Genomic DNA, 57,671 nt, shown 5'->3' on the forward strand with positions numbered 1-57,671 from the left:
TTACGTCTCCCCATCCGGAGGCGCAGATCCTCAGCTCGCGTCCGAAAACATCCATGAACGGCTCGGAGAGCTCTTCGAGCTTCCAAACCTCCATGCTCAGATCCTCCTTGGACTTCAGATCGATCAGCACATTGCCGCCGACCGCGAGCACGCGCATGCTGTCGACTGGAGAGGACCTGTGCCTGTCCAGAACATCGGCCATACGCAGCATCAATGCGCAATAGCGGATGTTCTTCACCTGCTGCTTGGGCATCCCCTTCAGAAGCTTGTAGCCTGCGCCCGGGAAGCGTTTGTGGTGGAACTTGGCCATGAGCGCCATATCCTCCAGTTCGGTCGACGAGAAACCGGGCATGTTCGAGTTAGAAATTATGGTATAGGAGTGATTGTTGTGCTTATTATAGCTGATGAACTCGCCGATATCGTGCAGAATCGCCGCATATCCGAGCAGTTCCCTGACTTCTCCGTTCATGGAGTGCAGGCCCATGTCCTTCATGTTGTCGAAGAGCTGCATCGTGAGCATGTTGACCTGTGAGGCGTGCTTCTCGTTGAACCCGCAACGCCTTGCAAGGGTCATCACGGAGGATCGCCTCAGATTGAACTCCTTCCTGCCCTTTCCCAGAAGGTAGTCGAACTGCATCCCCTCTCTCAGCCCGCGTTCGCTTATGAATATCTTGTCGATCTCGAAAAGATACATCAGCCCCTCGGCGATCGCTCCGCCGCCGATGATTATATCCGACCTTCCCGGGTTCATCCTGGGGACGTTGCGGCGCTGGACCTCGTCCATCGCGCACAGTTCTGCCATAAGCTCCGAAAGTTCTTTGCGCGTCATGTACGAGTAGTCGCCGTCTCTGCGGGCGGCGCACATCTCGGCCAGGTTTATCATGGTCCCCGACGACCCCACCGCCCGGTCGAATCCTATCTCCCGGAGCCTGTTGGCCGTGTTGATGGCAACTTTGTCCACCGCACGGAGTATCTTATCGTAGTCGGCTTTGGAGACGACGCCGCTTTGATCTATCCCCAGCCCATACGAGAAACGGACCGAGCCTGCCATGAGGCTGTCCAAGAACAACATTTCGCTGCCTTTGGAAAGATTGATCTCGGTGCTTCCTCCGCCGAGGTCTATATCCACGCACCTGTCCGGAGGCCCGTAAGGCCCGAAGACCCCGAGCCCTACGAGCCTGGCCTCCTCGATGCCCGAAATTATCCTCAGGTCCACGCCCGATTCCGAAGCCGCTTCCAGCAGTTCGTTCCTGTTGTACGCCTCGCGGGCGGCGCATGTCGCGAACGCGAATATCTCCTCCGCGCCCATGTCCTTGGCTATCTTGACGAACCGCCCTATCACCAGTTTCGTCCTTTCGATCGTGTCCTGGTCTATGTAGCCTTCCGCGAACAGGTTCTGGCCGAGCCTGACGGACTCCTTGTCGTCGAATATCGGGGTGCCCACCGAGTCGGTGAAGAACTGGGTCACCAGCACGTGTATGGAATTTGTCCCCACGTCTATGAAGCCGACGGTCCTGCTGTCAACCATGCCAGCACCCTCTGTGGTCTATCAGCCACTTCTGCGACCTGATCAACGGGTCCTTTTTCTTCCTGACCACCGGCACATACGTACCGTCGGCGGTAAGCTCTCTCGCCTTGACGTTGTCGGAAAGATGGACATGCAGGATGTTGTCCCTTACGGATATCAGCATATCCTTGTCGAGGACCGGGAACAATGTCTCGACCCTTGCCAAAAGATTCCTCGGCATTATGTCCGAAGAGCCCATGTACATCTCGGGGTCCCCTCCGTTCTCGAAATAGTATATTCTTGCGTGCTCCAGGAACCTGTCGATCACCCTTACGACCCGTATGTTCTCCGAAACGCCCGGTATTCCGGGGCGCAGGCAGCATAGGCCGCGTATGTTGAGCTCGATCTTCACGCCCGCTATCGATGCGCTGTAGAGGCTGGCTATGATGTCCGCATCGATCAGGCCGTTGGCCTTCAGCACGATGTACCCGCTGCCGGTCTCCTCCTTGCGCTTGATCTCGCGGCTTATCTTATCTATAAGCGAAGATTTGAGGTTCAGAGGCGACACCAGCAGATGTTTGTATTCCTTCGGGCCGAAATAGCCCGTCAGCGAATTGAACAATTCTCCGACGTCCTCTCCGATGTCCTCATTGACCGTCAGGAACGATATGTCGGCATACTGCTTGGCCGTGCTTACATTGTAGTTGCCGGAGCTCATGTGGGTATATCTTACGAGATGCCCCCCCTCCAGGCGCACCACCTGAAGAAGCTTCGAATGGACCTTCAGTTCTATCGGGCCGAAGACCACATGTATCCCCAGCTGTTCCATGCTTTTTGCAAGCTGGATATTGTTGGTCTCGTCGAACTTGGCCCTGATCTCCATAAGGACGGAGACGGTCTTGCCCCTCTCTCTCGCATCCCTCAGCGCCTGGATTATCGACGGGTCCTTGCCTATCCTGTACAGGCACACCTTGATGCTCTGCACTGCCGGGTCATGGGCGGCCTCCTGAAGGAACCTGACTATGATCCCGAAAGATTCGTACGGATGGTAAAGCACCCAGTCCCTCTTGGCGACCGCATCGAATATCGACGACCCCTCGGCAAGCTCCGGAGGGCAGTGCGGCTTGAACTCCTTCTCCTTCAAACTTGGAATGTTGAGATCGTACAGTTCCCATAGGCTGTTCAGCATCAGTGGGGAATTGGAGCTGTGTATCTGCTGCGCGTTCAGATTCAGGTTCTTGCCGAAAAGATCGACCATGTCCTGAGGCATGCTCGACTCGGTCACCATCCTTACAGGGAAACCGGTGCCTCTGCCTTCGATGGATTCCTCGACCGCCGACATGAGGTCGCATGCCTCGTCGATGGTGACCTTCGTGTCGGCGTTCCTGGTCACCCTGAACGCGTAGACGCCGTTTATCTCGAAACCGGGGAACAGCTTGTGCACGTTGTGACGCACGATGTCCTCCAGCAGAATATAGTCGAAGCCTGATGATTCGGACGGAATGCGCACAAAGCGATTGAACGGTCCCAGGGGGACCTTGATCCTCGCATACATGCCCTGGCCCTTGGGCCCTTCCATCTTGACCGCTAAGCTCAGCGAGTTGTTGGAAATGAACGGGAAGGGATGTGAAACGTCAAGTGCCAGAGGTGTGAGGAGCGGATGAATGCGGTCGTTGTAGAACAAATCGACGGCCTCCGTCTGCTCGTCCGAAAGATCGTCGATGGACAGGATCCTTATACCTGTTCTTGAGAGTTCGGACCTCAGTTCGTGCCAACAGGCATTGTATCCGTTCAACAGCTCCGCCACCTTGGAATTGATCTTTGACAGCAGGCGGGCGGTATCGTGCTCTATGTCGGGCGCGTCCAGTATCGGTGCGCCTGCAACTATGCCGTTGATTATCCCCGGGACACGGATCATGAAGAACTCGTCCAGGTTCCCATAGCAGATGGCCAGGAACTTCAGGCGCTCGAGCAGCGGGACGTCCTTGTCGTTCGCCTCGTCCAGGCAGCTCCTGTTGAACTCGAGCCACGAAAGCTCCCTGTTGATATACAGATTCGGATCGTAAAGATCTATATGGTCCATCATCTCACTCCACATCGTCGAAGCGGACCTTCACTGAATCGCAGTGCGCGTGCAGTCCTTCCGATGTGGATAGCATTTCGATCGTCGGCGCAAGCGACTCCAGCCCTTCACGGGTCAGCATCTGCACGGTGGATGTCTTGCGGAAGTGTGCCACGTTCAGGCCGGACGCGGTGGAGGAGTTTCCCGCCGTAGGCAGGACGTGGTTGGTCCCTGAAGCGTAGTCTCCGGCAGCCACAGGCGTATATGGGCCGACGAATATCGAGCCTGCATTCCTGACCTTGGAAAGAACGGCCATGGGATCGGATGTCTGTATCGAAAGATGCTCGGGGGCGATCCTGTTCATTATGTCGATGGCCGAACCCATATCTCCGGCGACGATGTAACCTGAGTTCTCGAGCGCCTTGAGTATTATATTCTTTCTGGGCTGGCCCTCCATCATGCGCTCCATCGCTTCCCAGACGATGTCCGGCATGTCCGGATCGTCCGTTATGAGCAGACTGGCGGACGATGGGTCGTGCTCGGCCTGTGCTATTAGGTCTGCCGCGATATAGTCGCATACTGCGCTGGAATCCGCCAGCACCCCGATCTCGCTGGGCCCTGCGGGGAAATCTATCTCGACCTCGTTGCGGAGCATCATCTTCGCTGCGGTCACGTACACGTTTCCCGGACCGACGATTTTCTGGACCTTGGGTACGCTCTCGGTGCCCATGGCCATTGCCGCCACGGCCTGAGCTCCCCCTATCTTGTATATCTCGTCGGCTCCGGCGATGTCCATGGCGACAAGAGTCGCAGGGTTGACGGGCGCAGGGGTGCAGCATATTATCTCGCCGACACCTGCGACCCTGGCCGGAATTATGCACATCAGCGCGGTGCTGGGATATGATGCGCGGCCTCCTGGAACGTAGCATCCGATCCTTTCGAGGGGGGTGCTCTTCACTCCCAATGTTATTCCCGGCTCGACCTCTCTCAGCCACATGTCCGGAGGGACCTGCATCTCATGGAAGCGCTCGATGTTGTATGCAGCGTTCTCCAGTTCTTCGACGAGTTCCTGATCGATCGAATCGTATGCATCCTCGATCTCTTCGCGTGTTACCTCCAGCCGTTTGAGGTCCTGTTTGTCGAATTTCTTGGTAAGCTCGAACAGCGCTACATCTCCGCCTGTGCGAACTTCATCGATGATGCTGCTAACCGCATCCGTGACATCTCCGACCTTCGACGCGCGGTTCTCCTTCCAGAAATCCTCGCTTACGTGCTTCCACATGGCGCCCGAATCATAGTCCCGTGATTTATATTGAACGATGTGGTTTCTGCTGAATTGCGGCGCTGCACGTCTTTTTTTACTGTGCGGTCCGTTCAAAACTTTTGGCATATGGTGAACGGCCCTTCATCCGAAACGGCATATCGGACGTGCTTTTATCGATCTATAGGATTAACGGACCCTTGATACTGCAAAAGTGCGTCGATCGAATTGACTTGATCGCATCTTTCAACATCCACAGAACGAAATGGAATCGGTCGCCCCAGAGTCAGGGGGCGCTACGGATGCGGCAGAGCCCTGAAATGAGGTTGCGAGGGCAAGATAAGACTTCGAAACCTTGGGCTTTTACCTAGGATCTTGACCAAAGCCGTTGTCGGGTGGCGGAAGATTTTCAACGAGGCTGCATCTCGATAGACACGTTAACGAAAGCAATCGGACCGGCGGCTCTGCGACCCTGGGCAAATACGAAAAGCATTTTTACCCTAACTGGGATTGAAGACGTGCAGGACTTGAGTTCCAGCTAAGACTTTGAAGCACAATCGATATAATGGGACCATATATCTCAGTACAGGAGCTCAGATGAACATTATCATTATCGGCGCGGGAAATGTCGGATTCACCTCCGCAGAGACCCTATCGACCGTCCACAATGTTATGATGATCGAAAAGGACGCTCTGAGGGCCGACACCGTCAAGAACATGCTGAATGTTTCGGTGCTCCACGAGGACGGCACCAATCCTAAGATCCTAGAGCTGGCAATAGAGAAGCACGATGCGGACATTATAGTCTCGACGCTTCCGTCGGACGGCCTGAACCTGTTCGTTTGCATCGTATCGAAGAAATGCAGGCCGGCGCTGCGCACGGTAGCCACGATCAAGAACCCCGATTATATGATAACGACGACGAGCGAGGGGGACGTTGGCGTCGATATGATCATCTCCCCCGAGATCATCAGCTCGAACAAGATATTCAAACTGGCCACGCTGGAGAACGTCGTGGATTACGAAACGATCAAATCCCTGGGACTGGCTATTGCAACTTTCAGAGTAAGCGGTTCCCAAAGCATCGTAGGGAATGTCATACTTAATCTGGACATCCCGGACGAGTGCAACATAGTTTGCATATATCGTGGCGACGACGTGATCATCGATGTTGAAACAGCCGAAATCCGTCCCGAAGACCGCATAACCGTCATCGGCAGCGAGAGGGGCATGGAGGCCTTCAATGCGATGATAGGTATCGAAGAGGAGGCCCTGGAATTCGTCATACTCGGTGCGGGCGTCGTGGGAATGAACGTAGCCAAAGCCTTGAGCAAAATGAACAAGAAAGTATACGTTAAAATCATAGAAGAGAACACAGACCTCTGCAGGGAGGCCGCCCGCACTCTTACGGACGCCATTGTCGTCAACTCGGATTCGCTCGATCCGCATATACTGAAAACGGAGAATGTGGGAAGGGCCGACGTTCTGATCAGCGTGACCGATGCGGATGAAAAAAATCTGCTTGCGTGCATGGCATCCCTCAAGTTCGGTACCAGGAAAGTCATATCGAGATACCTTACGAGGGAATACAAGGACATATTCCGCTTTACCGGGATAGAGACCATTATCGGATATCATCTGATCATCGCCAACGAGATAACAAAAGGTCTCATTTCGGACGAGGACTCGATCCTCAAGATGAAACACGAAAGCGAGTATTTCTTCAGTGTGAAAATAGACGCGAAATCGCCTCTGTTCAACCATTTCTTCGGAGATCTGGACATTCCCGAGGGAGTCCGTTTTGCCGCGGTGTTGCGAAACGGGAGGATATTATATCCCAAATACGACACTAATTTCAAGGAAAACGACAGAGTGCTCATCTATGCATACATGTCCAAAATGTCGGCTGTGAAAAAGCTGCTGGGAAAGAACATGCCGGGGCTGTGATAATTGTCGCTTATCGAAGGAGAGGTGAAAATAAGCAAAGGTGCCCGCTGGAGGAACACCGTACTGCATACTCTCGGGCTCATAATGCTCCTTATGGGGATTTCGCTTATCGCCCCGTTCGCTACCGCCGTCTATTTTGGGGAAGACTACGAGATATTCCTGACGCCCCTTTTCATAATGGTCCTTGTCGGCCTTGTGATGCTCATAATGTTCAAGGAGGAAGATGACGGCCTTCAGGCAACTTCCGGAATAATGATGATCGGGGGTGCGTTTTTGATAATGCTGCTGGTCGGCGCCACTCCGTTCATTCTTTACGGGATGCCGCTTATCGACTCGCTTTTCGAATCGATGAGCGGGATTACAACCACCGGATATACGATGGTCAGGGATTTCGAGACCTTCCCTCAGAGCCTTTTCCTGTGGAGGTCGATGACCCAGTGGATGGGAGGCGTATCGGTAATCCTGATATTCCTTTATATGTTGCCAATAATGGGAATTGGCGGAAAAGGATTCTTCATCAACGAGATGTCCGGCTCGGGCACAAAGAACTTTTCCGTAAGGCTGAAGGACTCTGCCAAGAGCTTCCTTTTGATCTATGTGCTGCTGACGGTCGTCCAGGCCATACTTCTTAATTTATTCGGGGTGAGCGTGATAGATTCCGTATGCATGACGCTCTCCACAGTATCGACCGGGGGATTCATGAACAGCGCCAACAGCATAGCGGATTACAACTACATGGTCAAGATGATAGATGTAGCGTTCATGCTTCTGGGCGGTACGAACTTCTACATCCACTTCAAGGGATTGTACAAGGGGCGCCTGAAACCGTATTTCAAGAACACGGAGTTCAGATGGACCATCTATTGGTATGTGGGAGTGAGCATTCTCATAACCATGCTTCTAACACAGGCCAGCAGGAACATCGAACTCGGTCATCTGGCTGAAACGATGGCAGATTCGCTGTTCACCGTTGTTTCCATGGGAACCTCCACCGGGTTCGCCGTGGTGGACTTCACCGACCCTGCCATATGGCCGGTGCCGCTTTGCTCCATACTTTTGCTGATCGTGGCTTTCGCGGGGGGCATGAGCGGATCTACCGCAGGAGGTGTCAAGATGTACCGTTTTGTCATAATCGGCAAGTACATCAAGAACAGCATCTACAAGACCCTTCACCCTATGGCCGTATACGATGTGAAATTGGACGGCAGCAGCGTGGAGGAGTCTTCGGTCATAAATGCCTTTATAACGCTGGCACTGTTCGCTTTGACCATAGTGATCGCATCCGTGATTTTCATGCTGATGGGCATTCTGCCCATCGATTCGGTCGGGCTCGCCGTAACCTCCGTGTGCAACACCGGAGCTTCGATAGGAGAATACGGACCGTTCGATACCCTTTATTCGCTGGACCCTATAGTTAAAACAATCATGATCTTGATCATGTTCCTCGGACGTCTTGAAATAGCCACCGCACTGCTGTTCTTCATGCCCGGCTTCTGGAAGGAGGTCGTCAGGAACAGAGGCAGAAGGGCCCGCACGATCAGCGAATTCAGCATACGGGACCGCATATACAGGCGCTGATCACTGTTTTCCGCCACATTCTTTCAATATCCTCACGGCCGCCGGATTCCCCGGTTCCTTCTCGTTCATAGCTCCGGCGACAATGCTTGCCTCGCGGAGCTTGCCTTTATCCATAAGGCTGAGCGCCAACATCTCCATCGCACCGATGTGGGAAGGATCGGAACGTAAAGCTTTGGATGCGAATGCACCTGCGGACTGGCTCTTTCCATCTGCATGCATGACGTAAGCTGCTATTGCATTAGCGTCGGAAGAGTTTTTATCGTTCTTGAGCAGAACACGCGCAAACTTGACAGCTTCCTTCTCCATCCCTGCGAATATCAGGGCGGTGCAGCGTGAACGCTTGACATCATAGCTTTCGGGAAAATCATTCAACAGGGATTCCGTGAGTTCCAGTGCCTTTCGGGATTCGCCCGAGGACGATAGCCCGTCAGCCATGAGTACCCTGTCCGAGATGAACGGCCGCGAGATCTTTTCTACGACAGATACAGATTCTCCGTAACGGCCCAACATATTCAGCACCAGTGCGTACTCTCTCATGACGGCGTCTTCCTCCCCCAGGTCAGCGAGTATCCCGGCCGCCAGGTCCGCTCTTCCGAGGCCCCTCATTGCCTGCGCCACCTGGAACAGCGTCACGGTTCTCTCGGGAAGGTTTTCGCTCAATTCTTCAAGAACGTTCTCGGATGATGTATTTCTCCCGATTATCATGAGCGTCGATGCGCACTGTATTCGAACGAACGGGTCGCCGGAAGAAGATGCCAGGGACAGCAGCATCGCCTCTGCGGCATCGATATTGCCGGCGGAGATTGCTTTTTTGACCTCGAAGAATGTTTTTTCGACTTCCATCGTGGCACAGAGTTGTTCAAATGAAATAAAGATAGTCCCTTGGGACAACGACGGGTACTTAAAATATCCTTACAGACATGCGGACATAATGAAGATCAGAACGATAACGGTTTACGGGCTCTTCGACGAATGCGACTGCAGCGTCAGTCTCAACCCTGGGCCTGTGACCTTTATCTATTCGACGAATGGGTTCGGCAAATCGACCGTCATGAGATCGGTCGTCGCCCTGCTCAGAGGGGAGTTCGACGTACTTTCACGCATGCCCTTCGAGAGGATGGATGTTAATTTCTCCGGCGATACGACGCTTATCGTCGAAAACCGCAACGAAATTAACGTCCTCATACAAAAGAACGAACTCGAACAGACGATAGAAGAAGCAGAGCTGCACAGATTGTTCCGGGTATCGTACATCCCGCCGGAGAGACAGTCGGTCAGGAGGAAGGACGGGCATGTTGTTCCCGCCATTTCGGTGTATGCGGCCGAGATAAAGGACCGCATCAGATATGCAAAAGAGAACGGCAACCTTTTGTTACCTACGGATTCTCAACGCCTCAATCTGTCGGACGGAGACTTCGTGCTCCTCTTTAAAGACCTCAAAGCCAAGTTGGATTTCATGAAAGGGGCCGGACTCGAGCCCGAGATGCCTTCCGGCCTTCGCTTCCCGCCCGAGCGCCACGACCTGACATCCAGAAAGAGGCAGGATTATCAGAATCTGGCCTTCGGTCTTAGCGAATATATCAGAAGATTCTACCGGCTCGCAGAATCCATAGTCGTATTCAAGGATATCATCAACGGTCTTTTGATCGGAAAGAACATCGAGATAAACGAAAAAGACAACCTGACCGTAAGGCTCAACAGCGGTAAGGAACTGCCTTTGATCTCGTTGTCCTCGGGAGAGAAGCAGATCATGGTGATAATATACCGCCTGCTTTTTCAGACGGAAAACAGTTCCCTGGTGGCCCTCGACGAGCCCGAGAACTCCTTGCATGTGGAATGGCAGCAGAAGCTCGGGAACATACTCGTTGATCTGGCGAAGCTTAGGGACCTTCAGTTCATCATAGCAACCCACTCGCCTCAGATAATCCATGACAAATGGGATATGGCAAGGGAGCTGAAAGCTAACAATGCGGGATACACTGACGCCGGCAGACATTGCGAATGAGATATCGATGCTGATGTCTTCCGTCGAGGATACCGTCCTCGTTGTCGAGGGGGTAACAGACAGCAGGCTCTACGGCAAGTTCAGCGATAAGGATCATGTGAAGATAGTCGTCGGTCATTCCAAAGACAACGTACGGAAGTCCGTCGACGAGTGTTGGAGCAGACGCGGCCTGATAGCGATTGTCGGCATAGTCGATTCCGACCTCGACAGGATCGTGGGCAAAAAACGGTCTCCTCCTATTTTTCAGACCGACCGGCGCGACCTGGAGATGATGATGATCGGCAGCCCGGCCCTCGACGACATATTGTGCGAATATGCCGATGCGTTCGCCCTAGAGGACTTCGAAAGTAAATACGGCCCGATTTTCGACGCCGTAGTGTCGGCGTGCTATCCTGTGGGCCTTTTGATGTACATCTCGGACAGGCTCAAGCTGAGCCTATCTTTCAGGAACCTCGACTTCGAGAGATTCATAGACCGCAGGACGCTCCAGGTCGACATCAAACAACTTGTGAACGAGGTCATCAGCTCGACCATGAACGTCTGTATCGGCAAGAACGAGCTTCTTCGCCATGTAACGGAAGAGATGACGGAAGATCGTGACCCGATAGATTTTGCCAGGGGACACGACGCGGTAGAGGTCCTTCTCATCGGCCTGAAATATATTTTCGGCTCGTTCAACAGCAAGAACCTGCGCGAAGGCGAGCTTTCCGGATCTCTGAGGCTGGCATTCAGCGACGTTTACTTCCACGGCACAGACCTGTACTCCGATACAAGCGACTGGGCGAAGAAGCAGTGTTTCAAACTGTGGTCACTCAATCTTAAGGTCTGACCTCTTGACGCCTTCGGATGTTTCCGTTATCTTCTGCACTCTGCGTTCGCTTTCCTCGAGTATCTTCTTGCAACGGTCCCTGAGCACGGTCGCACGTTCGTAGACCTCCAAACTTTTGTCAAGATCGAGTGTGCCGCTTTCCAGTTCCTTAACCAACGCTTCGAGTGCGGTGATGCATTCCTCGAAGTTCATTTTTCCAATATCTTCATTCATCGTACTTCACCTTCCTGACCTCCGCATCGGCCCCTCCGTCGCGGAACGCGATGGATATCATCGATCCCTGCGAAAGAGACTTGGCTGACGTTAAAGTATGACCGTCCTTGTCCGTCACATAGCTGTATCCCCTTTCCAGGACACTGCGCGGGTTAAGGGCGGACGACCTCTGATCTATCGCATCGAGCTTCGACGCGGCATCCTTGATGCGACGGTCGATGGCCAGCGTCATCCTTCCCGAGACGAACGCAAGGCGTTCGCACAGCGATGAGACTCTGCTCGAAGCGGCGGCCGGCGATATCTTGGACTCCACCGAGTTGAAGCGGGACCTCATGCCCTGTACAGAGGACCTTAGGGCTGCATCGGCCCTGTCCGAGAGCTGTCCCACGCGGATCTCCAGCATTGAGAGTTTCTCGTATTGGCGCGATATCTCCAATTTTGACGCTGCCATATCGACACGCGAGCGCATTTTAACCGCTACGTGGTCAAGCGCCCTGCCCACGCGTATTCCGAACCCGTCCACCTGTTTGATGACCTCTCGCTTGTCGCGGAGCGCCATCTCTGCGGCCCCGGTCGGCGTCGGAGCCCTCACATCGGCAACGAAATCGGCTATCGTAAAATCAGATTCGTGACCGACTGCGGAAATGATCGGAGCTTTAGAAGAAGCGATCGCCCTAGCGACCTTCTCCTCGTTAAAGGCCCAGAGGTCCTCGATGGACCCGCCTCCTCTTCCCACGATGATGACGTCCACTTTTTCTCGGTTGAGGGCCTCGATCCCCCTTACGATGGATTCGGCTGCGCCTTCTCCCTGGACCTGGGCGGGCGCAAGCAAGATGTCTGCGGGAAAAAGCCTCCCGGACGTTGTAACTATATCATGGATCACCGCTCCGCTCTCCGATGTGACGACGCCTATTGTCCTGGGATATACTGGAAGCTTCCTTTTTCTGGAAACATCGAAGAGACCCTCGCTCTCCAGCTTCTTCCTGAGCTTCTCGTACTCTAGGAATAAGTCGCCTATTCCCGCACGGTTCATCGTCTCCACGATGAACTGGTAGCTGCCTTTGGCGACATACAGGTCGACGTGTCCGAAGGCCATGATCTTCGTATTGTCCTGGGGTTCGAAATCTATCCTCCCCCTGGACCCTTTGAACATGACGGAACGTATTTCGCTGCCTTCGTCCTTGAGCGTGAAATAATAATGGCCGCTGGAGTATAGCTTGAGGTTCGATATCTCGCCAATGACCCAGACATCCTTAACGGCGGGTGATTCCGACAAAATGGAACGCACCCTTGTATTAAGCTGTGTGACGGTCAGCCTGTCTGCCATGCAACCCCCATTGTTCGAACCGCTTTAATGTGTTGGGTCCGACCGTTCATTTTTTGAGTTTCCGTTAAATACGGTACTGCACATATTTCGCCATGGACCGTGAAAAACTGCTTTCCATAACCGAAGATAGTTGCAGATATGACATAGATAGGATAGAATCTATGTCCAAGGCTCCATTCGCGATGGAGTTGGGCATCACCCTGATCTATGTGTCAAAAAAGAAGGCTGTCGCGCAGATGCAGGTCGATGGCCGGAAACTCAACAGCCTCGGGTTCCTCCATGGTGCCGCGACCTTCGGATTGATAGACCATACTTTCGCAGTTGCATGCAGCATCGGCTGCGATTCGATATGCCAATGCGGCAGCGTCCACTATTACAGGCCCGTCAGAGAAGGGGTCCTGACGGCCGAGGCCGTCCTTGTTAACGAGTCCCGTTCGATAGCCGACTACGAGGTCAAAGTGTACGGCGACGGAAAGCTGATCGCCTCCGCCGTGTGTACGGGCTTCAAATTGGGGGCAAATAGATGACCGATAGAAAATGTCCGGAATGCGGGGAGATAGTTCCGTCCCTGAGCGTGACGTGCCCCAAATGTTACAGTTCGGTCCCTAGGACCGATGATGTGCCAGATAAAAAAGAAACTTCGTCATCGAAGGACAATGACCGAAAGGCGGGCGACAAAAGCATATTGATAGCAACACTGCTTGCCGCAATACCCGGCATATTCGGCCTTCAGGGCCTGGGAAGGATATATTTGGACTACCGGAGCGAAAAAGGATGGTTCTTCCTCGTCTTCGGAGCTGTGCTGTTCGCCCTCATTTACCTGTGCATAAATTGGTGGGATGTGGCCGGTTCCTTCACGAGAGTACTGTTGCTCCTGGCATTGGCGATCCTTGTCATGCTCTACATATCTTCATATCTGGCACAGTTAGCGGACGCCCACTTTGGATCTGTCTTCAAAATGTTCCGGTTTTAATAAAGACCATGGGAGCGAAGCACGACGATCATCTGCGAGGTCATCTGTGCCAGATCCAGAGCTCTTCTTCCATCCCCTATACCTGCGGGGTCGCCGGGACAAATTACCGAATAAGCATATCTTATTCGTTCGTTAAGCGTTTTTCCGGGTTCAGACATTGCGTTCCTGGGTATCCTGCGCGAAACAGAAGGCATCACCGACACCTCGTGTGTAAGGTCCCAAGGTTCGTAGAGCAGATATTTACCGAACACCTCGCCGATATCGAAACATGCAACGTCATTGCCGTTGAAGATCTTTTTTACATACGTTGCGACATCCATGACCGGAGAACCGAGATAAAGCTCCCGGACATCCATGCCTGAGGTTGCAGAAAGCCAGTCCAGCGAGGACTTTCCGATGTCCATCGGATCCAATAGGACAACATCGTGGTAGACGGTATCGAAATCCTTGTATCCGGGATCGACACGGCAGATCCCTATCTCGGCCACCACGTTCTCCGGATATCCTTTCTCGCCGTCTCCGTTGATTTCTACAACGTATAACTCCGACACGCAACCCGCATTGCTACGACAGTAATTAATTCCGCCGATTTTCCCCGGCTGAGGGTCATTGAGCATTGGTATGGAAAGAATTACTATCTCCCGACAGATATGGGGGTCAGATGAACAGGTCCAAGAGCATCGATGAAATATACGAAGAGGTGAGGGAATACGATATCGTCATAACGAACGATGCTCCGCTCGCGACCGCCCTAAATGCGCGTATAGACCGACCTACCGTCGGAGGCTTTGCATACACGCCGAGGCAGCTGGCGGCCGACCTTTCGATTCAGATACTTGGCGAACCGCTAAGGAGCGACCTTGACGTCGTTGCCACCGTTTCCGATGAGACTGGTTACGGGTTCAAGTATGTTCATGGCGAAATCGAAAACATAAGAAACATAAGGAAATACACATCGGACGTCGAAAAATACCTGTACTCGCGCCTGTCCCGCAACATCTACAATTCTTACAGGGTACTTCCGACGATAGAAAAGGCAATGGACATCTTTGTCCCCGAAACATACCATGAGAACAGCAGGCACGGGTACGTAATTTCCGATAACATGTTCGCCGGAAAAAAGACGGCCGTGATCGGGATAGAATTCTTCGACGACCTCGACAAACATTTCATACCGATAAAGCACGAGGAAATCGAAATAGCCGTTCAAGATGAGGATTTCGAGATCGGCGAAATATTCGAGATAGGCAACGACAGGCAGATCGCCGAGAACATCATCGACCTGATCGACTCCGAACGCGCCACGGACGTAGCCATCGTTATGGATACGGAGAGCGGTATCGCCGATGCCGTCCGCGCCGCTTTGTATAGGCGCGGAATACCGTTCAAGAATACTATGGCCGTCCGCGATCTTTCCCAGATAAGGGACTATCTGCGATTCCTTAATCTGGGCGCATCATACGGAACTGTCAGGGTCAGACATGTGAGGGAGCTTTTCTCCGCTTACAAGGGCACCATAAAATCCAAGCATGACAACGTGCTCCTTTCCAGGCTTCCGGAGATCGGAGGAAGGGCGCTGGAACTTGCGGAATGTATGAAGAACCTGGAAAAAATGACATTCCTTGAGGTCTGCGACCTGGTGGTGGGCGAACGGCACAGGCCCCAGGTCCATATCCTGCTTGAAGAGCTGAATTTTACAGAAAAGAAAGTGACTCCGCAGCTGATCGGAGAAATGAACTACGCCGTGAACAACGTATCCGAGCTCCACCACAATGAGCAGATACCCGACAGCGAAAAGAAGGGCGTTCTGTTGGCCGACTGCCACCGCTCCATGTTCGTCGACCGTCCTTTCGTCGCGTTCCTCGGAATGGGGGAGGAATGGGGCAACAAGATAATCGGAAGGCAGTATATCGATAAAGAGGCCGAGGCGGAGATGGACGCAATGAAATTCAGAGTCCTTCTTCAGCAGGGGACATCCCGCATCTATGCCGTGAACACCACAAAGAACGGTAAGGCCGCCCGTCCGACCTCGCTGTTCGACGGTATCTGCAAACTTGAGGGCAAAGTGCACTCCATCACCGGTTTCGGGGACATTGCCCAGGTAAGGAAAGGGTCGTGGTACAAAGAAGAGCCCGAGATCTTCCCCTATAGTGGCTCCGAACCCGTAGATTGTGGCGCCGACTGTGGTTGGAAGTTTACCAAATCGTCATACAACAACTACTGCGAGTGCCCCCGTGCATTCTATTATGGAAATCTTGTTACAACGCCGGACAACGAGCATACCGCTTTCGGCAACCTGCTGCATGAGTTCGCCGAGATGTACGTCTGTTATCCCGACCATGTTAGAAAAAGAGGCCTTGAATATTATGCAGAGCGTATAGGCGAAACCTACGCCGGCCTGTCGTGCCCCCTCATGGAGAACGTGGATATGGACCGCATACGCGTTGCCCTGAGAAACCTGATCGCCTTCATAGATGTCCAGAGACGGGAACCTGTCCCCTTGGATATGAAAAACACATCGCGCAAGTATCCAAACGGCCTTATGGAATCAGAAGGGCTTGAGATGTGCAGCAGTTACGCCGAGAGGGACATGACCTCTTCCGAATATCCGATATACGGCAAGTTCGACCTCCTGATCGGCCCCTGCTCGATCGATTACAAGACAGGGAAATACAATTCGGAAACCGAGGTTGTCAAAGGTCTCGATCCGGAGAACAAAGGCTACATGGAAACTCAGCCGATGATGTATCTCGCGCTCATCCCAGAGGCCGGGACGGGAGGAACTCCGGTTTTCCGCCTTTTCTTTATATTTGGCACCGACGGACGTGTCAAAGAAGGAACCTCCGTGCTTGACAATAAAGTGGACGTGCGTCTGCTGAAGGAAACAAAGATGGAGGCGCTGGCAGACCCGAATTCACCTCCCAGGGAGGATTTCGAGGGCGTAACGTCCTATGCCGAGATGTATGAAAACTGGGATTCTTTCATATCGCCGATACTGTCGTCGGGTCTTTCTCCAGAGAATTGGGAAAATGACGGAGTGCTTATCGATTCCATATTGTCATCGTTAAGATTGACATCGAACAAAACAAACATCAAAAAAGTCGTTGGCGCTTTGAAGAGATTAAAGAAATTTTCAGAGCCCGACTACTGGGCATGCGAAGGAGAGGTCTGCATCCCATCCGACTCCATGGGCAGATTCCTCGAGAAACTGTTGGATGATCACGCAGCCGCTTCGAAAAAGATGAGGTCCAGATTCGCCCCGGAACCGCGCATGGATTGCAGCAGATGCAATTTCATTTCTGTTTGCACCCGCGAGCCTGTTATCGCAGAAGAGGAGGGCGAAGAAGATGTCTAAGGAACCGAACCAGTCTCAGAAGAGCATCGCCGAGGGGCTGAACGGCTTCTATGTAGTGGATGCAGGGCCCGGAACAGGCAAGACTTTCACGATAGTCAGCAGATATGTGAACATCCTTAGCAGGCCGGACGTTCAGACGAGAGACATCCTGTTGCTCACATTCACCAAGAACGCCGCCACCGAAATGGAAGAGCGTATCCGCGAGAGGCTTGCCGAGGGAGACCTAGGGAAGGATACAAGACAGATACAGGCCGGGACATTCGACTCTTTCTGCTACTCGATCGTCAAAGAATCACCGGAGTCTGTCAGCGACTTCCTGGGTTTCGGCGAACGACTCACCCGCAGCGCGGCGCTTGTGGACAACGAAACGCTCAACAGAGAGTATTTCAGTGACTTCTTTGACCGCTTCAACGCCGAGCGCGGCAGCGAATACGGAGATATCGCCGTGATGGCCAGCACCATCCCTTCGGACGTGTACGCTCTTATCGGCAAACTCATGTCGAAGGGGATCGTCCCTCTCAGCAGAGGATGGTTCGGAGGAAGGGACGGCAAGGACCTTCTGGGAGATACCGCAAAGGTCCTTTCATCACTGTATAGGATGAACGGAGACTCCAAGGACAGGAATAAGCTGTTGAAGCGCATATCCAAGATCGTCGGCGGGGGGGAGCTTATCTCTTCCGGGTTCCCGCCGGTTTCGGCGGAGGAGGAGATCCCTTCGGAGATCCTGGAATCTGCGGCCAAGGAAGACAGATCCGGGATACTGAAATTCATACATGACGTCTATTACGAATACATACGGCGTTCGGTCGCCGACGACAGGCTCACCTACGGTCTTACCTCGGTCTTCGCATTCATAATCTTATACAGCAACGCGGGCGTCAGGGAACGCATGTCCTCCAGATATGTGATGATAGATGAATTCCAGGACACAAACGAGAACCAGATGATGATCGCACTGATGCTCCTCAGGGAGCCCAACCTCTGTGTGGTTGGAGACTGGAAACAGGGCATCTACGGATTCAGGTTCGTCTCCATCGACAATATAATCGATTTTGAGAGGCGCGCCGTAAGCATGCGTTCTTACCTCAACGACGACATAGAGCGCATTCCATTCAGAATACCGGCCGTCACGAGGCTCACATTGGACCGGAACTACCGCAGTTCACAAGAGATAATAGATACTTCTTTTGCCGTGCTGGGTATCCCTGGTTCCGATAACGAAAAGGTATCGCTCGATCCCGCGACCGTCACCAAACTTATGTCCGGTAACGAAGCCATCGGCAGCGACACGCACGTGAGGTTTGTGAAGACTCCGTCATCCGACCAGGCCGCGGAGACTGTTTCCAGGATCATAGATTACGTCACCGGCGAATACACCGTGCACGTCGGCGAAGAGACCAGAAGGCCGAAGTACGGCGATATCGCCGTGATATGCAAAAACAGTCGCATGTGCCGTGCCGTCTACGAAGAGGCGAAGTCTAGAGGCGTCGAAGCCTTCCTGCAGGGGGACGTGGAGATCATGTCCACCAGGGAGGGGAAGCTGCTGCTCGCATGGCTGAAATACATAAACAACAGGCAGGACCCGTGGGGGCTCGTGGGCATTCTTTCCGACATGGAATACAGTCTCGATGACATCAAAAGGATCTTACGGCCCGACAGTGAGGGCCGCTTTGCCGATGCCCCTTCGGAGATCTCCGAATTCAGGAGGGAACTGCTTAAGAAGAAACGCAGGGTCACGGACCTTATATCCTCCGTCTTCTCGCACTACGGACTGAACAACGACGTCACGCAGGCGATAATAACCACGCTGTCCTCCGCCCACCGTTCTTCTCTGCTGACGATATCCGACCTCATCAGGATAATCGAGACCGATATCGCAGAACACAATACGTACAGCATCGACGCGGACCTGAACTCCGATGCGGTTCTGATACAGACGATGCACAAATCGAAGGGGCTTGAATATCCGATAGTTATAATACCGCAGCTGGACAAAGGTGTCATCCCTAATACCAGGGGCGATACCTCTGTCATCTCGTTCAACGAGACGGACGGCGTCAGGTGCACCAAGGAACTGGTATCGGCCGACGGCTACCTTAGGACAGGGCGTTCATGGAAGACGATGCTCGTACGTGCGTCCGCAGACAAAGATTACAGCGAGGACCGTCGCACGCTGTTCGTGGCGATTTCGAGAGCTGAACAGTATATCACGATGATATGCGGCGACAGGCCGTCCAAATTCATATCGACGTTGTCGGGAGACAGTTACGAGGAGGCGCTGGGACATCTGTCCGCCCCCGTGTCCGATAAAAAGGAACGCGTCATACGAAAACCAGAACTGGCACCCTTCCAATCGCGTCGCCGGGTCATCGGTGTCCATGACATCATGGTCTTCAACGGTCTTTCTCCCGAGGAGGGGGCCGACGAGGTTTCGGGAAAGGGCATGGAGTACGGAAAGAAAGTTCATGCGATCGCCGAGGGGCTTGCAAAGGGCATCGAACCGAAGGAAAGCGTCCCGGAGATACCCGCCATAAAGGAGGTCCTGGCATCCGTCAGCGGCGCAGACCTGATACTCGTCGAGGCGCACTGCCTGCTGCCTTTGAACGGCATCAACGTCTCGCTGAGCGGTTACATCGATATGCTGGCACTTTATCCGGACCGCGCTGTGGTACATGATTACAAGACGGATGTTTCAAAAAACAACCTGGAAGCATACAAGCTTCAGCTCAGCGTTTACGCTTACGCAGCAGAAGGATTCTACAAGAGGCCGACAACATGCGTCATAGATTTCGTATCTTTGGGCGACACTGTCGAATTCGACCCTATACCCAGAGATGAAATAGAATCGGCTGTACAGATGATTTTATAAGCGGATTCGGTTCAGGTCTTATGGCAGTCCGCGGCCTGAGCGCCGATGAGGTTAATCAGCGAAGGGCTTCAGGCTTGGTGAATACCGTCGAGTCTTCCGTAAGCCGCAGTTACAGGGATATTTTCATAGAGAACTTCCTGAACTGGTTCAACCTCATACTGATGCTGCTGGGCGTTGCACTGTATCTTCTCGAGGAATATACCAGTGCAATATCGGCCACTGGCATAATCGCACTGAACATATTGGTGTCCACTCTCCAGGAGATCAAGGCCAAACGCAGGCTCGATAAGATCGCACTGCTGCTGAGGCCGAAGGTCATCGTCATCAGGGACGGTTTGGAGAGAGAGATCGACCAATCCGAAATTGTTATGGACGACGTCATCCACCTGGTCTCCGGCGACCAGGCGCTGGTCGACGGCGAACTGATCGAGATGCGTTCTCTCGAGATGGACGAGGCCGCATTGAGCGGAGAATCGAGCCCCATAAGGAAGCACGTGGGGGACACCATATTCTCCGGGTCTTACTGCGTGACGGGCGAGGCGTACTTCAGAACCACCGCCCTGGGCTCCGATACATATGCATCGAAGATGCTCGTCAGCGCCCGCAGCTACAAAAAGAAGAAAACTCCGCTGCAGATGGAGACGACCGCGGTCACGCAGCTGCTGATCTCCGTTGCCGCATTGATACTTATCATATACACCGTTCTGAAGCTCATCACGGGCGCCAACACGACCCTGAACGAGCTGCTTAAAACGGCCACCATAATTCTGGACGTCGTTCCGATAGCCCTATTTTTGCTTATAACTCTGACTTACATGATAGCCGCCATCCGCATGGCGGACACCGGATTGCTTCTGCAGAGGTCCAACTCCGTCGAGTCGATGAGCCATGTGAACACCGTGTGCATGGACAAGACCGGAACGATCACCACCAACCGCCTTATCTTCAGAAAGATGGACATGAGGATGGATGAGGACCGCGCCAGGAAGCTCATCAGATTGTTCGTAGGCTCCACAGGAAGCCACAACCGTACCGTGGGGGTATTGAAGAGCGAATTCGGTTCTGAAGAGAGCAACCTGATCGAAGAGATCCAGTTCTCTTCCGAAAGGAAATACAGCGCCGTCCGGACCCAGAAGGACGGGACGGAGTATGTCGTGATCATGGGGGCCTGGAACACCCTGAAGGACCATGTAGAGGACAAGATGGACATACAGGAGGTCATCACGTCCATGTCGAGGCAGGGGCTCAGGAACGTGGTTCTCTGCGAGGGGAGCGGCAGACTCTTCGACGGAGAGGAGCCTGTCATCCCGAACGGCCTAAGAATTATAGGAGTGGCGGCAATCGCAGACGAGGTACGTGCCGACTGCAGAGAGACCATGGACGTATTCCTGAAAAACGGCATTGATATAAAGGTGATATCCGGGGACGATCCGGAAACCGTAAACGCCCTTTTCAGCATCGCAGAGATACCGGGAGAAAGAAGGATAATCTCCGGTGACGAGCTCGACGCGCTAAAAGGCCAAGAGAAGACGGATACGATACTGGCCACCAACATATTCGGACGTATGAGGCCCGATCACAAGGAAGTGATCATCGACACCCTCAAGCTGAACAACAGGTACGTCGCGATGGTCGGGGACGGCGTCAACGATGTCAAGGCCATTAAGGCTGCACAGGTCGGCATCGCATTGGAGAGCGGGAGCGGCGCCGCACGCGGAGCGGCGGACATGGTACTCATGAGAGATAATTTCGCGGCCCTGCCCAAGGCCCTCATGGAGGGCCGCAGGACCGTCACCGGGATGCGGGATATTCTCAAGATCTATCTGACCAGGAATTTCACGCTGGTATTTCTTATAGTATTTACGCTGCTGTTGCTTGGCAACTCGCCGCTGCTGCCGATACAGAACACGATGTACGCTTTGCTCACCGTTTCCATATCGGCATTCCTGATGACCCTCTGGGCCAAGCCGGACGACAACGGAGATATGGTCCTTCCGGAAGTGATCCGTTTCGCAATCCCTTCTGCATTCCTTATCGGATTGTTCGGAATCGTCATCTACATAATTTTCTACTTCGGGACCGGGACGTTCATAAACATCGACTATCACGCCATGGCCGAATCGGCCGGAGTACCGTACATCGACCTGGTAAAATCTCTGGACCTGGCGGGAACAGACGCGACGATCGGCATGTTCGAGAACGATATACGCGAGATCAACGCCCGCAATGCAATGCTGTTCTTCATCATACTGGCCGGAATATTGGAGCTTTTGCTCGTGCACCCGATACACAGATTCCTGTCGGTGAACGAAAGAAAGGTCACAAAGGACATCAAGCCGACGCTATTGGTCATTCTTCTCCTCCTGCTGTTCTCCTGCGTCTACTTCGTTCCGGCGACCGATTGGTTCATGATCAGATACATATCGACCGCGGTGTTCCCGGCGGAATATTATATTCCGATAATCGGCCTTGCACTGGTCTGGTTGTTCGTCCTGAGGACCGCGTTGCGCAGCGGACTGTTCTCTTCCATTTCGATCTACACCGAAACGTGGTTCAACAATAAGCTCGACAAGGAAGTCGAAAAGAGCATGAGGGAAGACAGCGCCCCGGATCAAGGCGAGTAAGTTCCATCGCGGAACATCTGCACCAGTATGTGCGACGCGACCTTGGCATCCGACATCGCGCGGTGCTCCTGAACCCCCTCGATCCCGGCAGGGTCCCCTTCCACTATTTTTTCGTACGCAAGATCCAGCTTGGGATACTGGTACTGCCTCCCGTAATATTGGCTGGGCACCTTACATATGGGGGTGGCGGCCTTCATAATATCCGTGCACTCTGTGAAGAGGTCCTTCATGTTCCACGGTTCGTGGTAGAGGAACTTGCCCATATCATACTCCGTATTGTAAGACGTTACCCTCTTCCCCCTCAGAAGTTTCCTTACGTCGGCGACCACTTCCCGCATGGGAGGGGCCGAATCGACCATGTCGAGCGTCATGTCCGTGTTCTCGAATATCCATGCATTGCGACGATATTCGTTCCATTCGGACGTATCGTAGCCTACCACTGAAGAATATACCGGTTCCACGGTGCCTTTTTCCAGGTCCACCCTGCATACTGCAATGTCGACTATGACGTCCTGGGGATGTCCTTTCAGGCCGGTGGTCTCCGTGTCGAGAACGTATATCTCGCCTGCAAAGAAATTGTCCAGCGTGCTCATTTCCTACGCCCCTCCTCTTTTACTTCGTCCTTGTATCTGGAGTATCTGATCAGCTTGTACAATGAGTACAGAAAGATCAGGAGGACCGTCGCAGGAAGATACACCGGAGAATAATAGTCTAAAATCTGGGAGACCGTCAAAGAGGACAGGTCTATGACTTCCAATGCGAAACCCATCGACGGCACTGTCTGCGCAATGGCCGCGGCGTCCCCGGCCGTCAGCGGTACGGCGAAGGGCACAGCGAGTGAAATTATCAAAGCCATCGATCTCATCGCGGTCGCATAGCATTCGTTTTATAAAAACGGCAATCAAAAAAGATATCAATCGAACGCCCCGATACGTGGACATGAGCGTTGTAATCTCGATGTACGGAAAAAATACGGAAATCGCCGCCGAAGGCACTCTGGGCGAAGCTTTTCGTTCCATGGGTCTGCTCCCGAACGCGTTCCTGTTCCTGATGAAAGGGACGCCCGTCCCTTCCGACACGCCCCTCGAGGACGGTATGGTCGTCCAGGCGATCAAGGTCGCTTCCGGCGGATGATCATTGTTCGGCGATTTTGTTTAGTGCTTCGAAATCGAAGCCGCAACGCTCCGCCTCGGATATAAGTGAGTCCAGGTTCTCCAGGTACGCCGAACTTGTATCTTTTCCGGACATCCTGCCGCCGGAATTCGAGAGGGAATCCTCTTCGGGGAACCTGAGGTCCGCATAAGGGAGTATACCGAGGCACTTCATGCCCGTGGCATCCTCGATGCTCGCTATGCCGCTCCCGAGTATCGTCGGGTCGCCGCGGAAACGGTTGATGATGAATCCCTTCAGCAGTCCGCGCTGTCCCTCCGGGATCAGCTTCCACGTGCCGTAAAGGGCTGCGAACACGCCCCCTCTTTCTATATCTCCTACAAGTACCGATGGTATGTTCCTATCGCGCATCATGCCCACGTTGGCGATGTCCCTCTCGCGGAGATTTATCTCCGCCGGGGATCCGGAGCCTTCGCATACCACCGCATCGAACATCCCTCTGAGCCTGTCATAGGCCTTGCAGGCCTCTGCTGTCGCAATTCCTATGTCCAGCGGCTTATCGTCCGTAATATCGGCATAGGGAATCCCGTTGAGCACGACCTGTATCCTGCCGTTGCCGCTGGGCTTCAGCAATATCGGGTTCATGTCCGTGACGGGGGCCGTCCCGGAGGCCATGGCCTGGAAGGCCTGACCTATCCCTATCTCCCCTCCGTCGGACGTGGCGTAAGAATTTAAGGACAGATTGGAAGCCTTGAAGGGTGCGACGCGGACCCCTTTGCGGGAAAGGTATCTGCAATACATGGCCGACACCGTGGTCTTACCGGCCCCCGATGATGTGCCCAGGAAAAGGACCTTCACCGTACCGCCCCTATGATGTCCATGATCTTGTTCATATCCAATGCGTCCTCGAACACGTCCGCCAGCTTATCCAGGTTCCAGTCCACGTAATCGTTGTAGTCGACGCTTTCCGGAGCCGTGTTCCCGCCCTTGACGAACGAAAGGAAATATCCGCGGAAGTCCTGGGTGTCGAACGCCCCGTGCAGATATGTGCCGAACAGCATCTCGTCCTCGCGGACCGAACCTTCATCCGTGTTGCCGGAAAAACCTTCGATGGAGAACAGCGGCCTTTCCCTCACTTCCGTCCCGCCCATATGTATCTGGTAACCGGTCACTTCGCCGCCGGTGGCGATTATCTTTCCGCGTTCCTGCCTCACGCATTTCTCGTAACGTTCCCATGACGTGACGTTATCGAAGAACCCGAGCCCCTGGGTTTCGGACGGTTTTCCGTCCTCGATACCCTTGGGGTCCGACAGCAGCGAGCCCATCATCTGATATCCGCCGCAGAGCCCGATGATCGGCACCTTTCCTTTCATCGAGAGTATCTTTGCCGCAATCCCGTTTTCCTTCATCCATCTGAGGTCCGAGATAGTATTCTTGGTCCCCGGAAGCACGATCGCGTCCGCGCCGTCGAACTCCTCGGGCCTATCGGCGAATACCACCGTCGTGTCCTCGAGGAAAAGCGGATCCAGGTCGGTGAAGTTGGATATCCGGGGGAACTTGACGACCGCGATGCGCATCGAACCTGTGCCCACGGTACGTGAATTGCGGAAGCTCTCGGAGTCCTCGCTCGGAAGCTTAACATCGGCATGCGGAACGATACCTATCACCGGTATCGCCAGCATCTTCTCCAGCTCGTCGGCCCCGGACCTCATTTTTCCGGTGTCTCCCCTGACATTGTTGATTATTATCCCCTTGATCCGCTTCCTGTCGTTCTCAGGGATCAGCTCGACGGTTCCGAGCGCATATGCGAACGCACCGCCCCACTCAGCGTTCACAACCAGCAAGCAGTCTGCGTCCGCGATGACCGCCGCCTGCATGTTCGCTATGTCTGAATCATAGATGTTTATCTCGGCGGGGGACCCCGCGCCCTCCATCACCACGATATCATATCTGTCAAGAAGGAAATCGATATTTCTTTTCACGGCCTCTCTGCCTGGTCCCGGGACGAACTCCGAATAATAGGAAGAGACATCATAATCTGCGAAGGGCTTCCCCTCGACCACGACCTGCGAGACCATATCGCCCTTCGGCTTCATGAGTATCGGGTTCATATGATAGTCGGTGTTCTTCAGGCCCGCGGCCTGCGCCTGCAGCGCCTGTATCATGGCAATCTCCGAACCCGTCCTCGTAACCTTTGAGTTCAGGCTCATATTCTGTGATTTGAAAGGCGCCGTGACGAAACCTTTCCTATGAAGGATCCTGCATAAAGCGGCAACTGTCACGGATTTGCCGGCGTCGGATGTCGCGCCCAACACCATGATCGCCCTTCCCCTGCGCCAGAACTTCTTCTTCGCATCAGAAAAGATCTCGGCCATCCTCTCGTCGCCACATTCTTCGAAACCGGTACGTCTGATCTCGTCCAGAACGAAGCATGCGACCTCCCTGCGATGGATGAAAAGACAGTCCGAACAGTCCCATACTTCACTGCCGCGCCTGGATTCTATGAACTTCCCGAACTTTTCGTCCTCGCACGGATAGAACGGGCAGAAACAGAAGGTGCAGTCCTGGCCGATGAAATGGCTGGGATGGTACGGGCATCCGTGGTCGGAACCTGTATGGCCCCTCTCGACCTCCTCCTTCACTTTCTTTTTGATGCAGTCCATTTCCGGCCCCAGGTTGGATGGTATTACCAATATAATATTTGGAGGTACGGCCGAACATCCAGCTCACTTTCGGAATATTCGGCGGACCTGGGGAGACCATACTTAAACTTCCGTATTGTTACAGTGGGCTATGTCTGACTTTAAATTCATCCACTGCGCGGACCTGCATCTGGGCAGCAGGTTCTCGGGAATAAGGTCCAGGAACGGGGACCTTGCGAAAAAGATGACGGAGTCCACATTCTCTTCTTTCTCAAGGATAGCCGACCTCGCACGTTCCGAGGACGCAGATTTCATGGTGATATCGGGAGACGTCTTCGACAAAGAGACGATCACTCCTCTGACCAGGTTCCGCTTTGCCGAAATCCTAGAAGATATGAAAATCCCATGTTTCATCGCATGGGGGAACCATGACCATACGACGAGCTGGGAGGACAGCATTCCTCTGCCGAGGAACGTCCATGAGTTCGGCGGAGAGCCCGAGCAACAGATACTGGACCTGAAGAACGGCGGTACCGTCGAGATATCCGGCATAAGCTTCACCTCAAAAAATACCAGCGAAGACCTGGCAGTGAAGCTGGACGGCAGGAAGGACATTTTCACCGTCGGATGCGTGCACTGCGACGTCGATTCCCAGGACGGATCGGGTTACGCGCCCACCCGGCTTGGCGATCTGATCCCGAAGAACATCAACTATTGGGCACTGGGTCACATCCATAAGCGCGCCGTGCTGCACGAGCGCCCTTATGTCGTATATCCCGGGAATTCACAGGGAAGGAACATCAAAGAGTCTGGAGAGAAGGGCGCTTATGTCGTCAAGGTCGCCTCGAACATAGTCACCGAGATGCGTTTCGTGCCCACCCAGACGATGGTGTGGGAGAAGATGGAAGTAGATATCACCGGATGCGATCTGGGCTCTTTCGTCGAACGCGCTTCCTCGCTGATCGGGAGAGACTCCGTGGTGCGCCTTGTGATAAACGGGCGCGGAGTGCTCGACCGCATGCTAAGGTCCGACCCTGACGATGTTATGGAAGCGATACGTAAGAGGGCCGCCGGTACGTTGGCCGATATCGAGGTCAACTCAAAACCGGAGAGAGCGCCTGTCGTCGGAGGGAACGACCTTGTATCGAAGGTCGCGGCCGTGTCCGAAGCGGTGATGAACATGGAAAGGAAAGACCTGATCGAAACGATCTGCAGCACCAAGACTTCGAAAAATCACCTGCAACAATATTTCGAATCACTGAGCGACGAGGAACTCAGAAACGTCGTCAACGATGCGAAGATCAGATTGATGGAGCGTTTCTCGGAGGCGTCCGAATGATCATAGAGTCAGTGCGTATCCGCCTCTTCGGAAAGACCGCGAACAAGGATTACGGTCAGATGTTCCCGGGACTTACCGTCTATTACGGCGAGAACGAGAGCGGGAAGACCACGCTTAAGGAATTCATCAGAACCACCCTTTTCAAAACTGCAACGCGCAAGAACAATTATCCGCTGACCATGAGCACCGATTCCGGCGAGGTGGACTGCATAACCGATTCGGGAGAGAAGTTCACTATAACAAGGGCCGGCAACAAGATAGTGTCCAGCATCGGAAAGATGCCACCGGAGATATCCGGAGTGGACCCGGACGTCTACAGGAGCGTTTACGCCATGAACCCGGACGACCTCATAGATACGGCCGTCGTCGATTCCGGCGATATCAAAAGGAAATTCCTAACGGTTCCCGGGGGAGAGAACATGCCCCAGATATCGGAATCCATAGATTGCGAGATGGAGGCTCTTCTGAATCAGTCCAAGATCACCGATTCCAGGGGAATCGGCAAGCTTAGACGCGAGATCGACGAAAACGCCAAAGCCATCGATCTAGCCAGATTGAAAGGACCCGAATATTGCAGGTTGGCGAAGGACGAGGCCGAAATAATATCGGAACTCGCTGTGCTCAGAGAGAAGCAGGCGGAAGGCGAAAAGGTCAGGGCCCGGATAAGAGCATACGGAGAACAGAAGAAGAACATGCTCGAATACGGGGAGCTGGAACTGAGCCGTAACGTTATGGGCGACGCCGACAGGGCTCCGCCCGAGGGAATGGCCAAGTACAGGGAGCTGAGGGACTCGGTCGGATTCAGGCTCGCAAAAAAAGAAGATGCCGAAAAGAAACTGGACGAGATCGGAGAAAAACTCGGAGGCGCCTCTTTCGATGCCGTAGAACGGAACAGAGCGCGCATACTGTCCCTTAACGAGAACATAGGCTCATACAGATCCGCGGCGTCCGATATGAGGGCGATCGGTGAAGAAGTTTCCATACTGGATTCGGATATCGCCTCGCTGATGGACGGCAGACTGGACGAAGATACCGCCAGGAACGCCGACACGGGCCAAGATGTGATCGACCGGGCCTCCGATACACGGATGCCTAAAAAGAACAACGTGCCTGCCATCGTGCTCTTGGCTCTTGCGGCCGTTTCGGCCGTGGCCGCATTCGTTACGGCCGTCCCATACATTTACGTCGTCGCGGCGGTGTTCGCCGTTCTTGCGGCGGTCACCGTTCTCCGTTCCGTAAAACCTGCCGCGGACCTCTTCGACGACTACATCGTATCCCGCGGATTCCCGCCCGGTACACGCAGAGAGGAGGTCGCCGGGCTCTGTTCCGTCATAGACAGCATCAGGAGGTTGGAGGAAAAGCGCCAGTCCTACATTGGACGCGTCAGAGACATGGAGGCATCGATAAACGGATTAGATTCCGAACTTGCATCGGTAGCATCCGAAGTGGGCATCGAACGCGTTTCCTTCGAGGCCGACGTGCGCATGCTCAACGCCCTCGTCGCATCTCTCTCCGGGATAACCGATGCAGCCAAAACGGCAGAAAGTGCCCGCTCCGAATATCTGGACGCCCGGGCCGTCCTCGACGGATACCTCGCCCCCTATGGGTCGGCGGAGGAGCTTGAAAGGATAGTGAAGCTCAAGATCGAACGGGACCGGACCGACGAAAGGATGGATAATATAAAAACCATCTTGGGTTCGGCCGGCATCGACATGGTATCCGAACCTCCCCCGCTGCCGGACGACCTGACTGCGGAAATCGGTGAAAAACAGATAAATCTTGGAAAAATAAGCAACCAGAAGGCCGCCATACTCAGAGACTCGGACACCGAGCGCCTCTACAACGAGAGAAGCTCGCTGGAGACCGAGCTGTGCTCGGAGAAGCGCAGGTGGGGGGTCCTTTCGTTGGAGAAACATATATCTGACGCCGCATGCGACGATATCTACGACAATATGCAGCCGCGCGTGATCCAGACCGCCGACAGATATCTGGAGATGATGACGAAGGGGATTTACCGCATGGACGGTAACCCTCGTACGAAGAATGTTTCCATACGAAGCGGGACAGAAATAAAATCTAAGGATCAATGGAGTTCCGGCCTTGCGGGGCAGGTATGCCTCTCGCTCAAGCTGGCGGTCGCGAAGGAGATGTCGGACGAAAAGCTTCCGATATTGTTGGACGATGTGTTGCTGGTGTTCGATTCGGAAAGGAAGCTCGGCGCATGCCGTGCGCTTTCCGAGGTCGCAAAGGATATGCAGATCATATTCTTCACCTGCGACCGCGAGACATATGGATTCATGAAGCAGGTTGGAGCGAAAACGGTGGAGATATCGCTCTGACTGGATCGTACCAAGAAAATACCTATGGCGGCGCGTACGAAACATTTATGCATTCGTCGCCGCCACAGGGCGATTGCATAGGCGCTCCGTCATATGCATCGGAGACGGTCGGCACTTCGTTCTGTGCGGAGTACCGGTCGCCGTCCGAGACAGACCCGACCTCGCTGGATGTAACTACGATGACGAGGCTCGCCAATATCAAAGACAGCAACAGACAAAAAAGAAAGGTGATGGCCTTGGGAGGCTTGTTGCTTTTTTTCAGCTTTTTGATACCCCCATAATATCAAACTGAGTTTACAACTATTTCCTTCTATCGTCCAACGTTGCAGCTTCGCATAAGCGTTCCTACCGCCCCTATGACGCCAAAAAACACCGCTTATGACATGGTTGCGGTGCAATCGAAAAATGCTTAACCCAAAAATATAACACAAACACTTCATTTTGTAATGTGCGCCCTTGATTCGTCGGCTACCCTAAGGCATACGACGAAAATCAGGGTTAAATTCATCTGTTTTCCGCAAAACGTTATAAGCGTGATATGCATTTGAGCATTAAGGGAATTGAATGTTCCCTGTTCACTGATTCACTATCAATCGGCAACCCCGTACAAATGACCGGGTTGCGAGACCAAAATAGATACCGCTGAGCGGGAAAGACGACAGGTCTGAGACGAGAATACAGTTCGCGTAGGGCAAATGCCTATGAGAAAGAGCTGAGCAGGGCATAATCTCTTCCTTCATGGAAATGATTCAAATGTACGCAGATCCAACAGCTACAAAATATTTGGTTAAAGCGAAAATAAACGCTGACGGTGTCGTGGAGAAACCCGACGTCGTGGGAGCGATATTCGGACAGACGGAAGGACTTCTCGGCGACGACCTGGACCTCAGAGATCTCCAAAAAACAGGGAGGATCGGAAGGATAGAAGTCGATGTAACCTCGAAGGGCGGAAGGTCCGAAGGTAACATCACGATGTCCTCCAGCCTCGACCAGGTTGAAACAGTAATCCTCGCATCTGCTCTGGAGACCGTCGATCGCGTGGGTCCCTGCAAGGCATTCATAAAGGTCCTCGGGATCGAGGATGTAAGGATAACCAAGAGGGAGAAGGTCATAGAACGCGCCAAAGAGCTCCTTTCCGAGCTCATAAAGCAGTCGAAAGGGACCAGCTCCGACCTTACGGACAACATAAGAAAGAGCCTGCAGGTCGAAGAGATAGTATCATACGGCAAGGACAGGTGCCCTGCCGGACCTAACGTCAAGGATGCCGAGGCAATAATAGTCGTCGAGGGCAGATCGGACGTTCTGAACTGCCTCAGGGCAGGGATTAAGAACGCCATAGCCGTCGAAGGGACAGATATCCCCAAGACGGTTCAGGACCTCTCCAAAGAGAGGGTCGTCACCGCGTTCGTAGACGGCGACAGAGGAGGAGAACTGATTCTGAAGGAGCTTTTCCAGGTGGCCGAGGTCGACTTCGTCGCCCGCGCTCCCCGCGCCCAGGAAGTTGAAGAGCTCACACAGAAGCAGCTTGTGAAATGTCTCCGCAACAAGATACCTGCAGACCAGTACATGGAAATGAACGGTATAACGGTCGAAGAGCCCAAGGAGAAAGAAGAGGAAAAGGAGAAGGAAGAAGATTCCAGGCCTCCCAGAAGGGAACAGCACTCCAGCCACGACCGCCACCAGAATCAGAATCAGAATCAGAACGCAAGGTCGAGAGATGATGACCGCGCTCCCAGGAAGGAGAGATTCAACACCGAAGCCGCAGACAGGTTCAAGAAGAAAGAGGTCAGGGAAGAGCCCGAGGTTGCAGAAGAATCCGAGCCCGAGCAGGTGAAAGAGAACGTGAAACCTGAGGTTGTGAAACCTGAGGTTGCAAGGCACGAGACCGTAAGAAATGAATCTGCAAGGACCGAGGCCTCAAAACCCGAGGTCGAAGAGAAGAACAATGCAGAGACAGATGAAAAGCCCACGAGGTCCCTCCGCGCAAAGAGGCCCAGAAGGGCCGACAAGGCGCTGACGGAAGACCAGGTCTTCTTCAGAGATATGCTCGCCGACATGGCATCCACCCACAATGCGAAACTTCTCGACGCCGAGAAGAAGATTGTAAAAGAGGTAGCCGTGAAGAGCCTCGCCGACACCCTCAAGGAAGAGGGCGAGGGAATCGCATCCATCGTCTTCGACGGAGTAATATCTCAGAGGATAGTAGATGTCTGCGATGAGAAGAAGATCGGTGTTGTGGTCGCCACCCGCAAGGGAAAGGTCTCCAAACTGCCGGCCGACATGACTCTCTGGGCAAAGGACGATTTCTACTGAGGAAATCCCATGACAGAAAAGAGGCCCGTAAAAAACTGGAGCGATGTGACCGAGCTGTCCTCCACCGGCGATATCCGTCTGCCATCCGACCCCCTGGATAGGGTGCTGGGTCAGAACGGGGCCATCGAAATGGCCAAGATCGCCGCAAAACAGCGAAGAAACCTGCTCCTGGTCGGGCCTCCCGGCACCGGCAAGTCGATGATAGCTCAAGCGCTGTCGTTGAACCTGCCGGTGCCGAAACATGAGGTACGCGTGGTGAAGAACCCCGAAAACAGCGAGAGGCCCCTCTTAGAAGTGGTGGACGATAAGGAGGTCGTCCGGGAAGAGGACCTTACGGCCGAGACCGTAGGAAAAATTCTAGAACCCAAGAACGCCCCTGTGAACGTCGCAGAGAGGCTAGGGTTCCGCTGTAAGAAATGCGGAGCATATTCCAGTCCCCACGACCTTGTGTGCCCCGAATGTCAGACCGGAAAAACAAACGTTGCGGGAAATGCGCCCTTCGCCGACCTCTTCGGCAGCCTTATGGAATCATTCAACGGGCAGCCGACGCTCGCAGGAAAGGACCGCGTAAATACCACCCGCACGCTTGCCGACGGCACTGAAGAGACGATCGTCTTCGAAAGGGCCGGCGACAACATCCGCATGCTCGACCAGAAATCTCTGGAAAAAAGGAGCCAACTCCAAGGCACCAAGAACAAGAAGATACTTGTCAAACTCAGGAGGAATCCGTTCGTTATGGCCACCGGTTCGTCCGAGACCGAACTTCTGGGAGACGTTTTACATGATCCATATGGCGGTCATGAAAAACTAGGCTCCCCTGCTTACGAGAGGGTCGTCGCCGGAGCGGTACACGAAGCCCATGAGGGCGTTCTCTTCATCGACGAGATTTCGCATCTCGGAAATCTCCAGAGATATATTCTAACGGCGATGCAGGAGGGGACGTTCCCGATAACGGGGCACAACCCGCAGTCGGCGGGAGCCAGTGTCAGAGTTGACGCGGTCCCCTGCGACTTCATACTGGTAGCCGCCTGTAACATACAGGATATCGAAAACATCCTTTCTCCGTTGCGTTCGCGTATAATCGGTAACGGATACGAAGTGCTGGTCGACACGGTTATGCCGGACAACAGCGAGAACCGCGCCAAATACGCCCAGTTCGTGGCCCAAGAGGTCCAGAAGGACGGACGTATCCCGCATGCAGAAATACCTGCAGTGGAAGAACTGATCAAGGAGGGCCGCCGCAGGGCGAAGCTGGACGACCAGTCGAATTCGCTTACTCTGAGGCTGAGGGAGATGGGCGGGCTCATACGCGCGGCAGGAGACATCGCCGTAATGGACGGCGAGGACATGATCACCGCGGAACATGTACGCAGAGCGCTAAAGCGTGCGATGCCTGTTGAAGAACAGATAAAGAACAAATACGGATCGTACACCAAGGGCCTTTCCAAAGACGTGACAAGCGCTCAGAAAGAAACATCCCAGTATTATTTCCAGAACGAGCACGTACCTGACGACAGCATGTTCAACTGAACAAAATTTTTAAAGGGGGGCTTTCGCCCCCTAAATGATTTTACTGCTTCTTTTCCTTGCGGAAGGTGAGGAACCAGTCGTAGCTGTACTTGTCATCGGACCTGCTGACATCTGCCATGCGTTCCTTCGCTGCACCGCAGCTTCCGGGTGCAGGGATGATGACATCGTCTCCGGGTTTCCAGTTGGCAGGTGTGGCACATTTGTCTTTGTCCGCCTTCTGCAGAGCGATGACCACTCTCTTGATCTCCTCCATGTTGCGTCCGGTGCTTGCCGGGTAGTATAGGATGGTCCTGATCTTTCCATTGGGATCTATGACGAACGTCGCACGTACCGCAGAAGTAGACGTCTTGTCGTGGATCATGCCATATTTGTTGGCAACATTCATGCTAACGTCGTCGATCAGCGGGAACGAGATCTCTTCACCTTTCTTGTGAGGTCCCCACTCCATCTGACAGAGCGACCTGAGCCACGCGATGTGCGAGTGGATAGAATCTATCGAGAGTCCGACGAGCTGGGTGTTGAGGGCTTTGAACTCCTCCGTCATTGCGGCAAAGGTCATGAACTCGGTGGAGCAGACTGGCGTGAAATCCGCGGGATGGGAAAAAAGAATGACCCATTTTCCCTTGAAATCCTCGGGAAAGTTAATCTGACCCTGAGTGGTGTTCGCCTTGAAAGCGGGCGCGTCCTCCCCAATGAGAGGGATTCTCGGGCTGAATTCTGCATCGTCATAGCAGTAGCAGCAACAAGGTTCTTCGTTTTCCATATTTTTTACCTCCGACAGCAATCATCCCTCGGATTATTATAGGTGTTGGACGAACCAGAAATCGAATTAAATGGCGATTATGAGTTCTGGACCGTAGTGCCGATCATCCTGATCGCATCTCCGCCATTGTTGTAGAACGCCGGCAGGGACTCCGTGACTATGAAACCGCGGACCCTGTAGAAGTTTATCGCCGCCTCGTTTTCTATGCGGACCTCGAGCTGGACCGTATATGCGCCCTCGGTAACGGCGCGCCGCCGTAGTGCCGCCAGAAGTTCCGATCCGACACCTTGGCACCTGTTCTGCCTTTCAACGGCCAAAAGTGCTATTCCCACGCGGTCCGGCCCCAGATAAGAACCGCAAATGAATCCGATAACCCTGCCGGTAACAGAACAAGCTACAATCTGCCCGCCGGGCCACTGCCTTAGGAAATACGAAAAAACCTCCGGCAGATAATATTCATCGAGCGAGCTCGTAGCGATCGCGTACACGCGGGGGAGGTCCTCTTCGGACATCTGTCTTATTATCACCGATTTCTCCTCTTCCGTTTTTCTCGGGAATCCCGAGTTCTTTCTGCCCTGATGGTACCCAGGACTGCCACGGAGGCTGACACTATTATTGCTAAGTATACTGAATTGACATTAATACTGTCGGTTCCGGGACTTTGTTCGTCAATGATGTATTCGGCCATTGCAACGGCGGATCTTCCTGTATCTTCCTCAATTACCGTAACGACGAGAGTATGCTTTCCGGGCTCCAATTCATCATAAGATATCTTCGGTATAGAGGACCTCCGTACGAATCTCCCGTCACCGTAGATGTCCCATACATACTCATAATCTCCTTTCGGCGCTATTTCCACCTCAAAAAAGCCGAAGTCGCCCGGTAGGCGATTATCGAAACGACTGATCTCGACAGCTATCTTCCCGGAGCGGTCGTTGTTGTTCCAGTCTTCAAGGAAATACGAAGAATAATAATCTGCGACATCTGGAGATTTTATAATCACGGCAGCTTCCCTATTGCGGAAAAACGACGTGTCGGTCCAGTTGACAGAACCTATCCATACGCTGTCGTCGACGATCACGCCCTTATTATGAGTTAGCCAAAATCCTTCCCCTCCGTTTATTCCCGCGGCCTTCATGCGGGTGGTCGTGTTGATAAGGCCTATCTCGGCCGACTTGCCGCCTGTGTCGTTGGTAATGTCCAGCAACAGTCTGCAGTCCACGCCGCGGGATGCCGAATCGACCATCCATGACACCGGTGAATCTTCCGATATGCCGAGATAAGAGTCCGACAGGTCCATCTGCTGGGCATACGCTCTGGTCTCGGAGCCTTCGATAAAAGACCTGAGCGATTCGTAAGAGTTGTCCGGAGATAATATCGGCGATACGCTGCAATCCCTGAATGTCATGCTTTCGTGGCTGTCGTCATGCGTCAGGCCCGGATCGGAATATATCAGGCCGCCTTCGAAACGGGTCTGTTCCGGATAAAGTGCCAGCATATCTTTGCAATCGCCAAACGCGGTACTGCTGTCGTTAAAAAATATCTCTCGCATATATTTTGCGTAATCCTCGCTTTCGAATACGGCCCCCCATCCTCTGTTGCCATTGCCCGTGCCCATGTTGGACTCGGTCCAATTCTCTGAAGTGATTATGGTTGTTTTTCCATCGATCACGGCATATTTTGTATGGACGTACGTAAATCTGTTTCCGGAGTCGGAGAGGTCTTGCGACCTTGGATCGTTTATCAGCGTTATGGTACCGCCGCTTTCTACCAGACATTTCATCATGGTGCGCTCTGTGTTTGTTTGCCCTTTGTCCCCTAAGGGAGACCCTTCGAGAAGTATATTCACATCTACGCCCCTTTCTGCCAGCAGACAGAGGAGTGCCATGGTGTTCCTGCTTGTGATCTGGTAGATCGATATCAGTACTTCCTCCCTGGCCGATTCGAGAGCATTGTATATCTCCGCGCCGTGGCATTCGGGAAAGGTGAACGGCGTGACATCTGCAATGAACGAAACACCGTCGATCCTATCTGTCATCCCCGGACGGGAAAGCCTCCAATCGGCCGCACTGTCCGTATCTGTCAAAGAAAAACGCACCAGATACCTGTCGTTTGTTGGCTTGTCTGCGACAGGGCCGTTCCATCCCTCTGCCGTGACGTTCCCCCAGCAGACCGAATCCAAAAACACTTTTTTGGGACTGTAAAAGCAAAGTCCGTCGCCCGCATCTGCGAGTTTGAAGCTTTTATCTGCGGTTATGCCGAACGTACCTACCTCGTATGCGAAAAATCCCGAATCGCCGGGACGTTCCAGAAAGGTTTGGACGGCATCTGTGTCAAAAGATATTGTTATGTCCGTCAAAGGTGCGATTATCAAAGATTTCGTAAAAACGAGGTCACCTTCGCCGTCCGTGAGATAATATCCTTTCAGATCTCGCTGGTAAGTGCTGCCGTTATAGAGCGAAAAGCCTTCGGTGCCTTTCGGCTGAACCTCGGATATAAAAATGCCGTCCTGAACTGCCGCCATGCTCTCGTTTACGAAAAATGCGGGCGAAACAGCAACGAGCACCACTAAAAATATCGATGTGAGCCTCATCGCACGCGTGTCTGCGTTCACGCATATTAGGGCACCAGCTACAGTTAGTGCGCTCGCGCCGCCTATCTACACTGATATTCGGAAACGGAGCGAGCTTCAGATTTTTCCCACGAGATCTCTTACGGTGGCCTCTGGGTCCTTGGACCTTACTACTCCGGAGGCTAGAAGCACTCCGTCGGCCCCAAGGTCGAGTGCCGCCCTGACATCGGCGCCCGTCTTTATCCCTGCACCGCAAAGGATCATGACCGTGTGGTTGACGGACCTGACGGCATCGACAGTGTTCTCGATGATGGCAGGATTGGCCTTCGTAACGGAAAGGTCCCCTCCGATCAGGTCGGGGGGTTCCACCGCTATGAAATCCGGACGGAATTGCGCGACTTGGGCCGCGATCTTGTCGTTGTCCGAACAAATAACAGTGATCAGATCCGACGCCTTGGCCAGATCGTTGCACTCGGATATTTCGTTCAATCTGATCTTGTGCTCTGTATGATTGATCAGTGTGCCAGCGGCGCCGCAGCTCTTGACCATGGCAGGTGTTACCCACCCCGTCGCGGAACCGGGGGCCCGGGGGTCGATGTTCTGTGCGAACACAGGAATATTCACATTCCTGGCTATGTAACCCAGGTCGACCATGGGCGGGCATATGCCCACCCTAAGCCCCGACTCCTCTGAGACCTTCTCGCATATCTTGGCAAGCTCCAAGGCGCCAGGTCCGTTGACCTCCTGGTATGCCTTGAAGTTCACTATTATGACCGGTCTATGGAACTTTCTCTCACTCAATGTTCTCAAACCTCGACGTAAGGGAACTGAGGACCTCCGGCCTGGAGGTGTATTCCATTTCCTCCGGTCCGAGTATCGATGGCATGAACGGACCCTGGCTCCTCATGAGCATGGATGCTTTGATTGCGTCCGTCCTTGCCTTGTTCCAGGTTTCCCCCTTGAAAAAGTCCACGGGTGTGTGTTCTCCGTTCTTGGAGTTGATAGGCTCGAGGCCCTGCAGCTTTCCGTTGTTAAGCTGGAATCCGAGACAGCATATCCTCGGAGGTCCGTCGAAATAGACGGGGTCCGAGTCTTCGGGAGAGCATGGATACAGCGCCCCATAGTGGGATCCCCTCATCCAGCCCGCCACTAGGGTCGGGTTGATAAATGGCTGAAGGTATTCGCCGACAGATGGCAGGCCGCTCTGTGCGCGACAGACGCAGACCGGGTCGTCCTTGCCGACATACTTGCCCGCTGTGAGATTGAGCTTGTCGGTAGACACCACACATGCTGGTCCGATGCCTGCTCTGGAGTCGATCCTCTTGATCGCATATCTCGATGTGTCGCCGAGAAGGCTCAGTATGCTGAGGGTCTCTTCGGGAGAGGACATTACAACCTTCTTGTGGTCCATTACATCCTGGATCCCTACATCGAATCCCATTTTTGCCCTTGCATCGATTACCAGCCCGGTAGTCGTGAACGGGTCCAGGAAAATCCTGGAAAGGATGGGGGAATATGCAGACGGTTCCGTTTTGTCCGCCATGAAGAATAACATGGGCTCGGACTTCCTCTCCACGAAGGAAAACTCGGCCGATCCTGGGCCTGCTCCCTTGACGTTACCGGAGAACACATCCGTCAGGATGTCCTGTCCGGCTGCGTAGAGCTTCATGGATTTGGCGATCTTGGTCGCTCTCTGGAAACACTCCCAGGCTGCGCCGTGGACGTCTTTGTTTCCGACACCTTTGTAATGTGTCATGAAAAGATTGATGTCGTCACCCACGCGCGTCACGTAAAAATCTTCGACGATTCCCTGCTTCTGTGCGTCCTTAAGGACTTCCCTGGATGCCTCGAGCATCGAGGGGTGGGGTTTGGAATGTCCGACAACGGACCCGACGTCCGCCTTTATCACTGATACTGTTACTTTTTCCTCTGACATGGATACACCCATCTCGAAACTAGACCGAGTAGGAGGTTTAATTTATAATACTTATTCCCGCACGCAATACTGGTCGGTCATGGCGTGCTGCAAACACAAAGCGCCCAGCGATCGTATCTCTGCACTAGATGCCTGTTGTTTTGTGGCTGAAGTTATTTATCATAAGCGTATATAACCGTTCGATAAAATGACCCTCATACGGAACACAAAAAACATCGCGGTCGGGGACGGCACGGTCACAGTGAAGGGCTGGGCACAGGACATCAGAAATTTGGGGGGCATATCCTTCCTGACGCTCAGAGACAGATTCGGGACCGTACAGGTAACGATGCCTAAGAAGAAGATCGACCCGGAGATTTTTGTGATGCTGACCACCCTTTCAAGAGAGTCGGCCGTTTCGATAACTGCGGAAGTCAAAGAAAGCAACCAGACCGCTCTGGGCCTTGAATTGATTCCGATCGATGCCGAGATTGTTTCAGAGGCCGCAGTACCTCTGCCCATGGGTGTCGTCGACAAAGTGAACGTCGAGATGGACACCCGCCTCAACCACCGGTTCATGGACATACGCAAGCCTGAAATAACGGCGATATTCGAGCTGAAATCCATAATGTTCGGCCTGATATCCGAAGCATGCCGGGAGAACGGCTTCGTCCAGGTCTCGACACCGAAGATCAACTCTTCCGGTGCCGAGGGAGGCGCTACGCTCTTCAAAGTAGACTATTTCGGAAGAGATGCATATCTGGCACAGAGCCCTCAGCTCTACAAGCAGATCCTGATGTCGACGGGTTTGGACCGCGTTTTCGAGATATCTCCGGCGTTCCGTGCCGAGAACTCCAACACCAACCGACATGTCACCGAATTCATATCTTTCGACGGAGAGATGGCATGGATATCGTCCGAGGAAGAGGTCATGTCGATGATCGAGAAGATTATGGATTTCGTACTGACGGGAATCAAGAAAAAAGGTTCCGAACAGCTCGGCATACTTGGTAAGGACATCAATGTGCCAGCAATACCATATCCTCGTCTAAGTTACGAAGAATGCCTGAATATAGTTCGCCAGGGCGGGCTCGACCTCAAAGACGGCGACGACCTCGGTACGGAGGGCGAGAAGATAGTGGGCGACTACATGTCGTCAAAGGGTTTCGACCTTTACTTCATATGCGAATACCCCGAGGACGCAAAGCCCTTCTATATCATGGAGAAGGACGGCACCCCTTACTCGTACTCGTTCGACCTGGACTACAAGGGGCAGGAGATATCTTCCGGAGGACAGAGGGAACACCGCATAGACCGTCTGATATCCAGAATCGAAAAGAAAGGGCTGGACCCGAAAGATTTCGAGTTTTATCTGGAAGCTTTCAGATACGGCATGCCTTCACACGGCGGATGGGGAATAGGAATGGAAAGGCTCTTGGTAAAAATGCTCGACCTGCCCAACATAAGGGAGGCTATTTTGTTCCCGAGGGATGTGTCAAGATTGTCCCCCTGATGGTTTCGGCACTTTCGGCCACCCTATGGTCCGATTTATAAACATCTTATGTATTTTTACCTCATGGCTCCACCGGGCGACATCTATGAAAGAGAGCTGAAGTACCTTCTTTCAGGGGACCCTAAGGTCATAGCTAAGATGGTCAAGACATGCGACGCTACCGAGACCGAAGCCTATAACACGATGCTTAAAGAGCCGTTCCTTGTTGTCAGGGCGGCCGGTTCCCTCGGTGTCGACCTTGTTGCGCTTCGATGGGACTTTTCATTTCCGATCGAAGTTAAGAGCTCGAACGATAGCACCATGCATTTCAGCAGGAACACCCGACTGACAGAGCAGGCAGACCAGATGCTTGAGGAGTGCCAGAAATCTCATTTGATACCGATTTACGCATACCGGCTAAAGGGCTTCAGAGGAGACCCGTGGAGGATTTTCACGATTCCTTCGGAAGCTCGGCTTAGGGGCAGGTGCGGCCTGCTCGACAGACGTATTCCTAAAATGGATATTTCGAACAACGGTAATTTCATCATGAGATGGGAGAGCGGCATGAAACTCAGCGAGTTCATCTCATACGTGTGCATGTCCAATTATGATACGGATTGAGGGGCCGTCGGCACTCATAGGGCTCATCATAGATCAGCATGAAATCATCTTCATCCGGCCAGCCTCGAAGCCCAGATGCATAAGATGGTTATTGTCTTTATCCTCAATAGAAATCCAGTGAATTGTCAAAAATCAAATACCGATAACAACATCTGCGCATGTGGTGGAAATGTTCAAGAAGAAAAGGGGTAGTGCAAAATCGGTGAAGAATGCCGTATGCAGAGCGCTTGACAGCTTCGATTACAAATACGAGATTGCAGAGGACGAACCCGTAGTATATTTGGCCGCCAACGGCGAAGACCTCCCCATCGGAATGGTCCTAGCCGCGGACGACGAGCATAAAACACTGAACATCTACTGCCGCCTCATGTTCGAGGTTCCTCTCAGCAAAAGAAGCGAGCTCACGGTGGAACTGAACAAGATCAACAACACCATAAACAACGGCAGCTTCATCATGGATTCGGAAGAAGGTTACATTTCATTCAAGGTCATACAGAGCTATATCGACGGAGTGCCCTCCCAAAATCTCATAAAACACCTGATAAAGATGTCTTTCCAGACTGCCGACCTTCACGACGGGGAACTGAAAGAGCTCATCCCCAAGTGCGGCTGGGAAATGATGTACCGCTGATCAGTCCAGGGAAAGCATCCTTTCCACAGGTATGCGTGCCTTCCTGGATATGTCCGGGTCCAGGACTACTTCTCCGTTGCCATCGACCAAAGACCTGTATATAAGGCGAAGATTCGTCATCTTAATTGTCTGGCACAGTGCGTTCGGAGGAAAATAGAACTTTGCATCGGGGCGCACTTTACTGAGTCTGTGTAGCATCCCTACTTCAGTGGCGATGATAAATTCGTTGTTGTTGGATACATGGACGAAGTCGATCATCTTCTCGGTGGAACCGATGAAATCCGACATTGCTAGAACGTCGAAAGTACATTCCGGATGACTGACGACATCGGCCCCGGGATGTAACGTCCTCAGGTCCTCGATCTGCCATGTGGTTATACCGTGGTGTGCCGAGCAGTATCCATGGAACGGGATTATGTTCTTTTCAGGCAGCTTGTTTGCCGTATAGGCTGCCAGGTTCATGTCCGGAATGAAAATTATGTCCTCTTCTTCGAGAGAAGCTGTGGCCTTGATCGAATTGGAGGATGTGCAGCATATGTCCGATTCGGCCTTCACGTCTGCAGTAGTGTTCACGTAAGCTACGACTGCCGCATCGGGGTACATTTTCCGCATTTCCCTGACCTGGGCCGCGGTGCACATAGATGCCATGGAACAACCTGCCCTGGGCTCCGGCAGGAGAACTTTTTTGTCGGGATTCAATATCTTGGCGGTCTCGCCCATGAAACTGACTCCGCAGAATATTATTATCTCAGCTTCCGTTTCCGCAGCTTTGCGTGACAGCCCAAGGGAATCGCCCACATAGTCGGCCACGTCTTGGACCTCTGGCAAGGTGTAATTATGCGCGAGTATCACTGCATTCTTCTCTTTTTTGAGCTGCTGAATGGATTCGAGTGAGATTTCCATCGCGCCGTTATATGATTCTATAAATAAACCCTTACTTCGAACGTGGGCTATAAAAATATAATTGAAACGTACTTACCCAAAGATGATGGACAGGGAGTCTTTGGCTGCCAGCAGATTCGATTGTTCCGTTCGCGAACGGGCACTCTTCGAGGCCGGTATAAAGATGGGCACGATATACCATCAATTCGTAGGTACCCCCGTGGATAAGAATGGCGTCGAGACCTTGGAAGCCGCGATGGTAAAGAGCATATGCTCGCAACCTTATGTAGAGAGTGCCAGCATACATATCGATCGCAGCGTATTCGACAGGTCCCTCGACAGATACTCGTATTTCTCGCTTACCGGCGAAAAAATAGATGCGGTTGTCCGCATAAAGATCCATGGCGTATCGGTCACAGCGGAGATGCGCTATGACCCAGAGATCGGATATCCCCTGATGTTCGTATCAAATATCGAGGAGCAGCCGCAACCGTGAACATACTATATATTAGGAACGCTATACAGGTGTACTCTGGGTAACGACATTATGGCTCATGATATTAAGATCGGCATCACAGGCCTCCCTGGATCGGGGAAGACATATGTGCTGCTAAAGGTCATCGAGATGCTGGGCGACAGCGACCTCCACATAGGAGGTATGATCAACGAACCAATAGATGACGGCAGACGTAAGACTGGATGTTCCGTACGAAACCTTGTAACCGGGGAAACAGAGGTCTTCGCCAGCACCGAAATAGAGAGCCGCATTATGGTAGGTAAGCTGGGAGTAGATATCGAGGCGCTTGAGAAAGTGGGCGTGAATGCGATAAGACGTGCGTGCGAAGACTGCGACATTATCGTAATCGACGAGGTGGGAAAACTCGAGGTCGAGTGTCCAGCCTTCATCGAAGCTGTTAAAGAGGCGCTCGATGCCGGCAAACCCATGATAATCACTCTTCACAAAAAATCTAGAAATCCTCTTCTGCAGGACATAAGAAGACGTGACGATGTCCGCATTCTTGAAGTGACTCCGACGAACCGCAATCTTCTGCCTTATAAGATAATGCACCTTATGAGCGGTGAAGATAACTGATGTCGCAAACCGTCATCGTCAAAGAGGGGGGCACCCTTTTGTCCGTTCCCTCGGAACATTCTTCCGGCGGACCCGGAAAAAAGAATTCGGAGATATTCTTCAATGAGCAGATGGCCTTCAACAGGGACGTCAGCGTCATGTTGCTCCGTTCACTGGGTCCGGGAATTACTGCGGCCGATGCCATGACTGCGACCGGCGCACGTGCAGCAAGGATTGCCAACGAGGTCCCCGGATCGGTCGTCACCGCTAACGACATCAATCCCGGTTCGATGGAATATATCAGGAAGAACATCGAAATTAACGGTCTGACAAACTGCACCCCTTCCAACAAGGATCTTCACATTTTGTTCTCCGAACATGCCTTCGGTTATGTCGACCTCGATCCTTTCGGTTCACCGGCGCCGTTCATCCAATCGGCGATCAGAGGATGCAGCAGGAAGGGGATCATGGCCATTACCGCAACGGATACAGCTCCGTTGGCAGGGGCGCATTCTGCCAAATGCCGGAGAAGATATCAGTCTGAACCGGTAAGGGGATATATGTGCCACGAGGGCGGCCTGCGTATTCTGATGTGCACCATTGCCAGAGAACTGGCGAAATTCGACCGCGGAATGGTACCTATGCTGTCGTTTTCGGCCGACCACTACTATAGGACATATGTGCGGATTGTCGAGGGAGCTGTTGCAGCCGACAATACTCTGGCACAATTGGGCTATATGCAATATGACACAAAAACCATGGAACGCTCGATATCTGCTAAATCAGATGACCTGCACCGTCTCGGACCGTTCTGGACGGGAAAGCTCCACGACCCTGAGGTACTGAGAAATATGTCCCCGGAGGGAATGGCGGACGAACGCAGATGCCAGAAGATGCTCGACCTTTGGCGGGGAGAGATAGATTCGGAGGTCTTCGTCTACGACCTGAGCGAGCTGTCTTCTCATATCAAGATGTCGCCTCCGAAGATCGATGCGATGGTGGATGCATTGTGCCAGCATGGAAAAGCATCAAGGACCCATATGTCTCCGACCTCGTTCAAGACCGACCTTCCTCTTAGCGAAATTATCGATACCTACCGCCGCTCCAGCCCCGATGCCGACCGATAAGACATTTTATAGGGGAACGCTCTTGAGGTTTTGGTGAGCAGTTGCCGGGTCTAGTTATCATAGGCGCACAATGGGGAGACGAGGGAAAAGGAAAAATTACCGACTATCTGGCCGATGATGCCGAGATGGTCGTGAGATTCCAGGGCGGCAACAACGCCGGTCATACCATCATTATCGATGGGAAGACCTTCAAGCTCCAGGCCCTCCCTTCCGGAGTGCTGAGGCCTGACAAGACCGCCGTTATAGGCAACGGCGTGGTCATCAATATGGAAGAGATGGAAGACGAAATAAAACGTATCGTCGGCGCGGGCGGCTCCATAGCTAACTTGAAAATCTCAGACCGTGCGCACCTCATTATGAACTATCACAAGAAGCTCGACGGTGCCGAGGAAAAATACCGCGGCGATAAACCCGTCGGGACAACGAAAAAAGGAATCGGCCCGGCATATCAGGACAAGATCTCCCGAATTGGCTTCAGGGTCGGAGACCTTTATGAAGAGGATCTTCTCAAGGAAAAGATTTCTTTCATGATTCCGTACAAAAAAGACCTCCTCAATATGATGGACGTTGAAAATTGCGAATGTTCCAACGAATCCCTTTATAAAAAAATGATGAAGTGGCGCGACATGGTGGACGGCCTTGTGTGCGACACCTCTGTTTTGATCAACGACACGCTTGACAAGGGCAAAAAAGTAGTTTTCGAAGGCGCCCAGGGCGCCATGTTGGATATCGATCACGGCACATACCCTTACGTGACGTCATCTTCCACATGCGCAGGCGGAGCGTGCACCGGTGCGGGCGTCGCCCCCAAAAAGATAGATAGCGTCGTAGGATGCCTGAAAGCTTACACCACGCGTGTCGGCGAGGGACCTATGGTCACCGAGATGCAGGGAGAAGAGGAAGAAAACCTCCAGAGGCTCGGCGGAGAGTTCGGCGTGGTCACAGGCCGCGGACGCAGGTGTGGCTGGCTCGACCTCGTGCAGGCGGAATATTCTGCGAGGCTCAGCGGTTTTACCTCCATTGCGATCACAAAGATCGACGTTCTTTGCGGTTACAAAGAGGTCAAAGTCTGCACTGCATACGAAATAGATGGAAAAATCGTCAAACACTTCCCCGCATCCCTTTCGAAACTATGCATCGCGAAGCCCGTTTACAAAACGATGAGGGGCTGGGAAGGATGGAGCGACACCGCAGAGGTCGTCAGAAACGGCTACGAAGCACTCCCTGAAGAGATGAAATCGTACGTCTCGCTCATCGAGAACGAACTGAAGGTCCCCGTAGATATTGTAAGTGTAGGGCCGGGACGCGAGGAGACTATCATCCGTCGCAGTCCCTGGCACAGTTGAAGTTTAGAACTGATCATTCAATTGGGATAATAGAAGAACGCGAACACTGTAACGGCCAGTACCGCGAGGAACATTGCTGCTCCTATGATCTTGTTATTACGTTTCCTGTTCTTTTCCCCGACATCTTCGACTGCCATTGATTCACCTTTCCCATTGGGATATACGCTTCGGTATGCTTCCGCTTATTTTAAGACCTTCGTCATTTTTTACGGACGGTAGCTTTCCTGAACATTTTCAAATCGGCGTCCAGCGGAAGCGTGGCATCGTAACCTACCTTCCATGTTGTACCGCTGGTGCTCGGGTCCAGGGAGGATCCTGCGGCGCCCGGTATCCTGATGATCTTGTCCGCCTGCATCCTTGTTGCAACAGCCCATTCGACCTCGCGGTCGTTTGAGATATCAATGTCGTCGTCCACTACGATAACCTGCTTCATCGAAGGATGGCCTGTAAAGGCCGCCATTATTGCATTGACCCCGTCTCCTTCCTTGTTCTTGGCGATGGATACAACTCCGTTGAACCAACAGCAACCTCCTTCGGTCAGGCGTACGGCCTTCACTCTGGGCACGGCCTGCCTGACCGTCCTGAGTATCATCGGCTCTCTGGGGAGCCCCATAAGCAGAAAGTGCTCCCATCCTCCAGGCAACAGCAAATGGAATATCGGATCCTTGCATGTCCAGACCTTGTCGATTTTTATAATCGGCTGTTGCCTTATCACATCATATGTGCCAGTAATATCTACGAATGGGCCTTCGGCGGTCTCGTCCAATGTTATGCGCCCCTCCAGCACATAGTCTGTGTCGGCAGGTACGAAAATGCCGTTGTCGCATTTACCGACCTCCAGAGGCGATTTGTCCGCATTGATGCGAAGAGCCGAGGCGACCTCCAGCTCATCCGCCCCGTAGTCCATTGAAGTCGCAGCTGCAAGAAGGACCTCTGCAGGGACACCGATGCATATCGATATCTTCAGCTCCTTTCCTTCTTTTTTTGCGGCATTGTACATGGTGAACAGATGCCTGGGCACCAACCGGACCGCGATGGTATTGTGGTCCATTATCATCATCCTGTGAAAAGAGATGTTCTTCATACCTTTCCACTCGGCGACTATGACTCCGGCAGAGATGTACCTTCCACCGTCCTCCGGGAAGTATTTCGGAATTGGAATATCGGTCAGGTCCACCTTCTGCATGGTAGCCTTGAAGGCCGGCTCCTTCGTCTCGACGTAAGGCTTGGGAGAGCTTACCGCGGATGCCATGGCGCTGACTATGTCAGAGGGTCCGATCCCCAGCGCATCGGCGATTTTCTCCCTTGTTGAGAAACGGTTGCCGATAGCCTTTCCACCGTTCAGATCCGTGAAATAGAACGTTTTGGACTGGTCCTTTGCAAGGGCCTCCGTCACCTCTCCGGAATCGGGGTCGACCTTCCTCTCTATCTTCTCGATCCCGCCGGTAAGTGATTCTTTGACTGTCATAATTCCAGATTAACACTAAGGTATTTATTAAAAGTGAGCGCCGAGCGGTCAACGATTTATAGAAGCATCAGAATTCAGGGCCGATGACATCGGACAGCCTGGAAGAGAGCATAAGAAAGTTCGCACTTCAGAATGCGGTATTTTTTAAAGGAAAGGCGAACCCGAAGGCCGTTTTCGGCAAGATACTCGGCGGGTTCCCGGAATACAGGTCCAAGTCTGCAGAGATTGGGGCGCTGGTCGATTCGATAGTGTCCGAAGTTAACGCAATGGGTCTTGAGTCCCAGACGTCCGAACTTGAAAAGATTGATTCATCCATGCTTGTGAAGGAAAAGAAAGAGCGCATTTACGAACTGCCTGCCCTCGACAACGTGGAAGATAAGATCGTGATGCGCATCGCCCCCGGCCCTTCAGGCCCTTTGCATATAGGCCACACAAGGGTATCGGTCCTTAACGATGAATATGTAAAGAGATACGGCGGAAAGCTCATTCTCAGGATGGAGGACACCAACCCCGAGAAGATAGATTCAGAAGCTTACAGGATGATACCCGAGGACCTCGATTGGCTTGGCGTCAAGATCGATGAGACATATATCCAGTCCGAGCGGTTCGAGATTTATTACAATCATGTCAAAAAGCTCATAGAAATGAGAATGGCATACATCTGCACATGCAACGGTGACGACTGGCGCGGAATGAAGGAAAAAGGAGAGGCTTGCCCTTGCAGAGAACTTCCGGTCGAAGTACAGCTTGAAAGATATGACAGAATGTTGTCCGGAGAATATGGGGCAGGGGAGGCCGTTGCCGTGGTCAAGACTGATCTGAACCACCCCAACCCCGCCGTCAGAGATTTCGTTGCCCTGCGCGTTGTCTATCATCCGCATCCCATTACGGGCGACAGGTACTGCGCTTACCCGATGATGAACCTCTCGGTCGCCATAGACGACCACCTGATGGGCATGACCCATGTCATACGTGGGAAGGACCATCTGAACAACACCAACAGACAGGAGTATATCTTCGATTATTTCGGGTGGAAAAAACCGACATATTATCACTATGGACTTGTGAATATCCCGGACAGTGTTCTGAAAACTTCCATAATCAAACAATGCATCCATGACGGCGAATACTCGGGCTGGGACGACGTCAGGACCGGAACAGTGCGGGCACTGGAGAGAAGAGGCATAAAGCCTGATGCGCTCAGGCGCTATTGGGTAGAGGCAGGGATGAAATCTGTTGACATACAGTTTTCGTGGGACAACCTTTATGGTATGAACAGAGACATCATAGATGACATATCTAACAGATATTTCTTCGTCCAGGATCCTGTCAGGTACGATATTTCAGGCAGGGACAGCATATGCGGATATGCCCCGTTGCATCCTGACCACCCGGAGCGCGGCATCCGCAATTATTCGATCGACGGGAGCAATACCGTCTTCATTTCCGCATGCGACTCCAAGATTTTCGCCGATGCCGGCGAAATAAGGCTAAAGGACCTCTGTAACATCAAATACGGAACACCGGCGATTTACGACGGCAACGACGTCTCGATACTGAAGACAGGGATACGGGCGGTCCAATGGGTCTGTCGCGAAAGCATCCCCGCGACAATCCTTATGCCTGACGGAACAGTCATCGAGGGACTCGTCGAAAATACCATACTGAATGAAAAGAGCGATATCGTTCAGTTCGAGAGAATAGGTTTCGTAAAGCTGGAAAATGTCTCCCCCAAGAGGATCGAAGCCGTATACACCCACCGCTGATCAGAAGAACATCAAAAGCCAGTTTGCAACGGCGCCTATAGCGATGGCCGTGCCGATCGAAAGGGCGGATACTGCAAGGGTCTCCTTCCAACCTATCTCGCGCCATATCACGGCCATTGTCGCAAGGCACGGCATGTATATCGCCATGACGAGTCCGAAAACAAAGAACTGTTCCGGGCCCATGAAAGATCCCAGTTCGAATATGCCGACGCTTGCTGCAATAATGGCCAGCATTCCTACGGCCATCTCCTTTCTGAGCACGCCCACGATGAACGCGAGAATTACGGCCGCAGGAAGTCCCAGCATTGTGACGGTTACGAATGATAGCGGTCCGATTACAAAGTCGAGAAGATTGTAATTGAGGGCGACCTCCAGAAATATGCTGCCTACGACCAGGAGCGGGAACGCGATCATAAAGAAGTCCTTTATGCGGTCCCAAGTTTTGAAAAGTACGTTCTTCACAGATGGTTTGGAGAGGTCGGGTATCTCCATCGCAAGGTTAGAGGGCTCGTATTTTAGGAAACGGTTGAGCGCCAGTCCCAGAACTATCAAAAGTACCAGAACTATCAAAAGTATCGCGAAAGCATATATGAATCCGGAGTATTTTCCTACTATTCCGAATATTATCGCCATCTGAGCGGAACAGGGTATGCACATAACGATGAGCGATGTGAGGATCAACTTCTCGCGACGAGAGCGTATTGTGCGTATGGCCATGATGGCTGGCACATTGCATCCCAGTCCCACTATCATAGGTATGAAAGCTCCTCCGTGAAGACCGAAACGGTGCATCGTCCTGTCTACCAGAACTACTGCCCTGGGCAGGTAACCTGTATCCTCTAGGAAACCGAGTATGATGTAGAAGACCATTATGTAGGGAATCACGAGAGTGAGTATCGCTCTGATGCTTCCATCGATGCCCAGCATTACGGCCTCGCCCATATCTCCGCCGAAGTTCTTGCCGAAATCGACCAAAGAATTGCCTATGACCGCGTCGTAGACATAACTCACCGCTTCGTCGAGCAGTGACCCCAAGAAGATCATCGTTATGAAAAGCAGCAGGCCCACTCCGATCAGGATGGGTATCCCGGTTGATGGCGTTATCATCATATCGGACAGTCTGTCTTTGCGACTGAACTTTGTCTGGGTCCTCGTCTGGACTTTCCTGACTATAGCGTTTGAGACAGAATATCTGTCCCTGGCTATCGCGATATCAGATGATTCGCCGTGTTCCGTTTCGAACTTGTTGCGCAGATTTGAGGCTATCTCGGCCGTTGCCGGCATGATGTCTTCTATGAAGGACCTGGTCCCTTCGATAAGTTTCACTGCTGTTCCGCGTTGATCGAACCTGGTTTTCTTTAGATGGTCTGTGATCTCATCTATAGCGGCCTCGAGATGCATCTCATACTTTACCTGGAATGTCGACCTTCTTCCGAGCCCTTCGCAAAGCGCATCCGCAAGGTGGTCGACCCCCTCGGACGTCTTTGCCGAAACAGGCACGACCGGGATGTCGAGAATGCGTTCGAGTTCCTTGTAGTCCGTATCGTATTTCTTGCGGGCCTCATCTACTTTGTTGACCGCAAGTATTATCGGAAGACCCAGTTCGATGACCTCGAAACATAGTACGAGGCTGCTCTGAAGATTGGTCGCATCGGCGATCACGATGACGGAATCTATGTCCGGGTCCCGGACCATCTCTAGGACGACCTCCTCATCGTCAGAATTTCCAGACATGCCATAGGTTCCGGGCAGATCGAATATGCGGACCTTGTTGCCGTTCCTTGTGACGACCGCTTCCTTGAAGGTCACGGTGGTGCCGGCATAGTTGGAAGATATTACACCTACTCCTGTAAGCCTGGTAAATAATGATGATTTCCCGACATTCGGTTGCCCGATTAAGGCCGTTGTGAACATTCCGTCCTGCATTATTCATCACTCGGCTCAACGTAAACGAACGACGCCATCTCGGAATCAAGAGCGAATGTAGAATTGCCGACGGTGATGACCTTAGGGCCGGACCTGGAACCGTTGCTGACCACGCAGACGTCCCTTCCGGGCACGAATCCCATCGATATCAGCTTCTTTATTGTATGCGAATCTTCACATTTTAGGTGTGATATGCATCCGCGATCCCCCTGCACCATCTCGCTCAGTTTTTTGTTGACGTGGCCGAGCCCGGTAGCGGCCCTGCATTGAACATCGCAGCTGGAACAATCGTCGTCGACCGGGGTCCCGATGATATGGCATATCCTGATCGCCGAATCGTCGGAAATCACATGCTCCATCTTATGGGCCTCCTCATGCGCCAAGTCGCGGTCCATGTTCAGAACGTCGGTGAGAAAGCGCTCCATGATGTGGTGCTTTCTGCGGATCTGTCTGGCGTAATTCAGGCCCTCGGAGGTCAGCTCCACCCCGCGGTATTTAGTGTAAGTTACAAAACCGTCGCTGGAAAGGACCTTTATCATCTCTGATACGCTGGCAGGAGATACTCCCAGCTTATTTGCCAAATCGTTGGTCTTGGCCCTGCCCTCGCCTTCCGTGAGACGCAATATCTCGATAAGATAATCTTCACGGTTACCGGATTTCATCATATGGCGTATGTCTGGCCCGTTAATAAAATTAGTTATGCCTAAAATAGGAAAATATCGTGGCCGGGGGATCGACGGCCATAATTGGTTCGATCGCCATTACTTCCGTTCGGCTTCCTTGCGATTCTTTTCACGCTCGGCCTTCGCTCCGGCGACCATTTCCTGTTTTTCTTTCTCGGTCTTATCTATCTCCGCGTACTTCGCCTTGATATTTCCACAACATTTCTTAACGTCGAAGGTCTCTCCTTTAAGGAACGCTTGGTATATTCTGTCTCCGAGCTTGGATTTCATTTCCTCGATCTCTTTCTGGAGCTCGCGTATCTTGGAGTTGTACTTGCTCTCGTCGATATCCGCTCCGATCTTATTGTCCACGTTCTTAATCCCGGCCGATACTTTGTCCATAAGTCCCATGTCTGCTCACCGAGTTGCAATCGAAGTGTAATTATAATAAGTGTGGGGCCCGCGCAGTGCGCGGGCAAGTAGTTTAGAAGAGAATCACGGTACAAGTTTGCGGTACTCGTAGGCAGGTTCTCCGGCGTTGAAACAGTACTGTATGTTCGAGAACTGTTTCTTCAGCGCCTTGACGTCCTTCTTGACCTTTGCGGGGTCTTCCTTCTTCTTGACCACGCGGGCGATGAGTTCGGCGACCTCTTTCATCTCGCTTTCCTTCATGCCGACACGCGTCATCTCCTGAGAACCTAGCCTGAGGCCGGACGGGCGAACCGCGCTCGTGTCCCTGGGCAACATGTTCTTGTTACAGATGATATTAGCGTCCTCCAGAAGTTGTGCGCATTCTTTTCCGCCTCCGAACTCCGAAACATCAAGGGCGATCGCATGGGACCTGGTGAAACCTAGGTCCGGGCAAAGGACCGGTATTCCGAGTTCGTACAGGGACTCGCCTAGCTGACGGGAGTTCTTGCATGCCTGTGCGGCGTAATCCTTAGCGAAAACTTCCATCTCCGCAAGCGTGACGGCTAGCGCCGCCATGGCGTGAAGGTGGTGGCTCGACGTGACACCGGGGAAAACCGCCTTCTGAAGCTTCTTCTCCTGATCTTCGGTCATATTCGATCCCAGGAGCAGCCCGTGGTTGGGTCCGGGGAACGTCTTGTGCGTCGACGACGATATGATGTTCACCCCTTCTCTCAGAGGATCGTGGAACTGTCCGCCTGCGACGAGGCCTAGGACGTGCGCGCAGTCCTCCCATACGAGGCATCCGATCTCATTGAAAGTGTCCTCAAGCTCCTTGAGGGGCGGAGGGAACAGGAAAACGGAGAGGCCGAACTGGGCCACCTTGGGTTTTACTTCTTTGAGCAGCTTTATCGTCCCGTCGACATCGAGATTCATGTTCTCTTCGTTGAACGGATAGTTGACCGAGTTGACCGCCCTCTGTCCGAAAGCTCCGAACTCGCATGTGGAAATGTGCGCCCCCTGTGCGAGCGCGCATGTGGTGATTGTATCTCCCGGCTCTGCAAATGCGAAAAGAACGGCCATGTTGGCAACCGTACCGGATATCGGCCTTACGTCGGCAAAATCGGCCTTGAACAGATTTTTGGCAAGCTCCATGGCTTTGGTCTCGACCTTGTCCACGTAGATGTTGCCCTGATAGTAGCGTTTTCCGGGAAGCCCCTCGGCATACCTGTCGGCGAAATCCGAGATTAGCATCTCTTTGGCCAGAGGGCTCATGAGATTCTCGGAAGCTATCATCGGAATGGATTCTTCGAACCATTTGTTGTGGTTCATTACCTGCTCTCTGATGTATTTGGCATCCTCTGCGGTCATTTTATCGTTACCTCGTAACCATTGCTCGGTAAAAAAGGATTGGTAATCACTGGGGCATGTCCGCACGGTCTCTGACGTCGCGGAGTGGCTTTTCGGTGGTAGGATCCGTGCTGCGGAGGTCCGCTAGACATATCGACACGATGTCCCCGAGAATGATACACTTGAGGTTTTTCTCAAGATTACTGGTACCTTCTACATGGTAAGTCACGATGTCCAGCTTTTTGTCCAAAAGGATGCCGATGGATGTGTCAGTCATACTTTTTACCATTTTCGATGCGTTATCGTCATAAAGAACGACGGGGACGAAATTGCGGTTGTTGTTCCTGTCGTCCGTCCACCCCACGATCTCGTTGTGGTTGAACTCCGGGATCGACCCGCAGAAAGATATGTTCTTAGAATTCTCATTGATCTGGGTCTTCCACCTTATTGCGGATGAGCGCATATTCGCCAAACTGTATATGACCGGTATCTTATCGATCAGCTTGTCTGCGATCTTTTTTGCTTCTTCGCAATCGTTCTCCACGACCCTGTCCCTCTCCGCCTTCAGCGCGGGGACGATCTTTCTGAGCTCTGTCTTCGCCTTGCATATGCCCATCTCCTCGAGGATAGACGCAAGCCTGCCTATGATGCTCCCCAGCGCCACGCGGGACTGCATGCCGCCTGGCAGGGTCACCGCTATGTCCTTGCGACTGAGGCATCTGGAGTAAAGGTCTCCTCCGGATGTGACGCATATGACTTTGCAGTTGCAGCGAATGGCCTCATCATAAGCCATGAGCGTCTCCTTCGTGTTCCCCGAGTAGCTTACGAGGATGATCCATGTGTCCTCCCCGACCCACTTCGGGAATTCGGTCCTCCGGATCACCAAAAGCGGCGTCCTTGATACACCGTCGGCAAAATCAGATAATATTTCGCCCGCGAGGGCAGAGGCCCCCATGCCGCATATGCAGACCTTCTCTGCCTTCGGGACAGGGGGCATCTCTTCATCGAGCGCCGCCTCTATCTGCTCCGGAAAACTGGCGGTGTGTTTGAAGATCATCGTGCCCTGTATATTCTTCCCTTCGGACATCTATTGCACCAGCCGATGCACGTATTTAAACTGTTATTCATATCCGTTCCACCGAATAATGCGGATAATTATCGTCTACTAAATTACTGGTAAATTACCAACAGTTTTTTTATACTGTCGCCTTGGCAGGACCCTGGTGATTGAGTGAACTTCAAAAAGGCCCTGGATGACATAAGGCAGGGCAAGGTCATACTTGTCTACGATTTCGACGACCGGGAAGGCGAGTCCGACCTGACGGTCGCCTCGCAATACATAACCTATGAGACGGTACAGATGATGAGGAAAAGGGCCGGAGGACTTATCTGCACGACCACTCCCTTCGAAAAAGCGCGCGACGTCGGACTCCCATATATGGCCGACGTCTATTTCGATGATTCGAACAGGTTCCCGCTCCTAAAGGCGATGGCCCCCGACGACATCCCTTACGACAATACGAAGTCTTCTTTCGGAGTGACGATTAACCATCGGAAGACATACACGGGAATAACTGACAGGGACAGGGCGCTCACTATCTCCAAATTCGCTGAAATCTTGTTCCGGGACAAGCCCGCATCCGAGATATCCAAGGAGATCGGAGAGGAGTTCCGGTCCCCGGGGCACGTCCATCTTCTGAACGCGACCGAACACATCCTCACCAACAGAAGGGGGCACACAGAACTCTGCACCGCCATGATGTACATGGCAGGCGTCAATCCTTCAGCCACCATATGCGAGATGATGGGGGACGACGGCAGGTCGATGACCAAGAAGGATGTCATGAAGTTCGCAGATGACAATAACATCGAATTCGTAACCGGCGACCAGGTCCTCGGCAGGTGGGAAGACTTCAAAAGAAAGAGCGGAGCCGACTGCTGATGACCAGAGTCATGGCATCCGGAGTATTCGACATCATACATACCGGCCACATATCATACCTCGAACAGGCCAGGTCCATGGGGGACGAGCTCGTGGTGGTCGTTGCATGCGACAACACCGTAAGGCGAAGGAAGCACGAGCCGGTCACGCCCGAGGGAATGAGGGTGCGCATAGTAGGTTCACTGAAACCTGTGGACCGGGCGGTGGTCGGAAAGGATGGAAATATCTTCGAGACCGTCCGCGAGATAGATCCCGACATAATCGTCCTTGGCTTCGACCAGCATTTCGACGAGAAGGAACTTTCGAAGAGCCTGGAGAGCCACGGGCTCAGCGGCATTAAGATATGCAGGGCCACGGAATGCGCCGAAGACCTGGCCGCCACTCGCAGGATAATAAGCAGGATCAACTCCATGGAGGGCGAGCTATGAAGCTTATAGGTATTGCCGACACAACTTTCGCCCGTTATGACATGGGTAGAGCGGCGATCAATGAATTAGAGAGAACCGGTACGGGATTCAGGATCGTCAGGTACACCGTTCCCGGAGTGAAAGACCTGCCTGTTGCATGCAAGAAGCTCATAGATGAGCAGAAATGCGATATTGTGATGGCCCTCGGCATGCCTGGGCCCATGGAAAAGGATAAGATGTGCGCCCATGAGGCCTCGACCGGCCTGATACGCACGCAGCTGATGACCAACAAGCACATAATCGAAGTCTTCGTCCACATAGACGAGGCTGTAGACGACAGGGAGCTGGCCACCCTGGCGGATGCGAGGACGAGGGAGCATGCGATAAACGTGTACAACCTACTCTTCCACCCGGAAAAGCTGACCGCCCAGGCGGGCACCGGCCAGAGACAGGGATTCAAGGACGCGGGATCCGCAAGGATGAGGTGAAAAAATGAAAGAATACAGGATAGGGATGGTGGCCGCCGAGTTCAACTTCGACGTCACGTCAATGATGATTGAAAGGGCAAAAGCAGAGGCGGAGTTCCTAGGAGTGAAAATCACCAAGGAGATATTCGTCCCCGGTGTTTACGACATGCCGTTGGCCGTTAAGAAGCTCGCCGAGCAGAAAGACATCGACGCCGTGATAACCATCGGCGCAGTGATCAAAGGCGAGACGGACCACGACCAGGTGATCATAGCCCAGGCCGCGAGGAAGATCACCGACCTTTCGCTCGACTACAACAAGCCCATCGCCCTCGGGATCTCCGGACCGGGAGAGACACAGCTTCAGGCCATGGACAGGATCGAGAAAGGGCGCGACGCAGTCGACGCCGTCGTCAAGATGCTTCAGAGACTTGAGAAAATTTAAACAGCAATGCCATAGGGAACTTTCCCTGTGGCGGACGCTTATTTTTCACCGAAAAATTCGATGGACATATCTTAAAAACTTATGAAATGTGCACGTGGCACATTTCATAAATTAGATTGTAAATGAGTTTTGGGATCAGTACTGACCGTCGCCCTTTTTGGGTTTGTTTTCCTGATACTTGGGCTTCTGCTCGGCCGGTTCCATGAGGACGTCCTTCTTTTTGTGACGGTATTCGGACATGGTCTCCATGGTGCGGTCGCTTCTGTCCTCGCGTATCTCGATGAAAGATTTCGACCTTCCGAGCCCTACGTTTCCGATAAAGCTGTCGTCGAGCTTTCCCACGTGTTTGACGAGGTCCAATATCTGATTCTTGCTGAAACCGTCATCGCGGCCCAGGTTGATCTGCAGCACCACCATTTTCTTTCCGTCTTCGGTGGTTGCGATTACCGGCCTGATCGGTTTCTTCTTTTCAGGTACCGGGGCGGCGGCGAACTGCCTCTGTGCCTTGGCGGGAGCTTTTACGTAATCCTCGACGATCATTGTGCCTGCGGATGGCATCTCGTCCGCCCTGACCTTACGGATCCTCTTT

General features: G+C 52.9%; 50 protein-coding genes (1 of these 50 running past the window's edge). 26 read left to right on the forward strand and 24 right to left on the reverse strand.

The genetic code is table 11. The features are described 5' to 3' along the window. The 3 genes from VB016_05230 to hisD form a co-directional block, all read right to left on the reverse strand. A partial coding sequence (locus VB016_05230) for a Ppx/GppA phosphatase family protein (GenBank protein MEA4977931.1) occupies window positions 1-1,528 on the reverse strand: 1,528 nt, incomplete at its 3' end. Beyond that, window positions 1,521-3,590, reverse strand: coding sequence for a polyphosphate kinase 1 (ppk1, locus tag VB016_05235; protein ID MEA4977932.1), 2,070 nt, complete (start codon window positions 3,588-3,590; stop codon window positions 1,521-1,523). The genes VB016_05230 and ppk1, both read right to left, overlap by 8 nt. A gap of 4 nt (window positions 3,591-3,594) precedes the next feature. Further along, on the reverse strand, window positions 3,595-4,851 hold the full coding sequence (hisD, locus tag VB016_05240; GenBank protein ID MEA4977933.1) for a histidinol dehydrogenase: 1,257 nt from the start codon (window positions 4,849-4,851) through the stop codon (window positions 3,595-3,597). A 576-nt stretch (window positions 4,852-5,427) separates the two neighbouring features. Between hisD and VB016_05245 the strand changes: the two genes are divergently transcribed. After that, the gene (locus tag VB016_05245) at window positions 5,428-6,777 is read left to right on the forward strand and encodes an NAD-binding protein (protein MEA4977934.1); all 1,350 of its coding nucleotides are present in this window, start codon (window positions 5,428-5,430) and stop codon (window positions 6,775-6,777) included. A gap of 3 nt (window positions 6,778-6,780) precedes the next feature. After that, the gene (locus VB016_05250; protein ID MEA4977935.1) at window positions 6,781-8,355 is read left to right on the forward strand and encodes a TrkH family potassium uptake protein; all 1,575 of its coding nucleotides are present in this window, start codon (window positions 6,781-6,783) and stop codon (window positions 8,353-8,355) included. Here VB016_05250 and VB016_05255 read toward each other — a convergent pair whose 3' ends face one another. Continuing rightward, complete coding sequence (locus VB016_05255) at window positions 8,356-9,198, reverse strand: hypothetical protein (GenBank protein ID MEA4977936.1); 843 nt, start codon at window positions 9,196-9,198, stop codon at window positions 8,356-8,358. An 88-nt stretch (window positions 9,199-9,286) separates the two neighbouring features. Here VB016_05255 and VB016_05260 point away from each other — a divergent pair, with 88 nt between their 5' ends. Both VB016_05260 and VB016_05265 read left to right on the forward strand, forming a co-directional pair. Beyond that, the gene (locus VB016_05260) at window positions 9,287-10,360 is read left to right on the forward strand and encodes an ATP-binding protein (protein ID MEA4977937.1); all 1,074 of its coding nucleotides are present in this window, start codon (window positions 9,287-9,289) and stop codon (window positions 10,358-10,360) included. Further along, window positions 10,323-11,189, forward strand: a complete 867-nt coding sequence (locus tag VB016_05265; GenBank protein ID MEA4977938.1) for a DUF4435 domain-containing protein — start codon at window positions 10,323-10,325, stop codon at window positions 11,187-11,189. The genes VB016_05260 and VB016_05265 overlap by 38 nt, the downstream gene beginning before the upstream one ends. Here VB016_05265 and VB016_05270 read toward each other — a convergent pair. Continuing rightward, window positions 11,169-11,402: an exodeoxyribonuclease VII small subunit gene (locus tag VB016_05270; protein ID MEA4977939.1), complete on the reverse strand. Its 234-nt coding sequence runs from the start codon at window positions 11,400-11,402 to the stop codon at window positions 11,169-11,171. The two genes, VB016_05265 and VB016_05270, sit on opposite strands and share 21 nt — an antisense overlap. After that, on the reverse strand, window positions 11,395-12,729 hold the full coding sequence (gene xseA, locus VB016_05275) for an exodeoxyribonuclease VII large subunit (GenBank protein ID MEA4977940.1): 1,335 nt from the start codon (window positions 12,727-12,729) through the stop codon (window positions 11,395-11,397). Before xseA ends, VB016_05270 begins: the two co-directional genes overlap by 8 nt. A gap of 92 nt (window positions 12,730-12,821) precedes the next feature. Between xseA and VB016_05280 the strand changes: the two genes are divergently transcribed. Further along, entirely contained in the window at window positions 12,822-13,256 is a 435-nt protein-coding gene (locus tag VB016_05280; GenBank protein ID MEA4977941.1) for a PaaI family thioesterase, read from the forward strand. After that, on the forward strand, window positions 13,253-13,702 hold the full coding sequence (locus VB016_05285; GenBank protein ID MEA4977942.1) for a hypothetical protein: 450 nt from the start codon (window positions 13,253-13,255) through the stop codon (window positions 13,700-13,702). Before VB016_05280 ends, VB016_05285 begins: the two co-directional genes overlap by 4 nt. Here VB016_05285 and VB016_05290 read toward each other — a convergent pair. Then, window positions 13,699-14,253: a hypothetical protein gene (locus tag VB016_05290; GenBank protein ID MEA4977943.1), complete on the reverse strand. Its 555-nt coding sequence runs from the start codon at window positions 14,251-14,253 to the stop codon at window positions 13,699-13,701. The two genes, VB016_05285 and VB016_05290, sit on opposite strands and share 4 nt — an antisense overlap. Before the next feature lie 110 nt (window positions 14,254-14,363). Here VB016_05290 and VB016_05295 point away from each other — a divergent pair, with 110 nt between their 5' ends. Genes VB016_05295 through VB016_05305 form a run of 3 tightly spaced genes read left to right on the forward strand, consistent with a single transcriptional unit; the run spans window position 14,364 to window position 22,550 of the window. Then, a complete protein-coding gene (locus VB016_05295) occupies window positions 14,364-17,057 on the forward strand; it encodes a PD-(D/E)XK nuclease family protein (protein ID MEA4977944.1) in 2,694 nt (897 codons plus the stop codon). Further along, window positions 17,050-19,926, forward strand: coding sequence for a UvrD-helicase domain-containing protein (locus VB016_05300; protein MEA4977945.1), 2,877 nt, complete (start codon window positions 17,050-17,052; stop codon window positions 19,924-19,926). The genes VB016_05295 and VB016_05300 overlap by 8 nt, the downstream gene beginning before the upstream one ends. A gap of 20 nt (window positions 19,927-19,946) precedes the next feature. Continuing rightward, the gene (locus VB016_05305; GenBank protein MEA4977946.1) at window positions 19,947-22,550 is read left to right on the forward strand and encodes an HAD-IC family P-type ATPase; all 2,604 of its coding nucleotides are present in this window, start codon (window positions 19,947-19,949) and stop codon (window positions 22,548-22,550) included. Here VB016_05305 and VB016_05310 read toward each other — a convergent pair. Both VB016_05310 and VB016_05315 read right to left on the reverse strand, forming a co-directional pair. Further along, window positions 22,538-23,143: a 3'-5' exonuclease gene (locus VB016_05310; protein MEA4977947.1), complete on the reverse strand. Its 606-nt coding sequence runs from the start codon at window positions 23,141-23,143 to the stop codon at window positions 22,538-22,540. The two genes, VB016_05305 and VB016_05310, sit on opposite strands and share 13 nt — an antisense overlap. Beyond that, entirely contained in the window at window positions 23,140-23,415 is a 276-nt protein-coding gene (locus VB016_05315) for a hypothetical protein (protein ID MEA4977948.1), read from the reverse strand. Before VB016_05315 ends, VB016_05310 begins: the two co-directional genes overlap by 4 nt. 74 nt (window positions 23,416-23,489) lie before the next feature. Here VB016_05315 and VB016_05320 point away from each other — a divergent pair, with 74 nt between their 5' ends. Further along, window positions 23,490-23,684, forward strand: coding sequence for a hypothetical protein (locus tag VB016_05320; GenBank protein MEA4977949.1), 195 nt, complete (start codon window positions 23,490-23,492; stop codon window positions 23,682-23,684). On the opposite strand, the gene VB016_05325 is transcribed toward VB016_05320, so the two are convergent. Both VB016_05325 and VB016_05330 read right to left on the reverse strand, forming a co-directional pair. Then, window positions 23,685-24,518 carry a cobyric acid synthase gene (locus VB016_05325; protein MEA4977950.1) on the reverse strand — a complete coding sequence of 278 codons (834 nt, stop codon included), beginning with the start codon at window positions 24,516-24,518 and terminating at the stop codon, window positions 23,685-23,687. Beyond that, the gene (locus VB016_05330) at window positions 24,515-26,323 is read right to left on the reverse strand and encodes a cobyric acid synthase (protein ID MEA4977951.1); all 1,809 of its coding nucleotides are present in this window, start codon (window positions 26,321-26,323) and stop codon (window positions 24,515-24,517) included. The genes VB016_05325 and VB016_05330 overlap by 4 nt, the downstream gene beginning before the upstream one ends. 130 nt (window positions 26,324-26,453) lie before the next feature. Between VB016_05330 and VB016_05335 the strand changes: the two genes are divergently transcribed. The 4 genes from VB016_05335 to VB016_05350 all read left to right on the forward strand — a co-directional run bounded on the left by VB016_05335 (window position 26,454) and on the right by VB016_05350 (window position 33,823). Further along, a complete protein-coding gene (locus VB016_05335; protein ID MEA4977952.1) occupies window positions 26,454-27,641 on the forward strand; it encodes a DNA repair exonuclease in 1,188 nt (395 codons plus the stop codon). After that, the gene (locus VB016_05340; protein MEA4977953.1) at window positions 27,638-29,980 is read left to right on the forward strand and encodes an AAA family ATPase; all 2,343 of its coding nucleotides are present in this window, start codon (window positions 27,638-27,640) and stop codon (window positions 29,978-29,980) included. The genes VB016_05335 and VB016_05340 overlap by 4 nt, the downstream gene beginning before the upstream one ends. A 753-nt stretch (window positions 29,981-30,733) precedes the next feature. Next, window positions 30,734-32,293 (forward strand): DNA primase DnaG, encoded by a 1,560-nt coding sequence (gene dnaG, locus VB016_05345; protein MEA4977954.1) that lies wholly within the window; start codon window positions 30,734-30,736, stop codon window positions 32,291-32,293. A 9-nt stretch (window positions 32,294-32,302) separates the two neighbouring features. Beyond that, window positions 32,303-33,823 carry an ATP-binding protein gene (locus VB016_05350; GenBank protein MEA4977955.1) on the forward strand — a complete coding sequence of 507 codons (1,521 nt, stop codon included), beginning with the start codon at window positions 32,303-32,305 and terminating at the stop codon, window positions 33,821-33,823. Window positions 33,824-33,863: 40 nt separating this feature from the next. On the opposite strand, the gene VB016_05355 is transcribed toward VB016_05350, so the two are convergent. From VB016_05355 to VB016_05375, 5 genes are all read right to left on the reverse strand, one after another. Then, window positions 33,864-34,586: a peroxiredoxin gene (locus VB016_05355; protein MEA4977956.1), complete on the reverse strand. Its 723-nt coding sequence runs from the start codon at window positions 34,584-34,586 to the stop codon at window positions 33,864-33,866. 77 nt (window positions 34,587-34,663) lie between these two features. Then, complete coding sequence (locus VB016_05360) at window positions 34,664-35,113, reverse strand: N-acetyltransferase (protein MEA4977957.1); 450 nt, start codon at window positions 35,111-35,113, stop codon at window positions 34,664-34,666. Then, a complete protein-coding gene (locus tag VB016_05365) occupies window positions 35,110-37,200 on the reverse strand; it encodes a phospholipase D-like domain-containing protein (GenBank protein MEA4977958.1) in 2,091 nt (696 codons plus the stop codon). The genes VB016_05360 and VB016_05365 overlap by 4 nt, the downstream gene beginning before the upstream one ends. A gap of 75 nt (window positions 37,201-37,275) precedes the next feature. Next, window positions 37,276-37,959: a triose-phosphate isomerase gene (tpiA, locus tag VB016_05370; protein ID MEA4977959.1), complete on the reverse strand. Its 684-nt coding sequence runs from the start codon at window positions 37,957-37,959 to the stop codon at window positions 37,276-37,278. Next, window positions 37,952-39,094, reverse strand: a complete 1,143-nt coding sequence (locus VB016_05375; GenBank protein ID MEA4977960.1) for a fructose-1,6-bisphosphatase — start codon at window positions 39,092-39,094, stop codon at window positions 37,952-37,954. Before VB016_05375 ends, tpiA begins: the two co-directional genes overlap by 8 nt. Before the next feature lie 187 nt (window positions 39,095-39,281). On the opposite strand from VB016_05375, the gene aspS reads away from it, so the two are divergent. From aspS to VB016_05390, 3 genes are all read left to right on the forward strand, one after another. Beyond that, complete coding sequence (gene aspS, locus VB016_05380; GenBank protein MEA4977961.1) at window positions 39,282-40,586, forward strand: aspartate--tRNA(Asn) ligase; 1,305 nt, start codon at window positions 39,282-39,284, stop codon at window positions 40,584-40,586. Between the two features lie 63 nt (window positions 40,587-40,649). Continuing rightward, window positions 40,650-41,186, forward strand: coding sequence for a Holliday junction resolvase (locus VB016_05385; GenBank protein ID MEA4977962.1), 537 nt, complete (start codon window positions 40,650-40,652; stop codon window positions 41,184-41,186). 169 nt (window positions 41,187-41,355) lie between these two features. Beyond that, entirely contained in the window at window positions 41,356-41,817 is a 462-nt protein-coding gene (locus VB016_05390; protein MEA4977963.1) for a YbjN domain-containing protein, read from the forward strand. Here the strand turns inward: VB016_05390 and nadA are convergent, their stop codons facing one another. Next, on the reverse strand, window positions 41,818-42,720 hold the full coding sequence (nadA, locus tag VB016_05395; protein MEA4977964.1) for a quinolinate synthase NadA: 903 nt from the start codon (window positions 42,718-42,720) through the stop codon (window positions 41,818-41,820). An 82-nt stretch (window positions 42,721-42,802) separates the two neighbouring features. Here nadA and VB016_05400 point away from each other — a divergent pair, with 82 nt between their 5' ends. Genes VB016_05400 through VB016_05415 form a run of 4 tightly spaced genes read left to right on the forward strand, consistent with a single transcriptional unit; the run spans window position 42,803 to window position 46,244 of the window. Continuing rightward, on the forward strand, window positions 42,803-43,195 hold the full coding sequence (locus VB016_05400; protein MEA4977965.1) for a dihydroneopterin aldolase family protein: 393 nt from the start codon (window positions 42,803-42,805) through the stop codon (window positions 43,193-43,195). Window positions 43,196-43,246: 51 nt separating this feature from the next. Next, entirely contained in the window at window positions 43,247-43,792 is a 546-nt protein-coding gene (locus VB016_05405) for an NTPase (GenBank protein ID MEA4977966.1), read from the forward strand. After that, complete coding sequence (locus VB016_05410; GenBank protein ID MEA4977967.1) at window positions 43,792-44,898, forward strand: tRNA (guanine(26)-N(2))-dimethyltransferase; 1,107 nt, start codon at window positions 43,792-43,794, stop codon at window positions 44,896-44,898. The genes VB016_05405 and VB016_05410 overlap by 1 nt, the downstream gene beginning before the upstream one ends. A 41-nt stretch (window positions 44,899-44,939) precedes the next feature. Continuing rightward, window positions 44,940-46,244, forward strand: a complete 1,305-nt coding sequence (locus tag VB016_05415) for an adenylosuccinate synthase (protein MEA4977968.1) — start codon at window positions 44,940-44,942, stop codon at window positions 46,242-46,244. A 199-nt stretch (window positions 46,245-46,443) separates the two neighbouring features. On the opposite strand, the gene VB016_05420 is transcribed toward VB016_05415, so the two are convergent. After that, window positions 46,444-47,712: a UbiD family decarboxylase gene (locus VB016_05420; protein MEA4977969.1), complete on the reverse strand. Its 1,269-nt coding sequence runs from the start codon at window positions 47,710-47,712 to the stop codon at window positions 46,444-46,446. A gap of 83 nt (window positions 47,713-47,795) precedes the next feature. Between VB016_05420 and VB016_05425 the strand changes: the two genes are divergently transcribed. Next, on the forward strand, window positions 47,796-49,478 hold the full coding sequence (locus VB016_05425) for a glutamate--tRNA ligase (GenBank protein MEA4977970.1): 1,683 nt from the start codon (window positions 47,796-47,798) through the stop codon (window positions 49,476-49,478). Here VB016_05425 and feoB read toward each other — a convergent pair whose 3' ends face one another. From feoB to VB016_05450, 5 genes are all read right to left on the reverse strand, one after another. Beyond that, a complete protein-coding gene (gene feoB, locus VB016_05430) occupies window positions 49,479-51,404 on the reverse strand; it encodes a ferrous iron transport protein B (protein MEA4977971.1) in 1,926 nt (641 codons plus the stop codon). Continuing rightward, window positions 51,404-52,066, reverse strand: a complete 663-nt coding sequence (locus VB016_05435; GenBank protein MEA4977972.1) for a metal-dependent transcriptional regulator — start codon at window positions 52,064-52,066, stop codon at window positions 51,404-51,406. Before VB016_05435 ends, feoB begins: the two co-directional genes overlap by 1 nt. A gap of 99 nt (window positions 52,067-52,165) precedes the next feature. Continuing rightward, the gene (locus VB016_05440) at window positions 52,166-52,477 is read right to left on the reverse strand and encodes a hypothetical protein (protein ID MEA4977973.1); all 312 of its coding nucleotides are present in this window, start codon (window positions 52,475-52,477) and stop codon (window positions 52,166-52,168) included. 84 nt (window positions 52,478-52,561) lie between these two features. Next, window positions 52,562-53,845 (reverse strand): serine hydroxymethyltransferase, encoded by a 1,284-nt coding sequence (gene glyA / locus VB016_05445; GenBank protein ID MEA4977974.1) that lies wholly within the window; start codon window positions 53,843-53,845, stop codon window positions 52,562-52,564. Between the two features lie 46 nt (window positions 53,846-53,891). Then, the gene (locus VB016_05450; GenBank protein MEA4977975.1) at window positions 53,892-54,911 is read right to left on the reverse strand and encodes a bifunctional phosphoglucose/phosphomannose isomerase; all 1,020 of its coding nucleotides are present in this window, start codon (window positions 54,909-54,911) and stop codon (window positions 53,892-53,894) included. Between the two features lie 144 nt (window positions 54,912-55,055). Here VB016_05450 and ribB point away from each other — a divergent pair, with 144 nt between their 5' ends. Genes ribB through ribH form a run of 4 tightly spaced genes read left to right on the forward strand, consistent with a single transcriptional unit; the run spans window position 55,056 to window position 57,082 of the window. Beyond that, window positions 55,056-55,766 carry a 3,4-dihydroxy-2-butanone-4-phosphate synthase gene (ribB, locus tag VB016_05455; GenBank protein ID MEA4977976.1) on the forward strand — a complete coding sequence of 237 codons (711 nt, stop codon included), beginning with the start codon at window positions 55,056-55,058 and terminating at the stop codon, window positions 55,764-55,766. Then, entirely contained in the window at window positions 55,766-56,194 is a 429-nt protein-coding gene (locus tag VB016_05460; GenBank protein MEA4977977.1) for an adenylyltransferase/cytidyltransferase family protein, read from the forward strand. Before ribB ends, VB016_05460 begins: the two co-directional genes overlap by 1 nt. Further along, window positions 56,191-56,661, forward strand: a complete 471-nt coding sequence (gene ribC / locus VB016_05465; protein ID MEA4977978.1) for a riboflavin synthase — start codon at window positions 56,191-56,193, stop codon at window positions 56,659-56,661. The genes VB016_05460 and ribC overlap by 4 nt, the downstream gene beginning before the upstream one ends. Window positions 56,662-56,665: 4 nt before the next feature. Continuing rightward, the gene (gene ribH, locus VB016_05470; GenBank protein MEA4977979.1) at window positions 56,666-57,082 is read left to right on the forward strand and encodes a 6,7-dimethyl-8-ribityllumazine synthase; all 417 of its coding nucleotides are present in this window, start codon (window positions 56,666-56,668) and stop codon (window positions 57,080-57,082) included. A gap of 135 nt (window positions 57,083-57,217) precedes the next feature. On the opposite strand, the gene VB016_05475 is transcribed toward ribH, so the two are convergent. Beyond that, window positions 57,218-57,671, reverse strand: the 3' end of a protein-coding gene (locus tag VB016_05475; GenBank protein ID MEA4977980.1) for a DEAD/DEAH box helicase. It continues 1,073 nt past the right edge of the window; only the last 454 of its 1,527 coding nucleotides appear in the window; its start codon lies beyond the right edge, outside the window; the stop codon is at window positions 57,218-57,220.

It is taken from the genome of Methanomassiliicoccaceae archaeon (assembly GCA_034928305.1).
GTDB lineage: Archaea > Thermoplasmatota > Thermoplasmata > Methanomassiliicoccales > Methanomethylophilaceae > VadinCA11.

Excerpts from the sequence above, each read along its gene's own strand:
- VB016_05390 (MEA4977963.1), top strand. The coding sequence starts at position 41,356 with ATGTTCAAGAAGAAAAGGGGTAGTGCAAAATCGGTGAAGAATGCCGTA.
- ppk1 (MEA4977932.1), bottom strand. The coding sequence starts at position 3,590 with ATGGACCATATAGATCTTTACGATCCGAATCTGTATATCAACAGGGAG.
- VB016_05315 (MEA4977948.1), bottom strand. The coding sequence starts at position 23,415 with ATGAGATCGATGGCTTTGATAATTTCACTCGCTGTGCCCTTCGCCGTA.
- VB016_05435 (MEA4977972.1), bottom strand. The coding sequence starts at position 52,066 with ATGAAATCCGGTAACCGTGAAGATTATCTTATCGAGATATTGCGTCTC.
- VB016_05310 (MEA4977947.1), bottom strand. The coding sequence starts at position 23,143 with ATGAGCACGCTGGACAATTTCTTTGCAGGCGAGATATACGTTCTCGAC.
- VB016_05420 (MEA4977969.1), bottom strand. The coding sequence starts at position 47,712 with ATGACAGTCAAAGAATCACTTACCGGCGGGATCGAGAAGATAGAGAGG.
- VB016_05450 (MEA4977975.1), bottom strand. The coding sequence starts at position 54,911 with ATGTCCGAAGGGAAGAATATACAGGGCACGATGATCTTCAAACACACC.
- VB016_05245 (MEA4977934.1), top strand. The coding sequence starts at position 5,428 with ATGAACATTATCATTATCGGCGCGGGAAATGTCGGATTCACCTCCGCA.
- dnaG (MEA4977954.1), top strand. The coding sequence starts at position 30,734 with ATGTACGCAGATCCAACAGCTACAAAATATTTGGTTAAAGCGAAAATA.
- VB016_05335 (MEA4977952.1), top strand. The coding sequence starts at position 26,454 with ATGTCTGACTTTAAATTCATCCACTGCGCGGACCTGCATCTGGGCAGC.
- VB016_05265 (MEA4977938.1), top strand. The coding sequence starts at position 10,323 with ATGCGGGATACACTGACGCCGGCAGACATTGCGAATGAGATATCGATG.
- hisD (MEA4977933.1), bottom strand. The coding sequence starts at position 4,851 with ATGTGGAAGCACGTAAGCGAGGATTTCTGGAAGGAGAACCGCGCGTCG.
- VB016_05255 (MEA4977936.1), bottom strand. The coding sequence starts at position 9,198 with ATGGAAGTCGAAAAAACATTCTTCGAGGTCAAAAAAGCAATCTCCGCC.
- VB016_05300 (MEA4977945.1), top strand. The coding sequence starts at position 17,050 with ATGTCTAAGGAACCGAACCAGTCTCAGAAGAGCATCGCCGAGGGGCTG.
- xseA (MEA4977940.1), bottom strand. The coding sequence starts at position 12,729 with ATGGCAGACAGGCTGACCGTCACACAGCTTAATACAAGGGTGCGTTCC.
- VB016_05405 (MEA4977966.1), top strand. The coding sequence starts at position 43,247 with ATGGCTCATGATATTAAGATCGGCATCACAGGCCTCCCTGGATCGGGG.
- VB016_05280 (MEA4977941.1), top strand. The coding sequence starts at position 12,822 with ATGGACCGTGAAAAACTGCTTTCCATAACCGAAGATAGTTGCAGATAT.
- VB016_05340 (MEA4977953.1), top strand. The coding sequence starts at position 27,638 with ATGATCATAGAGTCAGTGCGTATCCGCCTCTTCGGAAAGACCGCGAAC.
- VB016_05440 (MEA4977973.1), bottom strand. The coding sequence starts at position 52,477 with ATGGGACTTATGGACAAAGTATCGGCCGGGATTAAGAACGTGGACAAT.
- ribC (MEA4977978.1), top strand. The coding sequence starts at position 56,191 with ATGAAGCTTATAGGTATTGCCGACACAACTTTCGCCCGTTATGACATG.
- VB016_05355 (MEA4977956.1), bottom strand. The coding sequence starts at position 34,586 with ATGGAAAACGAAGAACCTTGTTGCTGCTACTGCTATGACGATGCAGAA.
- VB016_05305 (MEA4977946.1), top strand. The coding sequence starts at position 19,947 with ATGGCAGTCCGCGGCCTGAGCGCCGATGAGGTTAATCAGCGAAGGGCT.
- glyA (MEA4977974.1), bottom strand. The coding sequence starts at position 53,845 with ATGACCGCAGAGGATGCCAAATACATCAGAGAGCAGGTAATGAACCAC.
- VB016_05375 (MEA4977960.1), bottom strand. The coding sequence starts at position 39,094 with ATGTCAGAGGAAAAAGTAACAGTATCAGTGATAAAGGCGGACGTCGGG.
- VB016_05295 (MEA4977944.1), top strand. The coding sequence starts at position 14,364 with ATGAACAGGTCCAAGAGCATCGATGAAATATACGAAGAGGTGAGGGAA.
- ribH (MEA4977979.1), top strand. The coding sequence starts at position 56,666 with ATGAAAGAATACAGGATAGGGATGGTGGCCGCCGAGTTCAACTTCGAC.
- VB016_05385 (MEA4977962.1), top strand. The coding sequence starts at position 40,650 with ATGGCTCCACCGGGCGACATCTATGAAAGAGAGCTGAAGTACCTTCTT.
- nadA (MEA4977964.1), bottom strand. The coding sequence starts at position 42,720 with ATGGAAATCTCACTCGAATCCATTCAGCAGCTCAAAAAAGAGAAGAAT.
- VB016_05400 (MEA4977965.1), top strand. The coding sequence starts at position 42,803 with ATGATGGACAGGGAGTCTTTGGCTGCCAGCAGATTCGATTGTTCCGTT.
- VB016_05425 (MEA4977970.1), top strand. The coding sequence starts at position 47,796 with ATGACATCGGACAGCCTGGAAGAGAGCATAAGAAAGTTCGCACTTCAG.
- VB016_05285 (MEA4977942.1), top strand. The coding sequence starts at position 13,253 with ATGACCGATAGAAAATGTCCGGAATGCGGGGAGATAGTTCCGTCCCTG.
- VB016_05260 (MEA4977937.1), top strand. The coding sequence starts at position 9,287 with ATGAAGATCAGAACGATAACGGTTTACGGGCTCTTCGACGAATGCGAC.
- VB016_05320 (MEA4977949.1), top strand. The coding sequence starts at position 23,490 with ATGAGCGTTGTAATCTCGATGTACGGAAAAAATACGGAAATCGCCGCC.
- VB016_05460 (MEA4977977.1), top strand. The coding sequence starts at position 55,766 with ATGACCAGAGTCATGGCATCCGGAGTATTCGACATCATACATACCGGC.
- VB016_05330 (MEA4977951.1), bottom strand. The coding sequence starts at position 26,323 with ATGGACTGCATCAAAAAGAAAGTGAAGGAGGAGGTCGAGAGGGGCCAT.
- VB016_05410 (MEA4977967.1), top strand. The coding sequence starts at position 43,792 with ATGTCGCAAACCGTCATCGTCAAAGAGGGGGGCACCCTTTTGTCCGTT.
- VB016_05350 (MEA4977955.1), top strand. The coding sequence starts at position 32,303 with ATGACAGAAAAGAGGCCCGTAAAAAACTGGAGCGATGTGACCGAGCTG.
- feoB (MEA4977971.1), bottom strand. The coding sequence starts at position 51,404 with ATGCAGGACGGAATGTTCACAACGGCCTTAATCGGGCAACCGAATGTC.
- aspS (MEA4977961.1), top strand. The coding sequence starts at position 39,282 with ATGACCCTCATACGGAACACAAAAAACATCGCGGTCGGGGACGGCACG.
- VB016_05270 (MEA4977939.1), bottom strand. The coding sequence starts at position 11,402 with ATGAATGAAGATATTGGAAAAATGAACTTCGAGGAATGCATCACCGCA.